Source organism: Nocardiopsis tropica (genome assembly GCF_042660575.1).
Taxonomy (GTDB): domain Bacteria; phylum Actinomycetota; class Actinomycetes; order Streptosporangiales; family Streptosporangiaceae; genus Nocardiopsis; species Nocardiopsis tropica.
On the sequence record NZ_JBHSUF010000031.1, the window covers coordinates 1 to 55896 of the forward strand.

At 74.6% G+C, this 55896-nt stretch carries 52 protein-coding genes (1 of these 52 only partly in view); 26 read left to right on the forward strand and 26 right to left on the reverse strand.

The annotated features are described in order from the left end of the window. The first annotated feature begins 250 nt into the window (after positions 1-250). From solA to ACFQBR_RS31840, 4 genes are all read left to right on the forward strand, one after another. Positions 251-1423 (forward strand): N-methyl-L-tryptophan oxidase, encoded by a 1173-nt coding sequence (gene solA / locus ACFQBR_RS31825; protein WP_344185760.1) that lies wholly within the window; start codon positions 251-253, stop codon positions 1421-1423. A gap of 102 nt (positions 1424-1525) precedes the next feature. After that, positions 1526-2332, forward strand: a complete 807-nt coding sequence (locus ACFQBR_RS31830; RefSeq protein WP_267948500.1) for an SDR family oxidoreductase — start codon at positions 1526-1528, stop codon at positions 2330-2332. 105 nt (positions 2333-2437) lie between these two features. After that, positions 2438-2869, forward strand: coding sequence for a VOC family protein (locus ACFQBR_RS31835; protein WP_267948499.1), 432 nt, complete (start codon positions 2438-2440; stop codon positions 2867-2869). Between the two features lie 124 nt (positions 2870-2993). Then, the gene (locus ACFQBR_RS31840; RefSeq protein WP_330162448.1) at positions 2994-3356 is read left to right on the forward strand and encodes an antibiotic biosynthesis monooxygenase family protein; all 363 of its coding nucleotides are present in this window, start codon (positions 2994-2996) and stop codon (positions 3354-3356) included. 63 nt (positions 3357-3419) lie between these two features. Here ACFQBR_RS31840 and ACFQBR_RS31845 read toward each other — a convergent pair whose 3' ends face one another. After that, positions 3420-4184, reverse strand: coding sequence for a class I SAM-dependent methyltransferase (locus ACFQBR_RS31845; RefSeq protein WP_344185759.1), 765 nt, complete (start codon positions 4182-4184; stop codon positions 3420-3422). A 125-nt stretch (positions 4185-4309) separates the two neighbouring features. On the opposite strand from ACFQBR_RS31845, the gene ACFQBR_RS31850 reads away from it, so the two are divergent. Continuing rightward, positions 4310-5533: a benzoate/H(+) symporter BenE family transporter gene (locus tag ACFQBR_RS31850; protein ID WP_267948496.1), complete on the forward strand. Its 1224-nt coding sequence runs from the start codon at positions 4310-4312 to the stop codon at positions 5531-5533. 36 nt (positions 5534-5569) lie between these two features. Here the strand turns inward: ACFQBR_RS31850 and ACFQBR_RS31855 are convergent, their stop codons facing one another. Together ACFQBR_RS31855 and ACFQBR_RS31860 are read right to left on the reverse strand one after the other, a co-directional pair. Beyond that, a complete protein-coding gene (locus ACFQBR_RS31855) occupies positions 5570-6325 on the reverse strand; it encodes a nucleotidyltransferase domain-containing protein (protein WP_267948495.1) in 756 nt (251 codons plus the stop codon). Between the two features lie 67 nt (positions 6326-6392). Beyond that, on the reverse strand, positions 6393-7604 hold the full coding sequence (locus ACFQBR_RS31860; protein ID WP_344185758.1) for a DUF418 domain-containing protein: 1212 nt from the start codon (positions 7602-7604) through the stop codon (positions 6393-6395). 286 nt (positions 7605-7890) lie between these two features. Here ACFQBR_RS31860 and ACFQBR_RS31865 point away from each other — a divergent pair, with 286 nt between their 5' ends. Beyond that, positions 7891-8478 (forward strand): TetR/AcrR family transcriptional regulator, encoded by a 588-nt coding sequence (locus ACFQBR_RS31865; protein WP_344185761.1) that lies wholly within the window; start codon positions 7891-7893, stop codon positions 8476-8478. Between the two features lie 69 nt (positions 8479-8547). Here the strand turns inward: ACFQBR_RS31865 and ACFQBR_RS31870 are convergent, their stop codons facing one another. The 4 genes from ACFQBR_RS31870 to ACFQBR_RS31885 form a co-directional block, all read right to left on the reverse strand. Beyond that, a complete protein-coding gene (locus ACFQBR_RS31870; RefSeq protein ID WP_344186143.1) occupies positions 8548-10197 on the reverse strand; it encodes a BCCT family transporter in 1650 nt (549 codons plus the stop codon). Positions 10198-10634: 437 nt separating this feature from the next. Then, positions 10635-11519 (reverse strand): alpha/beta fold hydrolase, encoded by an 885-nt coding sequence (locus ACFQBR_RS31875; RefSeq protein ID WP_267948492.1) that lies wholly within the window; start codon positions 11517-11519, stop codon positions 10635-10637. Between the two features lie 350 nt (positions 11520-11869). Next, complete coding sequence (locus ACFQBR_RS31880) at positions 11870-12688, reverse strand: aldo/keto reductase (RefSeq protein WP_267948491.1); 819 nt, start codon at positions 12686-12688, stop codon at positions 11870-11872. Positions 12689-12776: 88 nt separating this feature from the next. Then, positions 12777-13787, reverse strand: a complete 1011-nt coding sequence (locus tag ACFQBR_RS31885; RefSeq protein ID WP_344186142.1) for an NADP-dependent oxidoreductase — start codon at positions 13785-13787, stop codon at positions 12777-12779. Positions 13788-13885: 98 nt separating this feature from the next. Between ACFQBR_RS31885 and ACFQBR_RS31890 the strand changes: the two genes are divergently transcribed. The 3 genes from ACFQBR_RS31890 to ACFQBR_RS31900 all read left to right on the forward strand — a co-directional run bounded on the left by ACFQBR_RS31890 (position 13886) and on the right by ACFQBR_RS31900 (position 17173). Next, positions 13886-14818 carry a LysR family transcriptional regulator gene (locus ACFQBR_RS31890; protein ID WP_344186141.1) on the forward strand — a complete coding sequence of 311 codons (933 nt, stop codon included), beginning with the start codon at positions 13886-13888 and terminating at the stop codon, positions 14816-14818. Between the two features lie 368 nt (positions 14819-15186). After that, a complete protein-coding gene (locus tag ACFQBR_RS31895; protein WP_344183987.1) occupies positions 15187-16239 on the forward strand; it encodes an endonuclease/exonuclease/phosphatase family protein in 1053 nt (350 codons plus the stop codon). Positions 16240-16336: 97 nt separating this feature from the next. Beyond that, positions 16337-17173, forward strand: coding sequence for a TIGR03619 family F420-dependent LLM class oxidoreductase (locus tag ACFQBR_RS31900; protein WP_344183986.1), 837 nt, complete (start codon positions 16337-16339; stop codon positions 17171-17173). 21 nt (positions 17174-17194) lie between these two features. On the opposite strand, the gene ACFQBR_RS31905 is transcribed toward ACFQBR_RS31900, so the two are convergent. Then, positions 17195-17431, reverse strand: a complete 237-nt coding sequence (locus ACFQBR_RS31905; protein ID WP_267948486.1) for a hypothetical protein — start codon at positions 17429-17431, stop codon at positions 17195-17197. Between the two features lie 132 nt (positions 17432-17563). Between ACFQBR_RS31905 and ACFQBR_RS31910 the strand changes: the two genes are divergently transcribed. Beyond that, positions 17564-18190 carry an HAD-IA family hydrolase gene (locus ACFQBR_RS31910; RefSeq protein ID WP_344183985.1) on the forward strand — a complete coding sequence of 209 codons (627 nt, stop codon included), beginning with the start codon at positions 17564-17566 and terminating at the stop codon, positions 18188-18190. Positions 18191-18332: 142 nt separating this feature from the next. Then, entirely contained in the window at positions 18333-18791 is a 459-nt protein-coding gene (locus tag ACFQBR_RS31915) for a GNAT family N-acetyltransferase (protein ID WP_344183984.1), read from the forward strand. A gap of 141 nt (positions 18792-18932) precedes the next feature. Here ACFQBR_RS31915 and ACFQBR_RS31920 read toward each other — a convergent pair whose 3' ends face one another. Together ACFQBR_RS31920 and ACFQBR_RS31925 are read right to left on the reverse strand one after the other, a co-directional pair. Continuing rightward, positions 18933-19721 (reverse strand): class I SAM-dependent methyltransferase, encoded by a 789-nt coding sequence (locus ACFQBR_RS31920; RefSeq protein WP_344183988.1) that lies wholly within the window; start codon positions 19719-19721, stop codon positions 18933-18935. A gap of 119 nt (positions 19722-19840) precedes the next feature. Continuing rightward, the gene (locus ACFQBR_RS31925) at positions 19841-20782 is read right to left on the reverse strand and encodes an AraC family transcriptional regulator (protein WP_267948483.1); all 942 of its coding nucleotides are present in this window, start codon (positions 20780-20782) and stop codon (positions 19841-19843) included. A 102-nt stretch (positions 20783-20884) separates the two neighbouring features. On the opposite strand from ACFQBR_RS31925, the gene ACFQBR_RS31930 reads away from it, so the two are divergent. Further along, positions 20885-21712 carry a Rossmann-fold NAD(P)-binding domain-containing protein gene (locus ACFQBR_RS31930; protein WP_344183983.1) on the forward strand — a complete coding sequence of 276 codons (828 nt, stop codon included), beginning with the start codon at positions 20885-20887 and terminating at the stop codon, positions 21710-21712. 73 nt (positions 21713-21785) lie between these two features. Here ACFQBR_RS31930 and ACFQBR_RS31935 read toward each other — a convergent pair whose 3' ends face one another. Further along, positions 21786-22184, reverse strand: coding sequence for a GNAT family N-acetyltransferase (locus ACFQBR_RS31935; RefSeq protein WP_344183982.1), 399 nt, complete (start codon positions 22182-22184; stop codon positions 21786-21788). 109 nt (positions 22185-22293) lie between these two features. On the opposite strand from ACFQBR_RS31935, the gene ACFQBR_RS31940 reads away from it, so the two are divergent. The 4 genes from ACFQBR_RS31940 (at position 22294) to ACFQBR_RS31955 (ending at position 26763) form a co-directional block, all read left to right on the forward strand. After that, positions 22294-23262, forward strand: a complete 969-nt coding sequence (locus ACFQBR_RS31940; RefSeq protein ID WP_344183981.1) for an arsenic resistance protein — start codon at positions 22294-22296, stop codon at positions 23260-23262. A 263-nt stretch (positions 23263-23525) separates the two neighbouring features. Next, positions 23526-25043: a C4-dicarboxylate transporter DctA gene (gene dctA / locus ACFQBR_RS31945; RefSeq protein ID WP_352986051.1), complete on the forward strand. Its 1518-nt coding sequence runs from the start codon at positions 23526-23528 to the stop codon at positions 25041-25043. Between the two features lie 359 nt (positions 25044-25402). After that, positions 25403-26011 carry a hypothetical protein gene (locus ACFQBR_RS31950; RefSeq protein ID WP_267948478.1) on the forward strand — a complete coding sequence of 203 codons (609 nt, stop codon included), beginning with the start codon at positions 25403-25405 and terminating at the stop codon, positions 26009-26011. A 107-nt stretch (positions 26012-26118) separates the two neighbouring features. Next, on the forward strand, positions 26119-26763 hold the full coding sequence (locus ACFQBR_RS31955) for a hypothetical protein (protein ID WP_344183979.1): 645 nt from the start codon (positions 26119-26121) through the stop codon (positions 26761-26763). Between the two features lie 28 nt (positions 26764-26791). Here ACFQBR_RS31955 and ACFQBR_RS31960 read toward each other — a convergent pair whose 3' ends face one another. The 5 genes from ACFQBR_RS31960 to ACFQBR_RS31980 all read right to left on the reverse strand — a co-directional run bounded on the left by ACFQBR_RS31960 (position 26792) and on the right by ACFQBR_RS31980 (position 31502). Next, positions 26792-27574 carry a putative hydro-lyase gene (locus ACFQBR_RS31960; protein WP_344183978.1) on the reverse strand — a complete coding sequence of 261 codons (783 nt, stop codon included), beginning with the start codon at positions 27572-27574 and terminating at the stop codon, positions 26792-26794. A gap of 55 nt (positions 27575-27629) precedes the next feature. Continuing rightward, complete coding sequence (locus ACFQBR_RS31965; protein ID WP_344183977.1) at positions 27630-28490, reverse strand: 5-oxoprolinase subunit C family protein; 861 nt, start codon at positions 28488-28490, stop codon at positions 27630-27632. After that, positions 28487-29143, reverse strand: a complete 657-nt coding sequence (locus ACFQBR_RS31970) for a 5-oxoprolinase subunit B family protein (RefSeq protein ID WP_267948474.1) — start codon at positions 29141-29143, stop codon at positions 28487-28489. Before ACFQBR_RS31970 ends, ACFQBR_RS31965 begins: the two co-directional genes overlap by 4 nt. Before the next feature lie 106 nt (positions 29144-29249). Next, a complete protein-coding gene (locus ACFQBR_RS31975) occupies positions 29250-30035 on the reverse strand; it encodes a LamB/YcsF family protein (protein WP_344183976.1) in 786 nt (261 codons plus the stop codon). Positions 30036-30251: 216 nt separating this feature from the next. Next, complete coding sequence (locus tag ACFQBR_RS31980; protein ID WP_344183975.1) at positions 30252-31502, reverse strand: NRAMP family divalent metal transporter; 1251 nt, start codon at positions 31500-31502, stop codon at positions 30252-30254. A gap of 298 nt (positions 31503-31800) precedes the next feature. Here ACFQBR_RS31980 and ACFQBR_RS31985 point away from each other — a divergent pair, with 298 nt between their 5' ends. Both ACFQBR_RS31985 and ACFQBR_RS31990 read left to right on the forward strand, forming a co-directional pair. After that, complete coding sequence (locus tag ACFQBR_RS31985) at positions 31801-32508, forward strand: GntR family transcriptional regulator (RefSeq protein WP_267948471.1); 708 nt, start codon at positions 31801-31803, stop codon at positions 32506-32508. Between the two features lie 155 nt (positions 32509-32663). Continuing rightward, positions 32664-33455 (forward strand): aminotransferase class IV family protein, encoded by a 792-nt coding sequence (locus ACFQBR_RS31990; protein ID WP_344183974.1) that lies wholly within the window; start codon positions 32664-32666, stop codon positions 33453-33455. Positions 33456-33680: 225 nt separating this feature from the next. Here ACFQBR_RS31990 and ACFQBR_RS31995 read toward each other — a convergent pair whose 3' ends face one another. From ACFQBR_RS31995 to ACFQBR_RS32005, 3 genes are all read right to left on the reverse strand, one after another. Beyond that, positions 33681-35864, reverse strand: a complete 2184-nt coding sequence (locus tag ACFQBR_RS31995; RefSeq protein WP_378554944.1) for an MMPL family transporter — start codon at positions 35862-35864, stop codon at positions 33681-33683. 144 nt (positions 35865-36008) lie between these two features. Then, positions 36009-37496, reverse strand: coding sequence for an SDR family oxidoreductase (locus ACFQBR_RS32000; protein WP_344183972.1), 1488 nt, complete (start codon positions 37494-37496; stop codon positions 36009-36011). Beyond that, positions 37493-37999 (reverse strand): DUF4383 domain-containing protein, encoded by a 507-nt coding sequence (locus ACFQBR_RS32005; protein ID WP_344183971.1) that lies wholly within the window; start codon positions 37997-37999, stop codon positions 37493-37495. The genes ACFQBR_RS32000 and ACFQBR_RS32005 overlap by 4 nt, the downstream gene beginning before the upstream one ends. 91 nt (positions 38000-38090) lie before the next feature. On the opposite strand from ACFQBR_RS32005, the gene ACFQBR_RS32010 reads away from it, so the two are divergent. Continuing rightward, positions 38091-39128, forward strand: a complete 1038-nt coding sequence (locus ACFQBR_RS32010) for a MerR family transcriptional regulator (RefSeq protein WP_344183970.1) — start codon at positions 38091-38093, stop codon at positions 39126-39128. A 10-nt stretch (positions 39129-39138) separates the two neighbouring features. Here the strand turns inward: ACFQBR_RS32010 and ACFQBR_RS32015 are convergent, their stop codons facing one another. Beyond that, positions 39139-40332, reverse strand: coding sequence for a lycopene cyclase family protein (locus ACFQBR_RS32015; protein ID WP_344183969.1), 1194 nt, complete (start codon positions 40330-40332; stop codon positions 39139-39141). Between the two features lie 87 nt (positions 40333-40419). Between ACFQBR_RS32015 and ACFQBR_RS32020 the strand changes: the two genes are divergently transcribed. Together ACFQBR_RS32020 and ACFQBR_RS32025 are read left to right on the forward strand one after the other, a co-directional pair. Continuing rightward, a complete protein-coding gene (locus ACFQBR_RS32020; protein WP_344183968.1) occupies positions 40420-41160 on the forward strand; it encodes a class I SAM-dependent methyltransferase in 741 nt (246 codons plus the stop codon). Then, complete coding sequence (locus ACFQBR_RS32025; protein WP_344183967.1) at positions 41150-42712, forward strand: FAD-dependent oxidoreductase; 1563 nt, start codon at positions 41150-41152, stop codon at positions 42710-42712. Before ACFQBR_RS32020 ends, ACFQBR_RS32025 begins: the two co-directional genes overlap by 11 nt. A 143-nt stretch (positions 42713-42855) precedes the next feature. Here ACFQBR_RS32025 and ACFQBR_RS32030 read toward each other — a convergent pair whose 3' ends face one another. The 4 genes from ACFQBR_RS32030 to ACFQBR_RS32045 are packed head-to-tail and all read right to left on the reverse strand — an operon-like array spanning position 42856 to position 47453. Continuing rightward, positions 42856-43866 (reverse strand): DUF5914 domain-containing protein, encoded by a 1011-nt coding sequence (locus ACFQBR_RS32030; protein ID WP_352986063.1) that lies wholly within the window; start codon positions 43864-43866, stop codon positions 42856-42858. Positions 43867-43897: 31 nt separating this feature from the next. After that, complete coding sequence (locus ACFQBR_RS32035; RefSeq protein ID WP_344184463.1) at positions 43898-44854, reverse strand: phytoene/squalene synthase family protein; 957 nt, start codon at positions 44852-44854, stop codon at positions 43898-43900. Next, complete coding sequence (gene crtI, locus ACFQBR_RS32040; protein WP_344184462.1) at positions 44851-46362, reverse strand: phytoene desaturase family protein; 1512 nt, start codon at positions 46360-46362, stop codon at positions 44851-44853. The genes ACFQBR_RS32035 and crtI overlap by 4 nt, the downstream gene beginning before the upstream one ends. Continuing rightward, entirely contained in the window at positions 46359-47453 is a 1095-nt protein-coding gene (locus tag ACFQBR_RS32045) for a polyprenyl synthetase family protein (RefSeq protein WP_344184465.1), read from the reverse strand. Before ACFQBR_RS32045 ends, crtI begins: the two co-directional genes overlap by 4 nt. Before the next feature lie 220 nt (positions 47454-47673). On the opposite strand from ACFQBR_RS32045, the gene ACFQBR_RS32050 reads away from it, so the two are divergent. From ACFQBR_RS32050 to ACFQBR_RS32070, 5 genes are all read left to right on the forward strand, one after another. After that, positions 47674-48189 carry a MarR family winged helix-turn-helix transcriptional regulator gene (locus tag ACFQBR_RS32050; protein WP_344184461.1) on the forward strand — a complete coding sequence of 172 codons (516 nt, stop codon included), beginning with the start codon at positions 47674-47676 and terminating at the stop codon, positions 48187-48189. Between the two features lie 331 nt (positions 48190-48520). Beyond that, complete coding sequence (locus ACFQBR_RS32055) at positions 48521-50077, forward strand: BCCT family transporter (protein ID WP_344184460.1); 1557 nt, start codon at positions 48521-48523, stop codon at positions 50075-50077. A 33-nt stretch (positions 50078-50110) separates the two neighbouring features. Continuing rightward, positions 50111-50584 carry an Hsp20/alpha crystallin family protein gene (locus tag ACFQBR_RS32060; RefSeq protein WP_267948457.1) on the forward strand — a complete coding sequence of 158 codons (474 nt, stop codon included), beginning with the start codon at positions 50111-50113 and terminating at the stop codon, positions 50582-50584. A gap of 230 nt (positions 50585-50814) precedes the next feature. Continuing rightward, the gene (locus ACFQBR_RS32065) at positions 50815-51369 is read left to right on the forward strand and encodes a copper chaperone PCu(A)C (RefSeq protein WP_267948456.1); all 555 of its coding nucleotides are present in this window, start codon (positions 50815-50817) and stop codon (positions 51367-51369) included. Beyond that, positions 51369-52598, forward strand: coding sequence for a Dyp-type peroxidase (locus tag ACFQBR_RS32070; protein ID WP_344184459.1), 1230 nt, complete (start codon positions 51369-51371; stop codon positions 52596-52598). Before ACFQBR_RS32065 ends, ACFQBR_RS32070 begins: the two co-directional genes overlap by 1 nt. Positions 52599-52651: 53 nt before the next feature. Here ACFQBR_RS32070 and ACFQBR_RS32075 read toward each other — a convergent pair whose 3' ends face one another. Together ACFQBR_RS32075 and ACFQBR_RS32080 are read right to left on the reverse strand one after the other, a co-directional pair. After that, positions 52652-53986 carry a M16 family metallopeptidase gene (locus ACFQBR_RS32075; protein WP_267948454.1) on the reverse strand — a complete coding sequence of 445 codons (1335 nt, stop codon included), beginning with the start codon at positions 53984-53986 and terminating at the stop codon, positions 52652-52654. Positions 53987-54105: 119 nt separating this feature from the next. Beyond that, positions 54106-55896, reverse strand: partial view of a polyribonucleotide nucleotidyltransferase gene (locus ACFQBR_RS32080; RefSeq protein WP_267948453.1) — the 3' portion only. The gene runs 525 nt beyond the window's last position; only the last 1791 of its 2316 coding nucleotides appear in the window; its start codon lies beyond the right edge, outside the window — the gene reads right to left on this strand; the stop codon is at positions 54106-54108.

Below are 55896 nucleotides of genomic sequence, written 5' to 3' on the forward strand. Positions count from 1 at the left end.
GTACAACATGAGCGGCGCGCTGGCCGACGCCCCGATCTCGGGCCACTGGTTCTCGGCCCAGTTCCAGGAGCTGCTGGACAACGCCTACCCGCCGCTGGACTGATCCGGCCCGTCCTCCCGGCGCGCGCCGAGGGGGACCGCTGAACAGGGCGCCCGTCCACCCAGGGGGTGGGCGGGCGTCCGCCACGGCCTGGGATCATGGGCCGGGGCCTTCCCCCGGAGGCCCGGAACCGGATCGGGGAGGAACCGCGTGGCGAACCTGCTGGAGACCGACACCGTCGTGGTCGGCCTGGGGGCGATGGGGGCGCAGGCCCTGTGGCGCCTGGCCCGGTCGGGCGTCGACGCCGTCGGGGTGGAGCAGTTCTCCCCCGGCCACGACCGGGGTTCCAGCCACGGGGAGTCCCGCATCATCCGCACCGCCTACCTGGAGGGCGCCGAGTACGTGCCGTTCGTCCGAGCGGCCTGGCGCGCCTGGTCGGAGTTGGAGGAGGCGTCCGGGGAACGGCTCGTGCTGCGCACCGGGGCGCTGATGGCCGGAGCGCCGGACAGTGCCGCCGTCGCCGGGTCGCTGGCCGCGGCCCGGCACCACGGACTCCCCTGCGAGCTGCTCTCCGCCGGCGAGGTCCGCGCCCGCTTCCCCGGCCACCGGCTGCGCACGGGCGAGGTCGGTGTGTTCGAGGAGGACGCCGGCGTGGTCCTGCCCGAGGCGTCGATCCTGGCGGCCGTCCGGCTCGCCGGGGCGGCGGGGGCACGGGTGCTCACCGGGGCCGTGGCGACCCGGATCGAACCGGATCCGGACCGGCCCCGCGTGGTGGTGGGCGACACCGTGATCCGCGCCCGGAGGGTCGTCGTCACCGCCGGCGCGTGGCTCCCCTCGCTGGTGCCCGAGGTGGCCGGCCTGGGCGGGGGGATCACGGTCGAGCGGCGTGTGCTGGGCTGGTTCCGCACCACGGGCGACCCGGCCGCGCACGTGGCCGGCCCGGTGTTCGCCCGGGACGGGGACGACTGCACCTGGTACGGGTTCCCGAGCCTGGACGGGGGCCGGACCGTCAAGATCGGCGTGCACGCCGAGGCCCCCGGCCCGAGGCGCGAGGGGGCTCAGTGGGGTGAGCCGGTGGACCCGGACACGGGGCCGCGCGAGCCCGACCCCGCCGACGCCCGCAGGCTCGGCGAGCTGACCTCGGGGCTGCACGGCGTCGAGGCCCTTCCCGAGCGCATGGCCTCCTGCATGTACACGATGACGTCGGACGAGCACTTCGTCATCGGCCACCGCAGGGAGCTTCCCGGGCTGGTGCTCGCCGGGGGCTTCTCCGGGCACGGCTACAAGTTCGCGTCCGCCGTCGGCGAGGCCCTGGCCGACCTGGCCGGGGACGGCCGGACCGACCTGCCGATCGGCCTGTTCGACCCGCACCGCTGGGACTGACGCGGGCGCCGGGGAGGGCTGGACCGGCCGGTCGCGGTGCTCCGTGCGATCATCGCTCACACGCGCGGCGCGAGCGCGCCGACCCCTCCCGGAAGGACCACCATGAACCGTCCCACCGTCCAGCGGACCGCGCTCGTCACCGGCGCGTCGTCGGGTATCGGCGCGGCCGTGGCCGCCGCACTGGTCCGGCGCGGCTACCGCGTGTACGGCACCAGCCGCAGACCCGGGTCGGTGGCCGAGCCGGTGCCGGGCGTGGAGTACCTGGCCCTGGACCTGGCCGACGAGGCGTCGGTCGAGGCGTGCGCCTCCGCCGCCGGCGACGTGGACGTGCTGGTCAACAACGCCGGTGAGAGCCAGAGCGGCCCGTTCGAGGAGTTGCCCCCGGACGCCGTGGAGAGGCTGTTCCGGATCAACGTGTTCGGGGCCGTGCGGCTCACCCAGCTCCTCCTCCCGGGGATGCGCGGGCGCGGGTACGGCCGGGTGGTCATGGTGGGGTCGATGCTGGCGAGCTTCCCCCTGGCGTACCGGTCGTCCTACGTCGCGTCGAAGGCGGCGGTCAAGGGGTTCGCCGACGCCCTGCGCCGCGAGGTGTCCCCGTTCGGGGTGGGGGTGGCCACGGTGGAACCGGGGTCGATCAACACCGGTATCAGCGAGCGGCGGACCCAGTACCTGCGCGACGGTTCCCCGTTCGCGGGCGAGTACCGCACCATGCTCACCGCACTCGACGCCAACGAGTCGGCCGGGATCTCCGCGGGCCGGGTCGCCCGGACCGTCGTGCGGGCGATCGAGGCGGACCCGCCGCGGCCCCTGTACGCGGTCGGCAGCAACGCGCCGGTGGTGTTCGCGCTGCGCAGGCTCTTCCCCCGCTCGCTCGTCCTCGCCGTGGTCGCCCGCAAGCACGGGCTGTAGGCGGCCGGCCCGCCGTACCGGAGCGCGACCGGGCGGGGCGCACGGGACGCGGCGCCGGCATCGGGGAGGATGGGGAGCCCGCGACCGAGATCCGAGGAGCACGCCATGAGGCAGCAGGTCCACTTCGTCACGCTCGCCACCCCCGACCTGGACGCGGCCCGCCGCTTCTACCGTGACGGACTCGGCTGGGAGCCGCTCATGGACGTCCCGGACGAGATCGTCTTCTTCCAGGTCGCGCCCGGGCAGGTGCTGGGCCTCTTCGACGCGGAGAAGTTCGACCGGGACCTGGGACTGCCGCCCGGGACGTCGGGGCTGTCGGGGGTGACCCTGTCGCACAACGTCGACGGCCCCGAGGAGGTCGGGCGGACCGTGGACGCGATGGCCGCGGCGGGCGGGACCGTGCTCAAGAGCCCGCGGCGGGGCGAGTTCGGGGGCATCTTCCACGCGCACGTCCGGGACCCCAACGGGGTGGTGTGGGAGGTCGCGCACAACCCGGGGTGGAGCGTGGACGCCTCGGGGCGGGTGGTTCTCGGCTGACCCGCTCCGGGCGTCCGGGGGGGCGGGACGCGGTCGGCTGTTGCCGCGGGGCCGACCGGCGCCGGGGAGGGGGGTGCCCTAGGTTGGGCGGTGAAGGTCGAAGTCAACGGTGGAGAGGTGCCGCGTGAGCAGCGTCGTCAAGTTCAACGTCCTGACCGTCCCCGAGGGTGCCGGGGCCACACTGGAGGAGCGCTTCGCCAAGCGGGCCGGGCTGGTGGAGAACCAGCCGGGGTTCGAGGAGTTCCAGCTCCTGCGCCCGGTCGAGGGCACCGACAAGTACCTGGTGTACACCCGTTGGCGCTCCGAGGAGGACTTCCAGAACTGGGTGGGCGGCCAGGCGTTCAAGCACGGGCACGCCCAGGCCGCCGCCGACGCGGGTCGGAGCGGCGAGGCGACCGGACACGGGCACGGGCAGGGCGGACCGGCCGCGACCGGCAGCGAGATCTGGGGGTTCGAGGTCGTCCAGCACGTCAGGGCCGGCGCCTGAGTCCCCGGACCGGCCCTCCGCGCCGGGCCGCGGTCGCGGAGGCCGGTCCGCCGGCGGGCGGCCTCAGCCCCGGGGCTTTCGGGCCTCGACGAGGAAGCGGGTCGTGGTCGCCGTGAACGCCCCCTCGCGCCGGATGTGCTCGTGCATGTCCAGGAGCCGTTCCCGGTAGGCGTCGACGGTGAACCCCGGCACCATCCAGATCACCTTGCGCAGGAAGTAGACGACCGCGCCGACGTCGAAGAACTCCGTGCGCAGCCGTTCCAGGCGCAGGTCGACGACGTCGAGCCCGGCCGCCCTGGCCGCCTCGCGCGCGTCGTCCGGGTGCCGGGACCGGCGGTCCTCCTCCGGGCGCGGTCCCAGGAAGAACTCCACCACCTCGAACACGCTCTCCGGCCCCACCTGCTGGGAGAGGTAGGTGCCGCCGGGGGCGAGCACGCGGGCGATCTCCTCCCACCACGTGGCGACGGGGTGCCGGGAGACCACCAGGTCGAACGCGCCGTCCGCGAACGGCAGCGGGCGGCCGTCCTCGGTCGCGACCACCGCGACGCCCCGCGGGTGGAGCAGCCGGGTGGCCGCGGCGACGTTGGGCGGCCAGGACTCGGTCGCCACCGCCGTCCTGGGGAGTTCGGGGACACCGGCCAGCACCTCGCCTCCCCCGGTATCGATGTCGAGGGCGGCGGAGGCGCAGGCCATGCGCTCCCCCATCGTGCGCTGGTAGCCCCAGGAGGGGCGCTGTTCGGTGGCCCGGCCGTCCAGCCACGAGAAGTCCCAGCCCTCCGTGGGCTCGGCCTCGGCCTCGGCCACGAGTTCGTCGAATGATCGTTCCATGGGTCCATCGTCCCCGGCGGCCCCGTCCGCGGCCACCCGGTTTCGGTCGCCACCCGGCGGCGGGCCCCGCCCTCCTCCCGCCCCGGAGGCGGCCCCGGGACGGCGGCCGGGCAGGATGGTCGACCATGAGAACCCTCGCCCGCCGCATCGGAAGCGTCGCCCCCGTCCCCGCGGTCGCCGCCGGTCTGATCGCCGTCCTGGTCGGGGTGACCAGCTCGGCGGCGATCGTGTTCACCGCCGCCGAGGCCGCCGGGGCGTCCTCCGGGGAGATCGCCTCGTGGATGCTCGCCCTGGGCGTGGGCATGGCGGTGACCTGTGTGGGGCTGTCGCTGCGCTACCGGGCCCCCGTGGTCACCGCGTGGTCCACGCCGGGCGCGGCGCTGCTGGCGGTGGGCCTGGACGGGGTGACGATGGCGCAGGCCGTCGGGGCGTTCCTGTTCTCGGCCGCCCTGATCACCCTGAGCGGGGTCACCGGCTGGTTCGAGAGGGTGATGGACCGGGTCCCCGTCCCGCTCGCGGCGGGGCTGCTGGCCGGGGTCCTGCTCCAGTTCGGGGTCGGCCTCTTCACGAGCATGGAGGACGACTTCGCGGTGGTGGCCGCGATGTTCGCGGCGTACCTGCTGTCCCGGCGGTGGCTGCCGCGCTACGCCGTGATCCTGTCCCTGGCCGCGGGCGCGGCGGCCGCCGCCGCACGGGGGACCCTGGACCTGGGCGGGGTGCGGCCCGCGCTCGCCGCTCCGGTGTTCGTGGTGCCCGAGTTCTCGTGGCAGGTGCTGGTGAGCGTGGGCGTGCCGCTGTTCGTGGTGACCATGGCGTCCCAGAACCTGCCCGGGGTGGCGGTCCTGCGCGGCGACGGCTACCGGGTGCCGGTCTCCCCCGTGATCGGATGGACCGGAGCGACCAACATGGTGCTGGCCCCGTTCGGGTGCTTCGGGATGAACCTGGCGGCGATCACCGCGGCCATCTGCACCGGTCCGCAGGCCCATCCCGACCCGGAACGCCGCTACCTCGCGGGGGTGTGGGCGGGGGTCTTCTACCTGTGCGTCGGCGTGTTCGGGGCGACGGTGGCGTCCCTGCTGGCCGCCCTGCCCGCCACCCTGGTCCTGGGGATCGCGGGGATCGGCCTGCTCGGCACGATCGGGGGGTCCCTGGCGTCCGCGCTGTCGGACGAACGGTCCCGGGAGGCGGCGGTGGTGACGTTCCTGGCGACGGCGTCCGGGTTCACGCTGCTCGGGGTGGGGTCGGCGTTCTGGGGCCTGGTCGCGGGCGTGCTGACGCTGGTGGTGACCGCCTCCCGGCGCGGAGCGCGCGGCGGGGAGGCCTCCCCCGGGCGGAGGCCGGGCGCGTGACCCCGCGGCGGGGGCCGGCTGCGGCCGCCCCCCGCCTCAGGCCGTCGCGAGGATCCGGCCGGCCTCCGCCACCCCCGCGACGAGGTCCTGGGGGTCGGCCGTCATCCCCGCCACCACGAGGTCCACCTCCTCCAGACCCGCCCGGGCCAGGAGCTCCTTGTCGTTGGTGACCCACTCCCCCCGGCCGGCCAGTACCGCGTGCGCCGTGTGGGAGGCCGCCTGGGCGACCAGGCCCGCGGTCTGGGCGACCCTGCCGCGGGGCGCGTGGTTGCGCTCGGCGTAGGCCAGGGTGGCGGAGGCCAGACCGCGCCAGACCGGTGGCGCGGACCGGCGCAGCGCCTCGGGGTAGTCGGGCCGGGGCAGGTCCCCGACGAGGACGCGGCCGATCGCGAGTTCGGCGACGACGAGGTAGCTGGGGATGCCGACCAGGTGGAACATGAGCGGCTCCACCCGGAACCGGCCCGCGCCCGCCTCGGCGAGCTCGTGTTCGACGACGTCGAGGTCGCGGTAGTGCACGTCCACGGCCCGTCCGTCGATCCGCAGCCAGGCTCCGCCGTTGAAGACGCCGCCGCCCCAGTCCCCGAGCTCCGAGACCTCGCCGGGCCAGCCCGTGTCCCGCAGGTCCTGCGGGTCGAACCGGCCCCGGTAGTAGAGGGCCAGGTCCCAGTCGCTGTCGGGCCGGTGGGAGCCCTGGGCCCTGGAGCCTCCGAGGGCGACGGCCCGCACGGCGGGGAGGGAGGCGAGCCGGTCGGCGGTGGCGGCGAGGAAGCGCTCGTCGTCGGAAGTGGTCATCGGACCATCATCGTGCACCCCGACCGGCGGCCTCCACGGGTTTTCCCGCGGCGGACGCGAGCCGTGCTCAGCCGCCGGGGCGCGCCTGCGCCGTCACGGTAGCGGCACCGGAGCGGGGCTCCCGGTAGGTGCCCCACCGCAGGAGGCGTTCTGCGGGTCCGCGCGCCCCAGTGCGCCGCATGACGTCGGCGATCACCACGGTGGCCAGCCAGACGGCCGCGCCGACCAGGACCGAGCCGAGCTCGGAGAGACCCGACGCCAGGCCGAGCGCGTACGGCGCGAACAGCACGGTCCACCCCACCGACTGCAGGAGGTAGCACGTCATCGAGCGCTGGCCGGTGGCCGCCAGTGCCCGGACCACCGGGCCCCGCCGGTCGCCGAGGCGGACCGCGAGCAGGGCGATGAGCGCCGCGTAGCCGAAGCCGCCCGCGTAGCCGGTGAGCAGGTGCAGCCAGGCGAGAGCGGTCTCGGCCGCGCCGGCGGCCTCCCACAGCCCGGCCGAGGCCAGGCCGTACGGCAGTCCCCCCAGAACGGCGACGGGGATGCCGGCGAAGGCGCTCCGGCGCAGCAGGCCGAGGTGGAGACCGGGCTCCTCCATGACGCGGCGGCGGGCCGCCCACACCCCCACGGCGAACGGGAACACCGACGTCATCAGGAGCATCGGGGTCATGACCGGCCACGTGAACAGCCGTGTCACCATGTCCGCCGACGGGCTCCCGGTGAGGACCCCTCCCCCGGCGGCGGGGTCGGTGAAGGAGGGGACGGTGTTGAGGAAGGCGTAGACCAGCGTGCCGAGGGCCATCCAGGTGAACCCGTGGGCGAGCAGCCTCCGGTCGCCGGTGTGGAGGAGCCCGGCGAACATGAGGGCGATGAGCCCGTAGACGGCGATGATGTCGCCGAAGAAGAGCAGGACGGTGTGCAGGACCCCGATGAGGACCAGCCAGCGCCCCCTTCTGCGGACCAGGGAGCGCACCCGCGGCCAGGGCTGCCCCTCGGCCACGCGGCGCAGGTGGATCCGGGCGAGCCCGTAGCCGAACAGCGCGGCGAACATGGGGTAGCCGCGCCCCTCGGCGAACGTCATCACGAAGACCGTGGTGGCGGCGTCGAACGCCGCACCCGGCGCCTGCGGGTCGCCGCCGACCATCTCCTGGAAGATGTGGGCGTGCACGATGGCGATCACCAGCAGCATCACGCCGCGGGACAGGTCGGGCGCCAGGGACCGCCGGCTGAGCGGGACGCCGCCGGAGGCGGGGGTTCCGGGGGGAGGTGGGAGGGACACGGGAAGCTCCGTTCACGCCGCACGGGGGCAGGGCGGGGCCAGGTGGATGGGGATTGGATACGATGGCGTATCCAACGACGTTTTTAAGATACGGCACCGTTTCTTGTTTGGGAAACCGATTCCCGGCCGGAAGCGGCCAGGGGAGGCAGGGTTGGCGGACGACGCGGCACGGAACCGGGCCGGGGAGCGCCCCGGCGGACAGGAGGAGGACCCCTCCGGGGGCGGGGGCGCGCGGGACCGCACGCGGCCGGACGCGCCCCGGTCCACGCGCAGGCGCGGGAGGGAACTGCTCGACGCCATCCACGAGGCGGTCCTCGCCGAGGCCGCCGAGGTCGGCCTCTCCCGGCTGTCCATGGAGGGCGTCGCCCGCCGCGCCGGTACCGCGAAGACCTCCCTGTACCGGCGCTGGCCCACCCCCGGCGACATCCTGATCGACGCGATGTACCACACCCTCCCGCAGGAGGTGCCCACGCCCGGGGCCGACGACCTGCGGGGGGACCTCGTCCGCGCCCTCATGCTCCTGCGGGGCGTCATGGTCGACGGCACCCGCGGCCAGGCGATGTTCGCCGTGGTCGCCGAGGCGCGGCACCACCCCGACCTGTACAGGCGGTTCACGGAGGAGGTGTTCGACGCGCGCGGCGGTCGCTTCACCCGCACCGTGCTCGAGCACTACGCCGGGCGGGGCCGGATCGACCCCGCACGGGTCACACCCCTCACCGTCGACATCGGCGAGGCCATGATGATCAAGTACGGCATGGACCACCAGGCCTTCCCCGACGAGGAGTACGTGGCCCGGATCGTGGACGAGGTGATCCTGCCGGCCGTCGGCCAGGACCCGCGCGACGGGCGGCCGCCGGGCACCGACCCGTCGTAGGCTCCGGCCGACCGCGGCCCCGGGGCACGGCGGCCGGCCCGCCGGGGCGGGACCCCCGCCCGGATCCGCTCACCCGCCGCGCCGCGCCCCGGTCCCCCCGCGGCGCACCCGGGCGCGGACGGCCCCCCTCGTGTCGCGCCGGGCCATCCGGCGGGCCCGGGTGGCGAGCGGGATGTCGCGCGCCCGCCGGCCCCCCTCCGCCTCCTCCGCCCGGAGGGAGCGCACGAGCCCGGCCATCATGAAGAAGCCGATCGCGAAGAACGGCAGGCCGAACACGATGATCGTCTGCTGCAGGGCGTCCAGGCCGCCCACGCCCGTCGCGGTGAGGACCGTCGCGGCGACCACGCCCTCGGTGACACCCCAGAACACCCGCTGCCGGACCGGGGTGACGGCGTCGCCCGAGCACAGCATGTCCACGACCAGGGACGCCGAGTCCGAGGACGTGGTGAAGAAGATGACCACGATGAGGATCGAGGCGGCCGAGACGAACGTGGCCATCGGGAAGTGCTCCAGGAACGCGAACAGAGCGCCCGGTATGTCCTGCTCCACGGCCACCTCCCGCACCAGCCCGCCGCCCCGGTTCATCTCGATGTCGAAGGCCGACAGGCCGAAGACGCCGAACCACACGATGCTGAAGGCCGTGGGCAGGACGAGCACGCCGAGCACGAACTCGCGGATGGTGCGGCCCTTGGAGATACGGGCGATGAAGATGCCGACGAACGGCGACCAGGTGATGGTCCACGCCCAGTAGAAGACCGTCCAGGCGCCCTGCCAGCCGGTGTTGCCGAAGGTGTCGTTCCAGAACGACAGCGGGACCAGCCGCTCCAGGTACACGCCGACGGTCTCGATGGTGCCCTTCGCCAGGTAGAGCGGGGAGGACGCCAGGAAGACGAACACCAGCAGGGCGACGGCGAGGACGACGTTGAGCAGCGAGAGCCACTTGATCCCGACGTCGAGCCCCGAGGCCACCGAGGCGACCGCGACGGCCGTGACCACGGCGATCAGGACCAGCTGCGTGAGGCGGCTCTCCTCGATGCCGAACAGCGTGTTGAGGCCGCTGTTGATCTGCATGGTCCCCAGGCCGATGGTGACGGCCACGCCGAACAGCGTGCCGAGGACCGCGACGATGTCGACGGTCCTTCCCAGCGGACCGTCGATCCGGTCGCCGATGAACGGGTGGAAGACCGAACTGACCCGGAACGGCAGGCCCTTGCGGTACACGAAGTAGGCGAAGGCCAGCGCCGGCAGGCAGAAGATCGTCCAGGTGTGCAGGCCGAAGTGGTACAGCGTGAACCCCATGGCCTGCCTGGCCGCCTCCACCGACTCCGGCTCGACGTCGCCCTGAGGCGGGTCCGCGTAGTGGCTGATGGGCTCGGCCACGCCCCAGAACATGAGGATGCTGCCGATCCCGGCCGCGAAGAGCATGCAGAACCAGGCGAGGTTGCCGTACTCCGGCGCACTGCCCGGGGGGCCGAGCCGCACACCGCCGTAGCGGCTGCACGCGATCCACACGAGAAAGGCGAGAAAGGACGTCACCCCGAGGATGTAGAGCCATCCGAGATGGGTCAGGATCCATTGCGAGGCGGCGCCGAAGACGGTGTCCACCGTGTCGGTGAAGACGATGGCGCACACCACGAAGACGACGGTCAGTGCGGCGGAGGTGAAGAAGATCGTCGGGTTCGTGTCGAGCCCGAGCACGTGTGCCAGTTTTTTCGACATGCACTGCCCTCTGGTGTTTCGGGTGCTTTCGGCGCGCGGGCGGGACCGGGGATCTCGGAGCGGCCCCGGGCAAGGATACGCATCGGGAAAGACAGATTCACCTACGTCCATTTCATAGGAAATGACGCCAATCCCGTTTTAAATAAAGATTCCTGCCACACTGTGCCCTTTTAGATCAAAACACCAGAAAAGCCTGAAAGGACGGCGCCGTGCCGGGCCCCGAGCGCGGAGGACGCGGCGCCGCGCAGGTCGGCCGGGAGCGCGGCGGAGGCACGCGGAGGGGCCGTCGTTCGGCGGCGCGGCGCCGGAGGACGGGCGGACGGAACCGGGGGACGCGGGAGCGGCTCACACGTCCGGCCCGCCGCGTTGGCGCGGGGGGCGGGAGCGCGGCGGCGGGGCCGCGCCCGTGTGCGGCGGGAGGCCGCCACGGGGGCGGGTCAGGCGTCGAGCCCGCGCAGCAGCTCGCACACCCTCTCGGGCTGCTCGTACAGCGACAGGTGGCCCGCGCCCTCGATCGTGTGGACCCCGGTGTTCAGGAACCGGCGGGCCGGCCCGTGCAGGCGCGCGGGGGAGAAGAAGGGATCGTGCGATCCGGTCGCCACGGCGACCGGCGTGTCCGCCCAGGCGCGGAACTGCTCTCCGTGGAGCGGGTTGGGCGTGGTGCCCGTGCGGCAGTAGCGGGCCACCATGGTCAGCCACTCGGCCTCGGCGCGGCGCTCGGCGCACTCCTCCGCGGACGGGCCGCTGAGGAACTCGACGAGGCGACCGCTGGTCTGCTCGTTGGGGTGGATCATCCAGGGCAGCGTCGCGCGCATCGACTCCGAGCTGACACCGGCGGCGGTGAGCCCCGCGGGGTTGAGCAGCAGCATCCCCGCGACCAGCGGGGACGGGGTCGAGGCGAGCGCGATGGCGGCGCCGCGCGAGTGTCCCAGCACCAGGACGGGCCCGTCGGTGATCCGGGGCAGGAGCTCGTCCAGCCACGCGCCGTAGGTCTCGATCCTGGTCCCGCCGACCCGCTGGCTGCAGCTGAGGCCGGGCTGTCCGGGGACGTCGACCAGCAGCACCGGCCGGTCCGCGGACAGGGCGCGGGCGGCGGGGACCGTGGTGGCGGCGTTGAAGTTGGTGCCGGACAGGACCAGTACCGGGGTGCCGGCACCGCCTTCGGCGCGAAAGGCCTGCGTGCTCCCCAGACGGGTCTCCACAGGCGGAAGGGGCCCGAGTTCGGGCCACTGGCTCAGGGCTTTGTGGCACCAGGCGTGGACGGAACGCTCGGCGTTCTCCGAGCGGTACACGCGTGCGGCACGAAGGGGGACGACGGTCATGGATCTGGTTTCGCGTAGAGGAGAGCTGGTGTCCGCCGTCGTATGTTTCCCGGCGCACCAGAGGGACTGTACGCCTCTGTTCGGCACCACGCCACTCGGGGGCGGCGAAGGTCCTGGCCCGAGACGTCCAGCAGGTCCATACCCCTTGCGGACCGGCCCTTGGGAAGGGTGTGGGCCGTGGTGCGCGCGCGTACCGTTTCGTCCGGTTCCGGCCATGCGCAGGGCGAGACGTTTACTTCACGCCCCAGCCGTTTCGTCCCGCGAAAGACGCTCCCGGGCTGTTTTCACAGCCCGGGAGCGTCGGATGATCCCATCCCCGGGCCCGGTCACGGCCCCGGAGGAGACGGCTCTCAGCCGAGGGTGTCGGGGTCCGGACCGATCCGGCCGTCACGGTTCAGCGACCCGATCTTGTCCATGTCGTCACCGGACAGCTCGAAGTCGAAGACGTCGAAGTTCTCCCGGATCCGCGACGGGGTCACGGACTTGGGGATCACGACGTTGCCGCTCTGGATGTGCCAGCGCAGCACCGCCTGTGCGGCGGACTTGCCGTGCGCGGCGCCGATCGCGCCGAGCACGGGGTCCTGCAGCAGGTCCTTGCCCTGGCCCAGGGGGCTCCACGCCTCGGTGACGACGCCGTGCCGGGCGTTGGCCGCCCGCATGGCCTCCTGGGAGAAGTAGGGGTGCAGCTCGATCTGGTTGACGGCCGGGACCACGTCTCCCTCCTCCACGACGCGGTCCAGGGTCGCGGCGGTGAAGTTGGACACCCCGACGGCCTTGGCCCGCCCCTCGGAGTGGATGCGCTCCAGGGCCTTCCAGGTCTCGACGTAGGCGCCCCTCGCCGGCGCCGGCCAGTGGATGAGGTACAGGTCGACGTAGTCCAGGCCGAGCCGGTCGAGGCTGGCGTCGAAGGCCTTGAGCGCGTTGTCGTACCCCTGGTCGTCGTTCCACAGCTTGGTGGTGACGAACAACTCCTCCCGGGGGAGGCCCGACGCCGCGAGCGCACGGCCCGTACCGGCCTCGTTCTCGTACAGCTTGGCCGTGTCGATGCTGCGGTAGCCGCTCTCCAGGGCGGTCTCGACGGCGGCCTGGGCCGCGTCGTCGGCGACCTGCCAGACACCGAACCCGAGTTGCGGCATCGTGAGGCCGTTGTTCAGCGTGACGTACTGCATGGAAGCCTTTCCGTGGTCACGGAGGTCCGTGGTGGCTGCGGGGCGTGTCACCCATGATGGCAACCTGGAGTGCACTCCAGGCAAGGGCTCAGTCGGCGAGGCGGACCAGCATCTTGCCGGTGTTCGCCCCCCGCATCATGTCGAGGAAGGCCCGGACGGCGTTGTCGATGCCGTCGACCACGGTCTCCTCGGTGCGCAGCTCCCCGTCCGCGATCCAACCCGCCGCCAGCCGGGCGTACTCGGCCGCCAGGTGGGCGTGGTCGCCGACGATGAACCCGCGCAGGTTGAGCCGCTTGCCGACCGCGAGGAACAGGTTGTCCGGCCCCGGGACGGGCTCGGTGGCGTTGTACTGGGAGATCGCGCCGCACAGGGCGATCCGCCCGTGGTCGCGCATCGCCGCGATGGCCGCCCGCAGGTGGGCGCCTCCGACGTTGTCGAAGTAGACGTCGATCCCGTCGGGCGCGGCCTCGGCGAGCTGCCCCTCCAGGTCGCCCTCGCGGTAGTCGATGGCGGCGTCGAAGCCGAACTGCTCGACGACCCGGCGCCGCTTCTCCGGGCCGCCCGCCGATCCGACCACGCGGGAGGCCCCGAGCTTGCGGGCGATCTGGCCGGCGATCGAGCCGACCGCTCCCGCGGCTCCCGAGACGAACACCACGTCGCCCTCCTTCACGGGGGCGACCTCGACGAGCCCGGCGTAGGCGGTGAGGCCGATCATGCCGAGGACGTTGAGGTAGTTCTCGACGGGGGCGAGGCCGGGGTCGACCACGCGCGCCGCCCCGGCGGGCAGGAGTGCGTACTCGCGCCACCCGGCGGAGTGCAGGACCGTGGCGCCGACCGGGAGGTCGTCGCTGCCGGAGGCGACCACGGTGCCCACCGCACCGCCGTCCATCGCCTCGCCGAGGCGGTAGGGCGGGACGTAGGACTTGGCGTCGTTCATGCGGCCCCGCATGTAGGGGTCCACGGAGATCCACGAGTTGCGCACGAGGACCTCCCCGGCTCCGGGGTCGCCGACCTCGGTCTCGACGAGGGAGAAGTCGGCGGGCTCGGGCTCGCCGGAGGGGCGGGCGACGAGATGGACTTCCCTGCTGGTGACTGGCATGGCGCAACCTCCGGACGTCGTGTGCGGTGGACCGGGCTGCCCCGGTCCAGGCAGACACTAGTGCGGCAACGTATTCGTCCACCAATAAAATCGGCAAGGTGACCTATAGAGATTCCAATGGATCGGTTGCCGGGTCGCTGGACCTCCAGCAGCTGCGCACCTTCCTGGCCGTGCACAGGTCGGGCTCCTTCACCGCGGCCGCCCAGCTGTTGCGGCTGTCACAGCCGACGGTGACCACGCAGATCCGCTCGCTGGAGCGGAGGCTGGGCCACGAACTGTTCGACCGGCTGCCCCGGGGCGTGGCCCCCACCGCCGAGGCCAACGACCTGGCCGCCCGGATCGCCGAGCCGCTGGACGCCCTGGAGGCGGTGGCCGGGGAGAACGGCGGCGACGCGGCCTCCCCGCCCGTGCCGCTGCGGCTGGCGGGGCCCGCCGAGGCGCTCCACTGCCTGGTCCTGCCCGCCCTCGCCCCGCTGGTGGAGGAGGGGGTGCGGCTGCGGGCCCGGACCGGACCGGCCGACGACCTCCTGGACGGACTCCGCGCGGGCAGGCACGACCTGGTGCTGTCGACGGTGCGGCCGCGCGGTCGCACGCTGGTCGCCGATCCGCTGGCGGACACGGAGTCCGTCCTGGTGGCGTCGCCCGGGTGGGCGCGGCGGATCCACCGCGAACGGCTGGACCGCCAGGGCTCCTCGGCGCTGTGCGCGACCCCCCTGGTGGCGTACGACGACGACCTGCCCCTCCTGCGCCGGTACTGGCGCCACGTGTTCGGCGTGCGGCTGACCTGCACGCCCGCGGTCACCGTGCCCGACCTGCGCGGGGTGCTGGCGGCGGTGGTCGGCGGCGCCGGGGTGACGGTGCTGCCGCGGTACCTGTGCCAGTCGGCGCTGGAGGACGGCCGCCTGGTCACGCTCCTGGACCCTGCGGATCCGCCCGTCGACACGGCCTACCTGGTGCGGCGCCCGGGAGCGGGCCATCCGCACCTGGAGAAGGCGTGGAAGCGGTTGACGGAGGCCGCCGCCCGGCCGTGAGTGCGGCCGGAGGGGTCGGCCGTGCGCCGCACCGCGCGGTCTCCGCCCCGTCGGCGAGGGGACCGGGCCGCGCGGCTGCCGGACGCGGCGTCGGCGGCGCGGGCGTCGGCGGGCGCGGGGACGCGGGCCGCGTCGCGCCCGGGCCCGCGAGGGTCCGGGCGGGGCCGGGTCCGAGCGGCGTTCCGCGAGGGGTACGCCGAGGGCCTGCGGTGCGGGGCCGCCTGCCCCCGGCGGGCCCCGGGGCCGGTGGGATCGCGCCCCGGCGCTCCTGGCGCGGCTCCCGCCGGAAACCGCCCGAACCCGCCACCCTCGGGGGGAGTCCTATCCGGGGCGGGCGCGACCGTCCGCGGGACACGGAGGTCGGGGTCATGGATCAGGTGGGGACACGGGGAACGGCTCCTGCGGCTCCGGCCGCCCGCCGCCGTCGCTCGGCGGCCGTGACCGTCCTGGTCGCGCTGGCGGCGGCGGGCTTCGCGGTGTTCGCCGCGCTGCGGGGGCTCGGCCTGGAGCGGGGATGGCCGCTGGTGCCCGCGCTGGCCTACACCCCGTACGTGCTGGGGGCCGCGCTCCTGGCGGCGACGGCCGCGGGCCTGCTGCGGCGGTGGGTGCCGCTGGCCGTGCTGGTCGCGGCGGCGGCCGTCCTCGCGGCGGCCGTCGTACCGCGCGCGATCCCCTTCGGGATCTCCGGGGCCGGCGGCCCGGAGCTGCGGGTCATGAGCCTGAACGCCCTCGGCGGCGGCGCCGACGTCGCCGAGGTGGTCGCACTGGTGCGCGACCGCGAGGTGACGGTCCTCGCCCTCCAGGAGGTCACACCGGACCTGTTGGAGGCCCTGTCCGAGGCCGGGCTCGACGACTTCCTCCCCCACACCGTCGACCACTCGGCCGCGGGTGTGCACGGCAGCAGCGTCCACGCGGCCCTCCCCCTCACCGACCTGGGCGACGCGGCGGCGGGGACCGGGGCGTTCGCGATGCCCCGCGCCGGCATGGAGGTGCCCGGGTACTCCTTCCCCGTGGAGGTGGTGTCGGTGCACCCCCTGCCTCCCCTGGCCCCCGGGACCATGGACGGGTGGCGGGACGGGCTGCGCGCCCTGCCCGGTCCCGGGGACGCGGAACCCGCGGCCGCGGACCCCGGGAACCGCCTCCACCGGCCGGGTCTCAGGATCCTGGCCGGCGACTTCAACGCCACCCTGGACCACGCCGAGCTGCGCCGCGTCCTGGACGAGGGCTACGTGAGCGCCGCGACCGTCCACGGCCGGGGGCTGGAGCCCACATGGCCGACGGGGGGCCGGCTGCCCGGCGTCACCATCGACCACGTGCTGGTCGACGAGTCGATGGGCGTCGGCGCGTTCGAGGTCGTGGAGGTCACGGGCAGCGACCACCGGGCGGTCCTCGCCCGGGTGACGCTGCCCGAGGGGCGGTGAGGGCCCGGCGCCGGAACGGGCGTGTCCACGGGGCCGGGGGCCTGGCCCGCCGGAGAGGGTCTCCCCGGGAGCCGGCGACACGGTCTACCGTCGGCTCATGAGCGAGCTGACCGAACCGATCACCGGCACCCGCCTCCAGGTGGTGCTCCCCGACGAGTCCCCGGAGATGCCCCCGAGGACCCTGACCGACCTGGGCGTCCGGGCGGAGGAGTTGGGGGTGGACGCCGTGTGGCTTCCGGACCACCTGCTGCCGCCCGCCCCGTACGGGACCACGTTCGGCGGCGTGTACGAGCCGCTGGTGACCCTGGCGCACCTGGCCGCCCGCACCACGCGGATCCGGCTGGGCACGTCGGTGCTGGTGGCGCCGTTGCGGGACCCCCTGGTCCTCGCGAAGCAGGCGGCGACCCTGGACGCCCTGTCGGGAGGGAGGTTCGTGCTGGGGGTGGGCGTCGGCTGGTCCGAGGAGGAGTTCGCCGCGGTGGGGGCCGACTTCGCCACACGCGGGGCCCGGACGGACGAGACGCTGCGGCTGCTGCGGCACCTGTTCGGGGGCGGCGGCCCGTTCGAGGGCCGGTTCCACTCCTACGGGAGCGGCGTGTTCGAGCCCCGCCCGGCGCGTCCCGTGCCGGTGATGGTCGGCGGCACCTCCGACCGGGCGCTGCGGCGCGCGGCCGAGTGGGGCGACGAGTGGCAGGGCGTCGGACTGACCGCGGAGAAGTTCGTGGCGGCGCGCAACCGGCTGCGGTGCCTGACCGACCGCCCCGTCCGGTCGGGCACCCGGATCGCCTGGTCCGGGGACGAGGAGGGCTTCGGCCGCGCCGTGGAGCTGTTCCGGGAGCTGACGGCCGCCGGGGCGGACTCGGTGGCGGTGTGGTTCGGCGACGCGGAGGGGTTCGGCGGGCGCATGGAGAGGTTCGTGGCGGCGCTGCGCTGACCGAGCCGCGCGGGGCGGTCCCTACTTCTGGGAGCCGAGGACCCCCCGCCCCCCGTACTTCTTGTGGACGGCCTGCTTGGAGACGCCGAGGGCCTCCGCGACCTCGGCCCAGGTGGAGCCCCGGTTGCGCGCCCGGCGCACGAGTACGGCCTCGACCCGCTCCATCTCCCTGCGGACGCGCATCGTGGCGTCGAGACCGGCCAGGGGGTCGTCGCCGTCGGTGGCGCGGGCGAGGGCGATCAGCTGTTCGGTGTCCATGGGTCAACTGTAATTGACCGCCCTCCGGCGGCCGACCGCGGGCGGGGCGCGTCCCGCCCGTTCCGACCGCCGCGCGCCGCACCGGGTTCTGGCACCCTGGAGGAGCGACCGATCCGGAACCGAGGGGGCGACGTGGGCGGCTACGACGGGGCGACGGTGCTGTTCGACCTGGACGGCGTGCTGGTGGACTCCATGGAGAGCGTCCGCGCCGGCCTCACGGCGTGGGCCGCCGAACGCGGCCTCGACGTGGACGAGGTCCTGGAGCACAGCCACGGGCGCACCGACATCGGACTGGCGCGCCTGGTCGCCCCGCACCTGGACCCGGTCGAGGAGGCCCGGCGGATCGAGGCCCACGAGGCCGCCGCGGGCGACGGGGTCCGGGCCCTGCCCGCGGCCCTGGGCCTGCTCACCGAACTCGACGCCCGCGGGCGCCCCTGGGCGGTCGTCACGTCCGGGGGCGACAGGATCGCCCGCTCCCGCCTCGGGACGGCCGGATTGCCGTTCCCCCGGGTGCTGGTGACCGCCGACGACGTCACCGAGGGCAAGCCCGACCCCGAGCCGTACCTGCTGGGCGCCGAGCGCATGGGGGTCTCCCCGCAGAGGTGCGTGGTGGTGGAGGACTCCCCCAACGGGGCGAGCGCCGGGATCGCCGCCGGGATGCCCGTGCTCGCGGTGGCGACCACGAGCCCTCCGTCGGAGCTCGCGCACGCGACCACGGTGGTGGCGGACCTCGCGGCCGTCGCCCGGCTGCTGCTCTGACGGTGCGGCGCGGGTCCGACCGGTCGGGCGCCCGTGCGGCGGGCCCCGCGGGGGTGCGCACCGGCGGACCCTGTATCCATGGACCGGACGGACCCGTACCGGTTCGGGGGTGCCGTACCCCCTTGTCCTCCGAGGAGAGCCCATGCCCACCACCCTCGTCATCGACCGCGCCCGCGCCGAGGACGTGGCGGCGATCGTCGCCCTGCTCGCCGACGACGTGCTCGGCGCGCGACGCGAGGACCCGGACGACCACGCCTCCTACCTCGCGGCGTTCGAGGCGATCGACGCCGACCCCCGGCACGTCCTCGCCGTGGCGCGCCGCGACGGGAGGGTGGTCGCGACCCTGCAGCTGACGATCCTTCCCGGTCTCTCCCACCGCGGCGCGACACGCGCACAGGTGGAGGGGGTCCGCGTGCACGCGGACGAGCGGGGCAGCGGTGTGGGCTCGGAGATGATGGCCTGGGCCGAGGCGGAGGCGCGCGGACGCGGGGCGAAGGTGCTCCAGCTGACCTCGGACTCCACGCGCGGTGACGCGCACCGCTTCTACGCCGGTCTCGGGTACGCCGCCTCCCACGTCGGCTTCAAGAAGCGGCTCGCCTGACCCGTGCCGCCGGCGCGGCCCGTGACCGGTTCAGTCCGGCGGTGGCCGCGCCCGCCCCGCGCGGGCCCGCCGCGGGTCGACGAAACCGGGGCGGCAGCGGCCGGGGCGCGCCCCGGCCCGCGCGGACCGGCCCCTCCGGGCTCAGCCCTCGCGGCGGGCGAGGAAGAGCCTGGACGTGTAGGGGATCAGCACCTCCCCCTCCGGGAAGTGCTCGGCGACGAGCGCGGCGAGGGCGTCGCGGGTGCGCCGCTCCCCGATGTTGCGGACCACCGCGGCCACCTTGCTGGAGGACAGGGCCGTGCCGACGAACCCCTCGGGGTCGAGGACGCGCGTCCAGGAGGCGCTGCTCTCCACCGCGTCGGCCAGGCCGTCGGCGGCGTTCATCTCGCCCGCGGTGTCGTAGGCCCGGTAGTCGCGGCGGTGGTCGTCCCCGTACTCCTCCAGGAGGCCCTCGTAGGCGTCCACGAACGCGCCGGCGGTCCAGTCGCGGTCGTTGTTGAGGACCGCGACGGTCCCGCCGGGCGCGAGCAGCCGCGCGGCCTCGGCGTAGAACGCGGGCCGGTCGAACCAGTGCACGGCCTGCGCCGCGAGCACGAGGACGGCCGAGGAGTCCGGGAAGGGGACCTCCTCGGCCCTGCCCTCGACGAACTCGACCCCCTCGGGGGCGCCCGCCTCGGCCGTGCGCCGCATGGCCCGGCCGGGTTCGACCCCGACGATCCGGGGCGCGGGACCGAACACGCGGCGCAGGGCCAGTGTGGAGATCCCGGTCCCCGCGCCCACGTCGAGCATCAGCCACGGCGCGGGCCAGGACCCCCGCTCCCCGGCGCGGACGTGCCCGTCGAGCCGTTCGAGGAGCACCGCGGGGTAGTCGGGGCGGTAGCGGCGGTAGTCGTCGGTGAGCTGGTCGAACGCCTGGGTCCTGTCGGCCACGGGGGTCCTCTCCGTCATGGGCTTCCTGTGCGGAACCTACCGGACACACACCGTGGCGGCCCCGGCGGACGTTCCGCCGCGGCCGGGACCACGCGGGCGAGGACGGGGCTCCGGGGGTCTCAGGACCCGGACGCGGCCCGGCGGTAGGACGACGGGCTCGCACCCGTGTGGTTCTTGAAGGCCGCGCTGAAGGCGAACGCGCTCCCGTACCCGACACGGGCGGCCACCGCCTCCAGGCCCAGCTCGGGCCGGGCCGTGAGCAGGTCCCCCGCGACGGTGAGCCGCCAGGTGCGCAGGTAGGTCATGGGCGGGGTCCCCACCGCCTTCTGGAACCTGGCCGCGAGGGTCGCGCGGGAGACCGCGCACTCCCCCGCCAGGGTGTCCAGGGTCCAGGGGTCGGCGACGCGTTCGTGCAGCGCCTCCAGCGCCCGGGCGACGACGGGGTCGTGCTGGGCGCTCAGCCAGTTCGGCGCGCTGTCCGGGTTGTCCTCCAGCCAGGCCCGTACCGCCATGACCAGCAAGCAGTCGAGGAGCCGGTCGTTGAGGCTCGCCTGGGCGACCCGGCCGGTGGTGATCTCGCGGGCCAGCAGGTCCACCAGCGCGGGGTCGACCCGCCCCGCGGGGAGGAGCGCCAGCGGCGGCAGCGCGGCCAGCGCCAGCCGCCCGACCTCGCTGTCGTCCTCGTACGCCCCGACCACCATCGTGTCCGCGCCGCCGGGGTCGTTGCCCCAGGTCCCGACGCCGTGGCTCATGGCCAGGCGGACCTCCTGCCCGTCCCCGGCGACACAGCGCTGCCCCGGGAGGACGGTGATGGACGGGGCGCGACCGCTCCGATCCGCGACCGTGTAGGGGGCGGGTCCTCGCACGAGCACGACGTCTCCGGGCCCGGCCTCGGCCTCGGTCCCGGGCCTGCCCACCCAGGCGCGCCCCGAGGTGACCACCACCAGGGCCAGGGCGGCGCCGTCCCGCACGTCGATCGCCCACGGCGGGCTCATCACCGCGCGCAGCGTGAAGGCGCCGCGCGCGCGGGGGCCGTCCAGGAGGTGCACGAGGGGGTCCATACCGGCATCCTAGTCCCACGGATTGCAGTTTCTGGACGTTCTCTTATGAAAACCAGCAGAACCATCATGTTCCATCCGAGTTTGCCGTGGTGGACTGGGGCCATGAACACGAACGACACCGTCCTCGTCACCGGCGGCACCGGCATGACCGGCCGCCGCGTCACCTCCCTCCTCCGCCGCCTCGGCGCACACGTCCGGGTCGGTTCCCGCGCGGGCGCCCCCGCCTTCGACTGGCACGACGCCGCCACCTGGGACGCCGTCCTCGACGACGTCACGTCCGTCTACCTGTGCTTCCACCCCGACCTCGCCTTCCCGGGGGCGGAGCGGGCCGTCTCCGCGTTCGCCGCCCGCGCGGCGGAGCGGGGAGCGCGACGCATGGTCCTGCTCTCCGGCCGCGGGGAGGAGGGGGCCCGGGCCGCGGAGGAGGCCGTCCGCCGGGTGTTCCCCGGGCTGACGGTGCTGCGCTGCTCGGTGTTCGCCCAGGACTTCTCCGAGAGCTTCCTGCTGGGGTCGGTCATGGACGGTACCGTGGCGCTGCCCGTCCCCGACGTGCCCGAGCCCTTCGTCGACCTCGACGACGTCGCGGAGGTCGCGGTGCGGGCGCTGGTCTCGGACGGCCACGCGGGGGTGCTGTACGAGCTGACCGGCCCGGAGGCCGTCACGTTCACCGAGGCCGCCCGGATCGTGGGCGGGGCCTCCGGACGCCCCGTCGCCTACCTCGAGGTCACGGAGGAGGAGTTCGTCGCCGGAGCCGTCGGGGCCGGGGTACCCGTCGAGGTGGCACGGGGCCTGGCGGCCCTCTTCGGGGAGATCCTGGACGGCCGCAACTCCACCCCGGCGGACGGCGTGGAGCGGGCGCTGGGCCGACCGGCCACGGGGTTCGACGCATACGCCCGCCGTGCCGCGCGCGCCGGGGCGTGGAGCGGGTGACGCTGGCACCCGCCCGCGGACACGGGACGTCCCTCCGGGCCCCGGGCGCGGCCCGGCGTCGTCCGCCCCCCGTTCACAGGGCGATGAGGCCCGCCCGGGTGGGGGCGAACCCGCACGCCCGGAGGTAGAAGGGCTCCAGGTGCGGCTCGAAGTCCACGTGCAGCCACCGGCACCCGGCCTCCCGGGCCCGCTCGGTGGCGAGGCGCACCAGCCCGGCGCCGATCCCGGCGCGTCGCAGGCGCGGGTCGGTCACGGTGTCCAGGACGAACGCGTGGACGCCCCCGTCCCAGACCACGTTGACGAAGCCGACGAGCTCGTCCCCCCGGCGGGCGCACACCCAGCCAAGGCTGTGGTCGTTGACGCGCCCCCACACGTCCGCCGCGTCCCCGGGCGCGTACCCGAACCCTCGGGCGTGGAGGGCGTCGACCTCGGCGTTGTCGAAGGCTCCGCGCCAGATGTGCTCCACGGTCATCCGCGTGATCCTAGCGGAGGGGCGTCGCGCCGCAGGGGGCGGGAAACCCCTGGGAGGCGTGCGGCGACTAGCGTGGACACGCCCGTCCCGCCCACCAGGAAGCCGCCGCGTGTCCACGTCAGAGAAGTTCCAGAGTGTGTTCGTGGCGATGGCCGCGCTGGGCGGGCTGGGCCTGGGCCTGCTGCTGCCGGTCGGCGGGGCGGCCGGGCACCTCGTGCTGCCCGCCCTGATGCTGATGCTGACGGCGGTGTTCGTGCAGGTCGACGCCGGCCAGGTGCGGGAGGCGCACTCCGCGCGCTCCGCCGTCGCCGCCGGCCTCGTGCTCAACTTCGTGTTCACGCCGCTGCTCGCGGGCGCCCTGGGCGCCGGGCTGCTCGGCGACTCGCCCGACCTGCGGATCGGCCTCCTCCTGCTGCTGGTCACCCCGTGCACGGACTGGTACCTGGTGTTCACCGGCCTGGCCCGGGGCCACATGGGCATGGCCGCGGCGGTGCTGCCGGTGAACCTGGTCCTCCAACTCCTGCTGCTGCCCGTGTACGTGCTGCTCCTCGGCGGCGACGCGGCGATGGTGGACACGGGGACCCTGGTGGAGGCGGTCCTGCTGGTCCTGGTGGTCCCCCTGGTCCTGGCGGTGGCCGCCCGGTGGGCGGCCCGCAGGTGGAGGGGCGCCGCCTGGCGGGACGGCGTCATGGCGCCCCGGGCCTCCCGCGCGGTGCTCCCGCTGCTGTACGCGGCGGTGCTCGCCATGTTCGCCTGGCAGGCGCGTACGGTCGCCTCCCACCTGGGCGACCTGGCGGGCCTGGTCCCTCCCCTGGTCCTGTTCTTCGTCGTCGCGCCGTCGGCGGCCCTGCTCGCGTCGCGCCTGCTGCGCCTTCCCCCCGACCAGCGGGTCACGCTGGTCATGACGACCGCGGCGCGCAACTCGCCGATCGCGCTGGCGATCGCCGTGGCGGCCTTCCCCGACCGGCCGCTCGTCGCGGTGGCGCTGGTGGCCGGCCCGCTCCTGGAACTGCCGGTGCTGGCCCTGCTCTCCCAGCTCGTGCGGGTGCGCCCGCGAGCCGACGCGCCCGGAACCTGAGCCCCGGGCCGTCTCCCCGCCCCGGCCGCCCCGTCCTCGCAGGTGAACGGGGCGCGCACCGGCCGACACCCCGGAACGGGGCACGCCCGCGCCCAGGAACCGACCCGCGTTGGCTACGCAAAGTTAACCAAGGCGTCGCAAAGCATGACAGAGCGTGATCGAATGTCAGGTAAATCTTAAGTTTCCCCCGCGTGACTTGGCCCCCGAACACACCTCGGCGAAAGTTCCTGTGACCCGCCACACAGGACCCTGAAGGAGAGGCCATGCCGAGTTTCGGACGCGCCGCCACAGCAGGGCAGGGCGCCGACAAGGCACCGGCCCCGCCCAAGAAGCCCATCTACCGCCACCTCTACTTCTGGGTGCTCGTCGGCATCGCCCTCGGCATCGCCGTCGGCCTGCTCTTCCCGGCCCAGGGCGCCGAGATGCGCTGGCTCGCGGACCTGTTCATCAAGCTCGTCAAGGTCGTCATCGCGCCGACGATCTTCTGTACCGTCGTGGTCGGCATCGCCAGCCTCGGCAACCTCGCCAAGGCCGGCGGGCTCGCCCTGCGCACGCTCGTGTACTTCACCGCGCTGACCGTGATCGCCCTCGCCATCGGCCTGGTCACCGTCAACATCATGCGTCCGGGCGCCGGCCTGAACATGTCGTTCGACGAGGCCGACGCGGCCGACACCATCGCCGCCGCGGAGGGCGCCGAGGGCGGCATCTCCGGCTTCATCCTGCACATGGTGCCCGAATCCTTCTTCGGGGCCTTCGTCGACGGCCAGCTCATCCAGGTCCTCGTCCTGGCCGTGCTGGTCGCCTGCGCCCTCACCATGCTGGGCAAGCGCGGCCAGACCGCGGTCCGCGCCCTGGACACGATGTCGCACGTCATGTTCGGCGTCATCAAGATCGTCATGTACACCGCGCCGCTCGGCGCGTTCGGCGGCATGGCCTTCACGATCGGCGAGTACGGCGGCCAGGTGCTCGGCAGCCTCGCCTACTTCATGATCAGCTTCTACATCACCTGTGTGCTGTTCATCGTGGTGGTCCTCGGGATCGTCAGCCGCCTGGCCGGGTTCAGCCTGTTCAAGGTGCTGCGCCTCATCCGCGACGAGCTGCTGATCGTGCTGGGCACCTCCTCCAGCGAGTCGGTCCTGCCGCGCATGCTGGTCAAGCTGGAGGCCGCGGGCGTCAAGAAGTCCGTGGTCGGCCTGACCATCCCGACCGGGTACTCGTTCAACCTGGACGGCACCGCGATCTACATGACCATGGGCGCCATCTTCATCGCCCAGGCGACCGGTTCCGACATCTCCGTGTGGACGCAGATCGGCCTCCTGCTGTTCATGCTGCTCTCCAGCAAGGGCGCTGCGGGCGTCAGCGGCGCCGGCCTGGTCACCCTGGCCGCCTCGCTGGCCGCCTTCGGCGACGTCATCCCGCTCGCGGGCATCGCGCTCATCGTCGGCATCGACCGCTTCATGTCCGAGGCCCGCTCGCTGACCAACCTGATCGGCAACGCCGTCGGCACCCTGGTCATCGCCCGCTGGACCGGCGGCCTGGACCGCGACCGCCTGCGGGAGGTCCTGGACAGGCCGAACACCATCGACATGGACGCCCTGATGAGCTACGACGCCGAGGAGGGGGCCGCGGCCCGCGCCCGGGAGGACGGCTCCACGGCGACCGGGTCCGCCGACGCCGAGGGGGCCGACGCGGCGCCCGCCGCCGAGGCGACCGCCACGGCCGGGGCGGCCGTGGGCGGCGAGGGCGGGGACCGCACCCCCGCGGAGGTCAAGGGCGGCTAGCCACAGGGCGGGCCGGCCCTCCCGGGACCGCAACCGGCCCGCCGCGGTGTCGCGGCGCCTCCCGAGCCCTCGCTCCGACACCGTTTCCCACCGCCCCGGGCGGGACCCCGTGACCGCACGGGTCCGCCCGGGGCGGACCCGTGTCCGGACCGGGGGCGAGCCGCTGCGCCCGCCCCCGGTCCGGCGCGTCCGCGCACCGGCCCGGGGCGGCCTGCCGCCCCTCAGGGCCGGGACCGTCCACCGGGAGGGCGGCCGGCGCACGGGGAATCGGCGCCGACCGGTGCGAACGGCCCCGGAAGCGGGTAACGCGCAACCGTGGGTCCCGACCCGCGACCGCCCCCTACCCCCCGGGAGTCCCCGTGAAGCTGTACGCCGACCACCCCGTGCGCGCGTTCGTCCAGATCGCCTCCGACGTGCTCGTCCTGGCCTGGGTCTACGTCTGGGTCCGCGCGGCGCTGTCGCTGCGCGAGACCGTCCTGGCCCTGGACCGTCCCGGCGAACTGCTGGAGGACACCGGCCGGGGGTTCACCGAGCACATGGCCGGCGCCGCCGAGCAGGCCCGGAGGGTGCCCGTCGCCGGGGAGGCGCTCGCCGCCCCGTTCACCGGCATGAGCGGGACCGGGGAGTCCCTGGCCTCCGCGGGCGACTCCTTCCGGGAGTCGGTGGCGTCGCTGGCGCTGACCCTTCCGCTGCTCACCGTCTCGCTCCCCCTGCTGCTGGTCGCGGCGACGTGGCTGCCCGCCCGGGTCCGCTGGGTGCGCCAGGCCGGCGCCACCCGGCGGCTGCGCGGACTCGCCCCTGAGGCCCGCTCTCGGCTCCTGGCCCTGCGCGCTCTGGCGTCGGTGGCGCCGTCGAGGCTCGTCGGCGTGCACGAGGACCCGGCGGGCGCGTGGCACGCCGACGACCGGAGGGCCGTCGACGCGCTGGCCGGCCTGGAGCTGCGGCGTCTGGGGCTGCGCGGGTTCTGACCCGCCCGCCCCGGCCCCGGCCGCGTGCCACGGCGGCCCGGGCGGGCCGGGCGGACGCCGGCGCCCGTGCCTACGCTGGGGACGCCACCGACCCACCGGGAGCCGACATGCGCCTCTCCGCCCTTCTGGACCCCGACTCCGTCCCCCTGGACTCCGACGCCACCGTGTCCGTCCTGCTCGACATCACCGCGCCCGGGCGCGCGGAGGACCCCGACACGGCGTGCGCCCCCGTCGCCCGGGAGGCCGGGTACCCCCCGGCCGGGACCGCCCGGGCCGTGTCCCTGCGCGTACCGGTCGGCCCCCGCCTGAGCGGCGCCCGGGTCGTCGGGGGGACTCCGTCCCGCCGGTTGCCCGACGGGTCGCTCGTGGTCGAGCTCGGCGACTTCCGCTCCGGGGAGGGCCGGCGCCTCCTCCTGCGCCTGGAGGTCCCCGGCCTGTCCTGCCCGGGACCCGCCACCGTCACCGCCCTCGAAGCCGCCTACGTGGACCCGGCGACCCTCGCCGCGCACACCGCGGTCCTGCCGGTCACCGTCGACGTGGTGCCCGGTGGACGGGCGTCCTCGCGGGCGAACCGGTCCGACAGCACCCGCGAGCGGGGACGCGACGGCGCGCCCCCGCGCGAGGGCGTCATCCGCGGTGAGCAGACCGACCGCGGCCGCCCCACGCCGGACCGGGCGCCCCCGGCTCCGGGCGGGGGCGGCAGGCGCGGGCCCGGGACGCCACGGGACCCCGGGCCTCCCCCGAACCGCTGACCCCGCCGGCCCCGGAACGGCCGGCGGACTACGGGACCTGGTAGGAGGAGTCCCTGACGTCGGTGATCGCCATGTGGCCGGGAGCGTGTCCGATCGCGAACTCGGGCGCGGACGCGGTCACCGCGGCCTGCGGGGTCACCCCGCAGGCCCAGAAGACGGGGATCTCGCCCGGGCGCACCTCGACCGCGTCGCCGTAGTCGGGCCTGTCCAGGTCCGTGATCCCCAGCGCCGCCGGGTCGCCGACGTGCACAGGCGCACCGTGCACCGCCGGGTACCGCGAGGTGATGCGGACCGCGTCGGCGACCTGGTGGGCGGGGATCGGCCGCATGGAGACGACGAGCGGGCCCCGGAAGCGACCGGCCGGGCGGCACTCCCGGTTGGTCGCGTACATGGCCACGTTGCTGCCCGCCTCGATGTGGCGGACCGGGACCCCGGCCTCCAGGAGCGGCGTCTCGAACGTGAAGCTGCACCCGATGAGGAAGGCGACGAGGTCGTCCCGCCACAGGTCGGTGACGTCGGTGCGCTCCTCCACCAGCGCGCCGTCGCGGTACACGCGGTAGGCGGGCAGGTCGGTGCGCAGGTCGCCGTCGAACACCGACGCGTCCACCTGCCCCGGCTCCGTGACGTCCAGGATCGGGCAGGACTTCGGGTTGCGCTGCGCGAACAGCAGGAAGTCGAACGCGTCCTCGCGCGGCAGCGCGATGAGGTTGGCCTGCGCGTACCCCGGGCTGTACCCGGAGGTGGGCGCCTTCAGCCCGCCCCTGAAGAGGGCGCGCGCCCGGCTCGGTGAGAGTTCCGCCGGTGGGGTCATGGTGTCTCCTGCCTCTCGTTCTGGCCTGTGGGAGTACCGCGGTCCCGGACCCGCCTCACAGGGCGAACCGGATCCGGCTTCCGGGGCGGGCCTGCGCGGCCTTGGGCAGGTCCGCCGTGCGCACGACGGCCACCACCGGGTAGCCGCCCGTGACGGGGTGGTCGGCGAGGAACAGCACCGGCTCCCCGCCGGGCGGTACCTGGAGGGAGCCCACGACCATGCCCTCGCTCGGGAGCTCGCCGGAGCGCGAGGGCGCGCGTTCGAGGACGGGGCCGGACAGCCGGGCCCCCACCCGGTCGCTGCGGGAGGTCACCTCGTACTCGCCGGAGAGGAGCGTGGCGATCGCGTCGTCGGTGAACCAGTCCTCGCGGGGGCCCAGGTCGACCCGGAGGGTCGCCTCGGGCCCGCCGACGGGTGCGACGGCCGCGTGGTCGACGCGGGGGAAGCCGGGGGGGGCCGGTCCCACCGGCAGCACCGCGCCCGGCGCGGGCGCCTCCGGTCCGAGCCCGGCGAGCACGTCGGTGCTGCGCGAGCCGAGGACCGGCGGGACGTCCACGCCGCCGCGCACGGCCAGGTAGGTGCGCAGGCCCCGGGAGGGCATGCCCATGGTGAGCTCCGCGCCGTCGGGCAGGTGCAGGACCGTGTTCGCGGCGGCGCCGCGCCCGTCCACCGACAGCGGCGCCTCGGCGCCCGTGACGGCGACCGTCACCGCTCCCCGGGCCCGCACGCGCAGCCCGCCCAGGGTCGCCTCCAGCGCCGCGGCGCCCTCCGGGTTGGCGAGCAGCCTGTTGGCGAGGGCGTAGGAGGCCGCGTCGGCGGCGCCGGAGCGGCCCACGCCCAGGTCGGCGTGGCCGAACCGGCCCGTGTCCTGCACCGTGGTCAGGGGCCCGGTGGCGATGATCTCCAGAGCGCTCATGACGCCGTCGCCCCCGTCCGCGCGTCCGCGCCGGCGTCCGGGGATCCCGCGTCCGTGAAGCGCACGCGGACCCCGGGCCGGAGCAGGCCGGGCGGTTCGCGGTCCAGGTCCCAGACCCTGGCCCCGGTCCTGCCGAGCAGCTGCCAGCCCCCCGGGGAGCTCCGCGGGTACACCCCGGTGAACTCGCCGGCGAGCGCGACCGAGCCGGCCGGGACCCGGGTGCGGGCCTCGCTCCTGCGGGGGACGTGGAGGCGCGGGTCGTCGCAGACCATGTAGCCGAACCCCGGCGCGAAACCGCAGAAGGCGACGGTCCATGTGGCCGCGGTGTGCGCCCTGACCACGCCGTCCCGGGTGAGCCCGGTCAGCTCGGCGACGTCGTCGAGGTCCTCGCCGTCGTAGACGACGGGGATGGTGACCGCGTCACCGGCCGCCCGCTCCGCCCCCGGCGCCGGGGACAGCGCGCGGACCGCCGAGGCGATCCCCTCCGGAGGTGTGCCGGGTTCGATCCGCAGCAGCACGGTGCGGGCGGCCGGGACGACGTCGGTGACGCCGGGGACGGGGTGCGCCTCGAGCGCGGAGCGCAGGGCCATCACCTCGGCCAGGTCCCCGACCTCCACGAGCACCCCGCTGTCGGCACACTTCAGGACACGCAACAAGACTCCTCAACCTGGTGGTGGCGGACCTGCCGGCGGCAGCAGGCCGTCTTCGCGCGAAGAGGTGCGCACGCCCCCGCGTGCGCACCTCCCCGGGCGGGAACGGTCACGCGTCCTCCGGGGCGGCCGGGGCCTCCCGGGTGAACGGCGCGACGGCGACCCCGGCGGAGCGGAGCCGGTCCGCGACGGCGCGGGCGATCTCCACCGCGCCGGGGCTGTCGCCGTGCACGCACAGGGAGTCGGCGGCGATCACGATCTCCGTCCCGTCGATCGCCTCGACCGGCAGGCCGCGGGCGATCCGCAGGCAGCGCTCGGCGATCGCGGCGGGGTCGTGGAGCACGGCTCCGGGTTCGCGGCGGGACACCAGGACGCCCTCGGGGGTGTACGCGCGGTCGGCGAAGGCCTCCCGGTAGGTGCGCAGCCCGGCCTCCTCCGCCAGGGCGAGGAAGCGGGACCCGGGCAGGCCGAGCACGGGCAGGCCGGGGTCGAAGGCGCGGACGGCCTCGACGACGGCGGCGGCCTGCTGCTCGTGGTGCACGATCGTGTTGTAGAGGGCGCCGTGCGGTTTGACGTAGCGGATGCGGTCGTCGGCCAGCCGGGTGAACGCCGCCAGGGCGCCCAGCTGGTAGACGACGTCGTTGGTGAGGTCGGCGGGCGGGACGTCGACGAAGCGGCGGCCGAACCCGGCGAGGTCCCGGTAGCCGACGTGCGCGCCGACGGCCACGCTCCGCTCCTTGGCGTCGGCCGTGGTGCGGCGCAGCACGCTCGGGTCCCCGGCGTGAAAGCCGCAGGCGACGTTGGCGCTGGTCACGACGGACAGCAGGGCCCGGTCGTCACCGAGCTCCCAGCGGCCGAAGCTCTCGCCGAGGTCGGAGTTGAGGTCGATGCGCAACGTCGGTGCTCCTCGTTCTTCTTCGTGCCTGCCGGGGCGTCCGGACCGCGCGCGCCTCCGCGCCCGCGGCGCCCGCCGCCCCTCGGCACTGCCGTACTGTGCGGGCCCCTCACGGGGCTCCTACCCCGTCCGGTCCGCGAGTCCCGGACCTGACGGCGCAGGGGGGGTGGAACGGGGGGCGCGGCGGGCCCTCGCCGCGCCGCGCCCCCCGGGTCTCTACTGCCAGAGGGCGGCGATGCCGCCCAGGGAGTTGACGGCCATGTACACGGTGAGCAGCCAGGCGGCCGCGCCGATCGCGATCAGCCAGCGCGGGTAGCGGTAACCGCCCAGGAGGTCGTGGGAGCGGCGGGCCGCGACCCACAGCATGATGCCGAGGCCGACCGGGAGGATGACGCCGTTGAGCGCGCCGGCGAGGATCAGCAGCGTGTTCGGGGCCTGGCCCGACAGCAGGAAGATCGCCAGCGAGATGCCGATGAACACCGTGACCAGGACACCGCGGCGCTTCTGCAGCCAGGGGTGGAAGGTCGTCACGAAGGAGATCGAGGTGTAGGAGGCGCCGATGACGGAGCTGACCGCGGCGGCCCACATGATCATGCCGAACAGGCGCATGCCGGCCTCGCCCGCGGCCTGGTAGAAGGCCTCGGCCGAGGGGTTGGGGGCCTCCATGATGGCGGCGCCGCCGCTGACGACGCCGAGGATGGCGAGGAAGAGCAGGACCCGCATGACGCCGGTGACGATGATGCCGGTGACGGAGGTCTTGGTGATGGCGCCGGCGTTCTCCTGGCCGCCCTGGCCCGCCTCGACGAGGCGGTGGACGCCCGCGTAGGTGATGTAGCCGCCGACGGTGCCGCCGATGATGGTGACGGCGGCGAGGAAGACGTCCGTGCCGAGCTGGTCCGGCATGACGGACTGGCGCAGGGCCTCGCCGACCGGGGGCCGGGAGACGATCGCGACGTACAGGGTCAGGGCGATCATCCCGACGCCGAGGACGATCAGGATGCGGTCGAGGGCGACGCCCAGCTTCTTCACGCCGAGGATGACGACGGCCAGGAGCGCGGAGAGGACGGCGCCGATCCTCGGGTCGAACCCGAGCATGGCGTCCAGGCCGAGGCCCGTGCCCGCGAGGTTGCCGACGTTGAAGATCAGGCCGCCGAAGACGATCAGGGCGGCCAGGAGGTAGCCCGCGCCGGGCAGCACCTTGTTGGCCAGGTCCTGCGCGCGCATGTCGGCGACGCCGATGACCCTCCAGATGTTCAGCTGGACGGCGATGTCGACGAGGATCGACAGGAGGATCGCGAACGCGAAGGTCGCGCCGAGCTGCGCGGTGAAGGTCGTGGTCTGGGTGATGAAACCGGGACCGATGGCGCTGGTGGCCATGAGGAACATCGCACCGAGCAGGGTGCTGCTCACCGTGATCCGCCCGAGCCGGGGGCGCACCTTGGGGGGCGCGGGGGGCGTGTCGCCCATGGGACTCTCCAGGGAGTGCGAGAAGCGTGCCGTGGCGCGATGATCGACCACGCCGTCGTTGGATTGTTGAACAATACTTCAATCCTACGAGACGAGTAAAGGTGGCGTAAGCAAAAATCCCAGGTCACTGCTGTTACAGAGGACCACACTCAGCCCTCTACGCCCCAGGGGTGTTCCACAAGCCCGCCAGTAATAGGTCCATTCATCCGACGAACGGATGCCTTGGAAGACCCGCCTCCCCGGAGGACCGGCGGGTCGGTCACAATGGAGTAACCGAACGCACCCCCGAGGAGCACATGTGACGGCCACGGACGCCCACACCGACCGGACCCCCGGCCGCAGGCGCCCCCTGCCACCGCTGCCCACCCAGGCCGAGCGTGTCGCCGAACTGCTCCGCGAGTCCCTCATCGACGGCGCCTACCCCCCGCGGCAGCGCCTCTCCGAGGAGAGGCTGTGCGAGGAGCTCGGCGTCTCCCGCAACACCCTCCGCGAGGCCTTCCGGCTGCTGGTCCGCGAGCGCCTGCTCGTGCACCAGATGCACCGGGGAGTGTTCGTCGCCCACCCCACCAGCGAAGACGTCCGCGACCTGTTCAGGACGCGCCGCGTCCTCGAACTCCCCGCACTGCGGGGCGCGGTACGCCCCGGGGAGGAGGCCGTGCGCGCGGTCGGCTCCGCCGTGGACGAGGGCGAGGCCGCCCGCGACCGGGAGCGGTGGAAGGAGATGGGCACCGCCAACATGCGCTTCCACCAGGCCCTGGCCGGGCTCGCAGGGAGCGCCCGGGTCAACGAGTTCATGAGCCAGGTGCTCGCCGAGACCCGCCTCGTCTTCCACGTCATGGACGCCCCCCGCGAGTTCCACGCCCCCTACCTGGACTGGAACCGGCGCATCCACACCCTGCTGGCCGCGGGGGACGTGACGGGGGCCGCCGACGAGCTGGCCGCCTACCTCGACACCTCCGAGCACCAGCTCGTCACGGCCTTCACCGCCCGGGAGCGGGACGCCTGAACCACGCCCCGGTGCCGCCCGCCCCCGGCGCCTCCGGGGGCGGGGATCCGAGTCCCCCCGGACAGCCTCGGACCGCCGCCGACTTGGGATGAATTGTCCACAGGTCTCGGGAAAACCGCGTGACGGAGGTCCCGAAGTGCCAGAATGAGGACCCGATGGAACTGAACGGACGCCCCGTCGGCACCGGGGAAATCGCGGGCCTCGCCCTGTACGGGTACGGCCACTTCACGACCATGCTCGTCACCGACCTGCGGGTGCGCGGCCTCGACCTGCACATGGAGCGGCTGACCCGGGACTGCCGGACCCTGTTCGGCACCGAGCTGGACGTCCTCCGGGTCCGCGAACTGGCCCGGAGGTCGGCACGCGCGCACCCGTCGCCCTCCGTGGTACGGGTGACGGTGTTCGACCCCGGCATGGACCTCGCCCGCCCGGCCTCGCGGCGGCCTCCGCAGATCCTGGTCACCACCCGGCCGGCCCCGGCCCCGGACGGGCCCCCGGCGCCGCTCCGCCTGGGCACCCGGCTGTTCGCCCGGGACACCCCCCGGGTCAAGGGCACCGGGATGTTCGGGGCGATCCGCCAGCGGCGCTCGGCCCAGCTGGACGGGTTCGACGACGCCCTCTTCACCGGGGTCGACGGGCGCGTGTCGGAGGGCCCCACCTGGAACATCGCGTTCCTGGACGGCGGCGGCGTGGTGTGGCCCCAGGCCCCCTGCCTGCCCGGGGTGACGGCCCGCCTGGTGGACCGCGCCGCCGACTCCCTGCGGATCCCCGTGTCCACCCGGCCCGTCGCCGGGGCCGCGAGCACCCGCGTGTCGGGGGCCTTCGTCACCAACGCCGCCACGGGCGTGCGGCCGGTCACCTCCATCGACGGGGTCCACCTGCCGCAGTCGGCCCTGATCCGCAGACTGGCCGACGCCTACCGCGCCATCCCCGGCGACGCCCTCTAGCCGTCGGGGACCGAGGGGCGCGCGGCCCCTCCCCCGCGGTCCTGCGCTGCGGGCGAGGCCGGGCTCCGACACCGGCCAGGGGTACAGGACCGTCCGGGCCGGGGTCCCCCACGCCCGGCCGGCACCGGTCCCGGCCGGCCACGAACCGGCGGGGACCTCCGGCGGCCGTCCGCCCCCACCGGTCTCCGGGCCCCGGGGAGCCCCGGGGCCCGGAGACCGCGGACCCTATCCCCGCCGGTCCGCCGGGGCGGTCCCGGCGGCCACGGCCGGCCTGCCGGCCCGCCCCGGCCACCACACACGCGGTCCCACGTCCAGGGACAGCGCGGGCACCAGCAGGGTGCGGACGATCAGGGCGTCCACGAGCACGCCGAACGCCACCAGGAACGCGAGCTGGAGCAGGAACAGCAGCGGGATCACCGCCAGCGCCGCGAAGGTCACGGCCAGGACCACCCCGGCCGACGTGATCACGCCCCCCGTGACGGTGAGCGCCCTCAGCACGCCCTCCCGGTGCCCGTGGACCAGGGTCTCCTCCCTGGCCCGGGACATCAGGAAGATGCTGTAGTCGATGCCCAGCGCGACGAGGAACACGAACGCGAACAGCGGGACCACCGGGTCCGCTCCGGGCAGGCCGAGCAGGTGCTCGAAGACCAGCGTGCCCACGCCGAGCGCGGCGGCGAAGGACAGCACGTTGGCCGCCATCAGCAGCAGCGGAGCCACCAGGGAGCGCAGCAGCGGGATCAGGACGAGGAAGACCACGACCAGGACGAGGGGGACGACCACGGCGAAGTCGCGCTGGGCGGTCTCCAGGGTGTCCAGGTCGGTGGCGGTCACACCGCCGACCAGGGTGTCGGCGCCCTCGACCCCCCGCAGGGCGTCGCGGAGGCCGCCGACGGCGGAGACCGCCTCGGACGACTCCGGGGGAACGGAGAGGGTCACCTCGACCAGGACGCGCCCGTCCTCCACCAGCGGCGGGGCGTCGGCCCCGGGCGGTCCGGGCTCGGTCACCGCGACCGCCTCCTCCACCTCGGGGAGGTCCTCCGCGGCGGCGACGACCTCGTCGAGCCGGTCGGCGTCGGCGACCACGAGGGCGGGGGCCGCCCCACTGGTGGGACCGAAGCCCCGGGTGAGCTCCTCCTGGGCCTCGACCGCCTCGACCTGCGTGCGGAACACCTCGGACTGGCCGGTTCCCCCGGCGTCGAACTGGGGGGCGAACACGGCCGCCGCCGCCAGCAGGACGGTGGTACCGATCCAGTAGGCGCGGGGACGGCGCGAGACCGTTCCGGCGATCCGGCCCCAGAAGCGGTGCCTCGCGATGACCGCGTCGAGGCCCTCCTCCCCCGGCCCGTCCCCGGCCGCCGCGCCGTCACCGGGCCGGCGCGGGGCGGACGGCCAGAAGACCGCCCTTCCGCAGAGGGCGAGCACGGCGGGCAGGAAGGTCATGGCGGAGAACAGGGCCGCGGCGACGCCGATGGCCACGACCGGTCCCAGGCTGCGGGTGGACGCCAGGTCGGCCGCAAGCAGGCAGAGCAGGCCGAGGATGACGGTCCCCCCGGAGGCCAGGACCGGCCCGGTCACTCCGCGCACCGCGGCCAGGACGGCCTCGGGGACGCGTTCGCGCGTGGTGAGCTCCTCCCGGTAGCGGGCCACGAGGAGGAGCGCGTAGTCGGTGCACGCACCGACGACCAGGATGAACAGGATGCCCTGGCTCTGCCCGTTGAGGCTGACCAGCCCGGTGTCCGCGGCCAGGTAGACGAGCGCCCCGGACAGGCCGAGGGCCAGCAGGGAGGCGAGGACGACCAGGACCGGCAGCAGGGGCGACCGGTAGACGGCCACGAGGATGACCAGGACGGCGGAGACCGCCACGACGAGCAGGGTCGAGTCGATGCCGCCGAAGGCCGCGGTGAGGTCGGCCGCGTACCCGGCCGGGCCGGTGACCTGTGCCTGGAGCCCGGGGACCGGGTCGTCGGCGAGGAGCGCGCGGAGCTCGGCGACCGCGTCGCCGGTGTCGTGCCCCGGGTCGATCGCCACGGTGAACTGGGCGACGGAGGGGTCCTCCGTTCCGGGGAAGGGTCCGATCACCGGGCCGGCGGCCCAGGGTTCGCCGGCCACCCGCTCCCCGACCCCGGCGATGGCGGCCAGGTCGTCCTCGGCGATGTCACCGCCCCCCGAGTAGACGACCACCGCCGGGACGGCCTCCTCGCGGTCGAACCCCTCGGCGATCTCGGAGACCTCGGTGGACTCGGCGCCCACCGGCAGGAACGCCCCGGGGTCGTTGGTCTGCACCTCGCCGAGCCTGCCCAGGAACATGCCGAGGGGGCCTGCGCCGAACAGCCACACGAGGGTGATCAGCAGCGCCGCCCCCGCCCACCAGCGGGGGCGGCGGCGTGGCCGGCCGTTGTCCTTGCGCACGGGACGGGTCCTTCCGTTGCTCCGATGTTCGACTCGAAATTAGAGTATCTTGTTTTTCGAGTCAATTTTGCGCACAAGAGACACGGTGCCCGCCGCGAGGCGCCTCCCGCCCAGCACCGCCGGACCGGCCGACCGAGCAGCGGGTCAGCCGGTCCCGGCCTTCTCCGTCCGGGCCACCGCCTCCGCACGGGCGGCGATGTTGGCGGCCATCGACCCGAACACGATCCCGTGGAACGGTGTTACGGCCTTCCAGTACAGGTGGCCGAGGAGTCCCCGGGGGTGGAAGAGCGCCCTCTGGTGGTAGACCGTGCGCCCCTCCACCCGCCCGACCCCCATCTCCAGCCAGGCGGGGCCGGGGAGCCGCATCTCCGCCCTCAGGCGCAGCAGGGACCCCGGCACGACCTCCTCGACCCTCCAGAAGTCCAGTGGGTCGCCCACCCTCAGCCGGGAGGGGTCGCGCCTCCCCCGCCGGGGGCCCACCCCGCCCACGGCCAGGTCGATCCACCCCCGCGCCGCCCAGGCCAGGGGCCACGAGTACCAGCCGTTCTCGCCGCCGATCCCCTCGATCACCCGCCACACGTCCCCGGTCCCGGCGTCGACGTACCGTGCCCGGACGTCGGTGTAGAGGCTGCCCCCGGCCCAGTCCGGGTCCGTCGGCAGCGGGTCGGACGGGGCGCTCGGCCAGGCCGCCGACGACCACCGCGTGTCCACCCGGGACTCGTCCACCCTCCTCAGCGCGAGCCGCACGGCCTCGTCGAAGCCGATCCGGTGGTGGTCGTCCAGGTACTCCGACAGGTCGTCCTCCCCCGCGACGGCGTCGTGGCGCAGGGAGTCCACCAGCGGACGGGCGATCACGGGCGGCACGGGCGTGATCAGGCCGACCCACAGGCTGGACAGGCCCGGGGAGAGCACGGGCACGGGGATGATCACCCGTGCGGCGATGCCGGCGACCCCCGCGAAGCGCTGGATCATCCCCGCGTAGGTCAGGACCTCCGGGCCCCCGATGTCGAAGGTGCGGTCGACGCCCTCCGGCAGCTCCGCCGACTCCACGAGCAGCCTCAGCACGTCCCTCACGGCGATCGGCTGCACCCGGCTGCGCACCCACCGGGGCGTCGTCATGACCGGAAGGCGCTCGGTGAGGTGGCGCAGCATCTCGAAGGAGGCCGAACCCGAGCCGATGATCACCGCCGCGCGGAGCACCGCGGCGGGCACCGGCGACTCCAGGAAGACGTCGCCCACCTCCGTGCGCGAGGCCATGTGCGCGGACAGGTCCCCCTCCTCGGGAACGAGCCCGCCCAGGTAGACCAGCCGCCGCACGCCGGCCCGCTCGGCCGCCCGGGCGAAGTTGCGGGCGCCCTCCGCGTCGGCGCTCCCGAAGTCGCGCCCTCCCCCCATCGAGTGGACCAGGTAGTAGGCCGTGTCGATGCCCTCCAGCGCCCCCTCCAGGCCGTCGCCGGAGACGACGTCCCCCCGCAGGACCTCGACCCCGCTCCGCCAGTCGACGTCGCGGAGCTTGCCCGGGGTGCGCACGAGGCAGCGGACGGCGTGCCCCGCCTCGAGCAGTTCGGGCACGAGCCGCCCGCCGATGTACCCGGTCGCGCCCGTGACCAGGGTCCGGTGGGAGGGCGTCATCCGGTCGCCCCGAGCGTCCCGCGGTCGCGGCGGCGGCGCTCGCGCCGTTCCTCGCGGAGCCTGCGGTACGGGTTGTCACCGGGCAGGTGGCCGCCGACACGGCCGTACATGCCGAAGGTCATCACCATGAGGCCGACCACGAGGCTGAAGATGACGTTGGGCATCGAGAACGCCAGGATGTTGGGCCCCGCGCTCATGAGGTACAGGTTGACCAGTCCGCTGGCCACGAACCCGACCCCCACCACCGTGCAGACGGTCGAGGCGAAGGAGCCGCCCAGGACGGCGGCGCCCAGCAGCAGAGAGCCGATCGCGATCGAGAGGAAGCTGAGCGCGCCGTTGGTCGACAGGCCCGCGATCACCTCGCCCCGGGTGTCGAACAGCGGAAGCCTGACCATCAGGCCCGCGATCCCGAAGCCGACGAGCACGAGGCCCGTGAGCCCGGCCCCGACCCTGTAGACCGCGCTGAGACGGCGGTCCGCGGGACGTGTCGTGTCCAGATCCATGGTGCTGCCCCTTTCGGTGTCCTCCCAGCTAGAGTCATGTGTGAGTGGCGCACACCACAAGTCGCGTCGCTTTCGCAACGCTTGGGGCGCCATGTCCGACGCACTCACTCCCGGGGCGACCGCCCGCCTTCTCGGGGTCGCCCCCTCCACCCTGCGCAGCTGGGACCGCAGGTACGGGATCGGCCCCCGTGAGCGCAGTCCGGGCGGCCACCGGCGCTACGCCCCCGCCGACGTCGCCCGGCTCCGGGAGCTGTGCCGCCTGGTCGGCGAGGGACTCCCCCCGGCCTCGGCCGCACGCCTGGCGCTCGCCCCGGCCCCTCCCGTGCCCGCACCGCGGAGCGCCGCGCACCCGCGCGCCGGCCGGGAGGGGGACGCAGGAGCGGGCTCCGCCGTCCCGGGGGACCGCCCGGCCTGGCGCCCGGGAGGGGACACCCTTCCGCTCGGCCGCGCCGGTCCCACCCTCCAGGGGATCGCCCGCGCCGCGATGCGCCTCGACGCCGACCTGGTCGAGGCCCTCCTGGAGGAGGCACTGGAGCGGCACGGCGTGGTGGCGGCCTGGGAGGAGCTCGCCATGCCCCTGCTGTACGGGATGGGCCGCAAGTGGGAGGACACCCTCCGCTACGTGGAGGTCGAGCACCTGCTCTCGTGGTGCGTGTCCTCCGCCCTGCGCCGCGTCCCGCCTCCCCGGGGGCGGGACCGCGGGGACGGGGAGGCGGGGGCCGCGGCGCGCGTCCGGCCGACCGTACTCGCCTGCGGGCCGCACGAGATGCACTGCCTCCCGGTGGAGGCGCTGGCCGCCGCGCTCCGGGAGCGGGGCACGCCCCACCGGATGCTCGGCCCGTGCACCCCGGTGGAGGCGACCGTGCGGGCGGTGCGCCGCACCGGGCCCCGGGCCGTCGTGCTGTGGTGCCGCGGGGGCGGGACGGCCGACGCCGTCGCGCTCCGGAGCACGCTGCGGGCGGCATCGGCGACCACGCAGTCCACGGCCGTGTACACGGCTGGGCCGGGGTGGCGCTCCGTGGACGCGGGCCCGGCACCGGCCGACGGCCACCTCGGTTCCCTGGCCGACGCCGTGCGGGTGCTCGCCCCGGGCGGGCCCCCGCCCGCGCCCGGCCCCCGGGGACCGTGACGCCGCCGGGTCAGGGGCGGCGGGCCGGACCCGCGCGCAGGGAGTGCCAGACGTGTTCGGCCGTCGTCAGGGACATCGCCGCGACGGGCGTGCTCAGGCCCATGGCCAGCTCCCGGTGCAGGCGCGAGCCGCCGTCGAGGAAGGCCAGCACGTCCCCGAGGCGGTTGGCCGCGAACAGCCCGGAGAAGAACTCCGCGCCCCGGACCCGGCCGGTGTCCAGGGCCCTCAGCATGACCGCGTCCATCACCAGGTGGCGGCGCCGGTGCGGCACCGGCGGCACGGGCACCCGCCCCTCCGCGAGCGCGCGGGCCACCGCCTCCGCCTGCCGCCGCACCCCGCTGAACGTGTAGCCGGTCGACGGCCGGGTGGCGCCCCCGGCCGTGCCCACCCGGAACACGCGGTTCCCGGCCCGGGTCCGGACCGGCGCGTCGGTCATCGGGATGACCCCCTGCTCCGCCGCCGTCACCTCCAGGCCGGACAGCCCGAGCAGGTCGCAGTACCGGCCGAGCGCGCGCTCGTACTCCTCGGTCGTGAGCGCCTCCCGGCCGAACTCCGTGTACTCCACCAGGGCCTCGCGCGAGGACAGGGGCAGCACGTAGCCGAAGGCGACCCCGTTCGCCGGCTGGGCCGGGCGCAGGTCCATCAGCACGGCCGCCCCGGGGTCGAAGGCGTCCCCGGGGGCGCGCACGAACCAGCCCCGGAAGTGCTGGAGCAGGTGGGTGCGCCCGCGCGGGGCGTCCCGGGGCGGCCGGGAGTCGAACACCCACTCCGCAGTGAGGGCCGCCGCCCCGCCGTCCGGCCGGTCCCCCTCGACCACCGCCTCCCCCCTCCCGTCCCGGACACCGGTCACCAGGAGCGGGAGCTGGTCCACGTGCTCGCCGGCCGTGGCGCGCACGTGCGCGTCCACGTCGGCCGACCGGAGCATCTTGTAGACGTAGGGCGCGGCCGGGGAGGAGTGGACCTCCCCGTCCGCCCCGACCACGGACAACCGGTCCCAGCGGGCGGCCAGCAGGCCGTCCCACGGCCCCCCGTCCGGTTCCCAGAAGCACCAGGTGCGCGGCGGCGGGGTGTGCGGACCCGGCGGCGGCTCCACGAGAGCGACACGCAGCGGACGGCCGCGCCGGTCGTTGATACCGCGGAGCCGGTGGGTCAGGGTGAGCCCAGCGGCTCCCCCGCCGATGATCGCCACGTCGTAGTCGGCCATGCCCCCAGCATGCCCCTCGGGGCCGCCGCGATCACGCGGACACCCAGCCACTCCGGGAGGGACCCTCTGGACACCACCACGCGGGCGATGAAGGACGGCCCGGTCACCGACGAGTTCGACCACGCCGCCGGGGCCTACGACCGGCTGGTCGCCGCCAACCCCGGCTACCACTCCCACCTGCGCGTCTCGGCGCGGAGGCTGGGGCTTCCCGACCGGGGGCACGGGCTGCGCCTCCTCGACCTGGGGTGCGGCACCGGGGCGTCGACCGCGGCCCTGCTGCGCGAGGCCCCGTCGGCCCGGATCGCGGGCGTGGACGCCTCCCGGGGGATGCTGGACGCCGCCCGGGGCAAGCCCTGGCCGGACTCGGTGTCCTTCCACCGGGGGCGGGCCGAGGAGCTGACGCCCGCGTGGGCCGAGGAGCACCTGGGCGGCCCCGCCGACGCGGTCTTCGGCGCGTACCTGGTCCGCAACTGCCCCGACCCCGACTCCCTGCTGGCCACGGCGCGCTCCCTGCTGAGGCCGGGCGGCAGGCTCGTCCTGCACGAGTACTCCGTGGCCGACTCGGCGTCCGCGCGGGCCGTGTGGACCGCGGTGTGCTGGGGGGCCGTCATCCCGGCGGGGCGGGTCCTGACCGGCCGCGCCGACCTGTTCCGCTACCTGTGGCGGAGCGTGCTGGAGTTCGACGGCCGCGGCGCCCTCCTGGAGCGCATGCGCCGCGCGGGCCTGGAGTCGGTGGCCAGCGCGCCGCTGCCGGGGTGGCAGTACGGGATCACGCACACGTTCGCGGGCAGGCGCCCCCTCGGGGAGGGGGCCGCCGATGGGCGCTGACCGCCCCGCGGACGTCCGGGACCCGCTGGCCGAGTCCGTGGCCCCCGCCCCGCCGTCCGGCCCCCGGCCGGGGGCCGCGCCCGCCGTTGCGGTGGTCGGGGGCGGCATCGCCGGGCTGGCCGCGGCGTGCGCCCTGGCCGAGCGCGACACGGACGTGGTGGTGTACGAGCGGGAGGACTCCCTGGGCGGGCGGCTGAGGGGATGGGGGACCACGCTCGGCGACGGGACCCCCGCCACCATGACCCGGGGCTTCCACGCGTTCTTCCGCCAGTACTACAACCTGCGCGGCCTGCTGCGGCGCGCCGACCCGGGCCTGGACGGGCTGGTCCCGCTCGCCGACTACCCGCTGGTGCACCGGGACGGGCCGCGCGACCGCTTCTCGGGCCTGCCGTCCTCCCCTCCGTGGAACGCCGCGGTCCTCGCCGCGACCAGCCCGAGCTTTCCGCCGCGCGACCTGGCCCGGGTCAACGTGCCCGCCGCCCTGCAGCTGCTGGACGTGGACGTGCCGGGCGTGTACGAGCGCCTCGACCACCTGAGCGCACGGGACCTGCTGACGGCGGTCCGCTTCCCGCCGAGGGCGCGGCACCTGGCGTTCGAGGTGTTCACCCGGAGCTTCTTCGCCGACCCGGGCCGGTTGTCGGCCGCCGAGCTGGCGGTGATGTTCCACCTGTACTTCCTCGGCTCGTCCGAGGGCCTGGTGTTCGACGTGCCGGCGTCGCCGTTCCCGCAGGCCCTGTGGGATCCGCTGGAGCACCGCCTGGCGGAGCTGGGCGTGCGCTTCCGGACCGGCGCCCCCGTCGAGGGGGTGCGGCCCGGCCGGGGACGCAGGTTCGCGGTGCGGTGCGGGCCGGACGGCGGTCCGGACGCGGAGTTCGACGGGGTGGTTCTGGCGGCCGACCCTCCCGGGGTCCGCCGCCTGGTCGCGGGGTCCCCGGACCTGGGGGACGCGGGGTGGCGGGACCGGCTGGCACGCCTGGAGTCCGCTCCCCCGTTCCTGGTGTCGCGTTACTGGCTCGACCGCCCCGTGCGACCGCACCGGCCCGCGTTCCTGGGGACCGCGGGGTACTCCGCGCTGGACAACGTGAGCGTGCTCGACCGGTACGAGGACGAGGCGCGCGGGTGGGCGCGGCGCACCGGCGGCTCCGTGGTGGAGCTGCACGCCTACGCCCTGCCCGAGGACGCCGACCCGGAGCGCGAGCGGGCGCGGCTGTGGGAGCAGGCGACGGCCGTCTACCCGGAACTGGGGGCCGCCGGGGTCGTGGACTCGCGGCACGAACTGCGCGCGGACTGCCCGCTGTTCGCCCCGGGGAGCTACCGCGACCGCTGCGGTGTGGCCACCCCCGATCCGTTCCTGGTCCTGGCGGGGGACCACGTGCGCACGGACCTGCCCGTGGCCCTGATGGAGCGCGCGGCGACCAGCGGCCTGCTGGCGGCCAACGCCCTGCTGGCCCGCTGGGGGCGGGAGGGGCACACCGTGTGGACGGTGCCCCGGCGGGGCCGTTCTGCTCCGCTGCGCTCGCTCGCGCGGTGGGCCCGGCACGCCCCGCGCTGACCCGGGCCGACCGGGGCCGGGGCCGGGGCCGGGAACCGCAGGTCGGGGACGGACACCCGGGGCGTGCGGGCGCCGCCGCCGGGCCCGGAGGCGGCGCCCGCACGCCGGACGCCCCGCCGCGCGGGGAAGCGGGGCCGGGGGGCTCAGCCGGGCCAGCGGCCGGAGGAGCGCAGGAGGTACCGGCGCTCCGCGTAGGCGAGGTCGTCGCGCCACAGGCGGCGCGCGGCCATGCGCATGGCGGGGCGCACGACCGCCCCCGCCACCCTGCGGGCCAGCGCGAACCCCACCCGGTCGGACGTCGCCACGGTGGCCTCGACGACCGCCGTGCGCGGCACGCCGCGGTCGTCGACGCCGAGCGGGGTGGCGTGGGTCTCCACCACGCTCCCCAGCCCCTCCCCCTCGATGACGCGCATGACCACGGTGCGCGGCTCGGGGCACGTGAACTCGGCGCGCACCGGCACCCCGAGGCGGCCCGCCACGCGGAACCCCACGTCGACCACCATGCGGTCCGGATCCGGGTCGGGTCCCTCCGGCACCTCGGTCACCGTCAGTCCCACGAACGAGTACGGGTGGAACCACGAGCCGTGCCAGGGGTCCAGCCGGTTGGCCACCACGTCCTCCGGCTCGCACCGCCCCGCCAGGCTCTCCACCGCCGCGATCGAGGCGGCCGCCGCCGGGCGTTCGGGGACGACCGGCGCATCGAGGGGCTCCTCCCCGCCCTCCCGGTCCAGGCGCACCCACACGAGGACCCCGTCGTCGTGCACCGGGTAGGGGCTCCACCCCGGAAATCCCTCGGCCCCCAGGGAGAGACCGTGCCAGCGGCACACCAGGCTCCCCCCGGTCACGGCGCCCCGGCAGAGCGGGGCCCCCAGGTGCGGGCACGCCCCCGGCCCAACGTGGGCGGCGCCGTCCGGGGTGCGCCAGGCCACGAGTTCGGCGCCGGCGACGACGCGGCCGAAGGGCCGGTCGGCCCGCACCTCGCTGCTGGCGGCCAGCACGAACCAGTTGCCGGACGGCCTGGCCAGGGCGCGCTTGAGAGCCGCCCCGATGACGGCGGGCGACCCCTCCCGCCAGGTGGGCCTCTGCCCGCTCCAGGCGACGGCGGGCATCCGGCGCAGCGGGATGCGCCGCGGTTCGGGGTCGGGAAGCGTCACGGGGTCCTCCTCCTGGTGGTGTCCGCAGCGCTCAGCCGGACCGGGGGCGCGGCACGGAGCGGGCGAGCAGGGAGCGTGCGAGGGCGGGTACGGCCGCGGCGACCTTGCGGGCGTCGGAGACCCGGTGGCGGGTGCTCCACACGTCGAAGTCGGCCGCGCTGATCTCGTCCAGGATCGCCCGGTAGAGCCGGAAGGCGGTGGCGACACACGGGCGGGACACCGGGGAGAGCATCGCGATGCCGGGTTCGGCCTCCCGGTAGATCCCCCGGTTGACCTCGACGAGGTCGGCCACGGCGGCACGGGCGCGCCGGTCGGGCGCCCGTACCCGCGCGCAGTGCTCCAGGAGTTCCCGGTCCACGCCGTGCGCCCCCAGGACGTCCGCGGGCAGGTAGACCCTGCCCCGTCCCAGGTCGTCCGCCACGTCGCGGAGGAAGTTGGTGAGCTGGAAGGCCTCGCCCAGCGCCGCCGCGTGCGGGGCGGCCTCCGCCCGGGGCGCCACCGTCCCCAGGACCGGCAGGACCTGGAGCCCGATGACCGCGGCCGAGCCGTACATGTACTCGCGCAGGTGCTCCAGGTCGCGGTAGCCGGTGACGTCCAGGTCCATGCGCATGGAGTCCATGAACGCGGTGAAGTAGCCGGCGGGCAGTCCGTAGCCCTCGACGGTGTGCGCCAGGGCGCGCAGCACGGGCTCCCGGGGCTCCCGGCCCGACAGCGCGCGCCCCAGGTCCGCGCCGACGGCGTCGAGCCGGCCCCGCAGGTCCGCGGCGGTGGCGCCCGGGGGCGGTTCGTCCACGATGTCGTCCACCCAGCGCGCGAACCCGTACAGCGCGTGCACCGCGGGTCGGCGCTCCGGCGGCAGGACCCTCGTCGCCGTGAAATAGGTGCGCCCGTGGCGCGCGTGCAGGTCGCGGCAGAGCAGGTAGTCCCCGCGCAGCCGGTCCGGGCCGATGCCGGCGGCGTCGAGTTCGGCGGTCGCGGTCCCCCTCATCGCCGCACTCCCCCCGCCAGCACCCGCGCGGCGGCGAGCTTCCCGGAGATCAGCACGGTCGGCAGGCCCACGCCCGGTCTGGTCCCGCAGCCCGCCAGCACCGCGTTGGAGGTGCCGGGGACGGTGTTGCCCGGGCGGAAGGGCCCCGTCTGCGCGAAGGTGTGCGAGAGGGAGAACGGGGTGCCGTGGGCCAGCCCCTGGCGCGCCCAGTCCGCCGGGGTGACGAGGTGCTCGGTCCGGACCGAGGCGTCCAGGCCGTCGAGGCCCCGCTCCTCCAGCGTCCGCACCAGGCTGTCCCGGTAGCGCGGCCCCTCCCGGTCCCAGTCGACGTCCCCCGCGGCGAGGTTCGGGGCCGGGGCGAGCACGTAGAGCAGGTGCCGCCCCTCCGGCGCCAGCGCGGGGTCGGTGCGGGTGGGCTGGGTGACGAGCAGGGAGGGGTCGCTCATGGTGCGCCCCTCCCGGATGATCTCCGAGAAGGTGCTCTCCCAGGCCGCGCCGAAGGAGATGGTGTGGTGCCCCAGGGCGTCCCAGGTGCGGTCGGTGCCCAGGTGGAGCACGACGGCGGAGGGCGAGTGGCGGATCCGGACCGGGCGGCGGGGCTCGTGGCCGAGAAGGCGGTGGGCGGCCGGCAGGTCGGCGGTGAGCACGACGTGGTCGCAGGCCAGGCGATCGCCCCCCTCGGTGATCACGGCGGTGACCCGGTCGCCGCTCCGCTCCAGCCGGGTGACGGCCTCCCCGTAGCGGACGGCGCCCCCGGCCTTCGTGAACGCCCCGGCCAGGGCGTCCCCGAGCGCGCGCATCCCTCCCCGGGGGAAGTACACCCCGGCGACCGTGTCCATGTAGGCGATGACGGCGTAGGCCGCCAGGGCGCGCTCCGGCGCCACCCCCGCGTACAGGGACTGGAAGGAGAAGATCCGCCGCAGGCGCTCGTCCCGGACGCGGCGCCCGACCGCCGGGGCCAGCCGGCCGAAGCCGCCCAGCGCCGCGAGCCGGAACAGGTCGGGCCGGACCAGGTCGAGCGGCGAGTCGCACCGCGCGTCGATGAACGAGCGCATCTCCACCCGGTACAGCCTCGTGAGCCAGTCCCGCAGCCGGAGGTAGCCCTCGGCCTCGCGCTCCCCGGCCACGCGCGCCACCTCGGCGGCCATGGCCTCGCGGTCGGTGTGCACGTCGATCACGGAGCCGTCGGCGAAGGCCGCCCGGTAGGCGGGGCTGAGCGGCACGAGGTCGAGCCTGTCCGCGGTGCTCTCGCCGACGGCGGCGAGCGCCTCGTCGAGGAGTTCGGGCATGGTGAGCACGGTGGGGCCGGTGTCGAGGCGGAAGCCGTCCAGGTCGAGCCGCCCGGCGCGCCCGCCCGGGTGCGGTTCGCGCTCCACGACGACGACCTCGCGCCCCGCCCCCCGCAGGTGCAGGGCGCAGGCCAGGCCGGAGAGCCCCGCGCCGACGACGACCACGCGTCCGGTCCCCGGGGCCGGTCCGCGTCCCGCCGCCCGGGTGCGGCCGCTCATACCGGGTCCGTCCCGGTCCGGGCGGCGAGTCCGCGCAGGCCCTCCAGGACGGCGGGGTCCAGGTCGAGCCCGTCCAGCCTGCCGGCCCCGCGTGCCGCCAGCTCCCGGCACCGGCCCCGCACCAGGTCGCGGGCGCCGAGCCGCTCCAGGGCGTCGGCGACCTCGGCGGGGTCGGCTCCGGCTCCGACACGGGAGAGCAGGTCGCTCGCGGCTGCGTCCCCCCGCTCCCCGGCCAGCCGCACGCCGGCCGCGAGGAGGAGCGTGCACTTGCCCTCGCTGATGTCCTCGCCCACGGGTTTGCCCGTCCGGGCGGTGTCGCCGTAGACGCCCAGGAGGTCGTCCCTGAGCTGGAAGGCGGTTCCGACGTCCCGTCCGTAGCCGCGCAGGGCGTCCACCGTGGCCCCGTCCGCCCCGGCCATGGCCGCGCCGAGGTGGAGGGGGCGCTCGACGCTGTAGGACGCCGTCTTGAGCAGGTTCATGCGCAGCGCGGTCCCCTCGGAGCGGTCGCGTCCGGCCTGGGCGCGGACGTCGAGGAACTGGCCCGCCATGATCTCGGTGCGCAGGCCCCGCCAGACCGCCCGTGCCCCGCGCGGCCGGGACAGGCCGTCCAGCGCCTCATCGAACATGTCGTCGGCCCAGACCAGCGCCAGGTCCCCCACCAGGACGGCGAGCGCCTCGCCGTACCGCCGGGGCTCTCCGCTGTGCCCGTTCTCCTCGTGCTCCGCCATGTGGCGGGCGTGGACCGAGGGCCTGCCCCGGCGGGTCGGCGACCCGTCCATCACGTCGTCGTGGACGAGGGCGCAGGTCTGGATGAGCTCCAGGGCCCCGCAGGCCTGGAGGGCGGAGCGGGCCCGCTCCCCGCCGGGGTTCCCGCCGCCGGCCGTCCACCCCCACCAGGCCAGCAGGGACCGCATCCGCTTGCCCCCTGCGAGGGTGAAGCGGACGGTCTCGCCCGCCAGGTCGCGGCCGAACCCCGCGTCGATGCCCTCCGACTCGCGGAGCCGCCGGTGGAGGTAGCGGCGCAGGGCGTCCTCCAGCGCCGCGCGGTGTCCCCCGACCGCGGCGTCGTGGCCTTCTCTGTGGGTGTTCAGGAGCGGATTGACGGCTTCCTCCCGGGGTCGTGCCTCCGGACTTCCCGAAATGACTCGTATTCTGTGAATCTTGTTAATCGAAATACTTCCCGAAGTGCGGCGTCCCAACCATGTCCGCCCCCGGGAACACGGCCGCCGACCGGGAGGGCCCCGGCACCGCGCCCCGTAGACTCACAGGGGAGATCGGACGAACCGATCACGCCAGCGCGAGAGAGAGACCATGGACGCCGTTCCGGCCGCACACTCCGACGGGCTCCTGGACGCCCGCGACGAGGATGCCGAGAGCCGGTCGCGAGGTGAACTCTACGAGTCCCTCCAGAGCGACGGGCAGCGACTCGCCGTGCGGCTGATCCGCCTGCTGCACCGCATGGCGGACAGCTCGGGCATGAACCCCACGGACTTCCAGTGCTACACGCTGCTGCGGGTCAGCGGTTCCATGACCCCCGGCGAGATCGCCGAGAGCCTCTGCCTGTCCACCGGCTCGGTGACCGGGGTCGTCGACCGGCTGGAGGCGCACGGGCTCGTGGAGCGCACCCGCCATCCGCGGGACCGACGCAAGGTCGCCGTCCGGCTGACCGCGGGAGCCGAGCGCCTGGCCGCCTCCACCGCCCCCGGCATGCGCGCCGCGATGACCGACCTGCACGCCGACTACACGCTGGAGGAGCTGACCGTGATCACGGGCTGGCTGGACCGCGTGGGCACCACCCTGGACGGCCTCACCGAGAGCCGCGGGTAGCCGCCTCCCCCGGGCACCGCACACGACATGCCGAGGATGTCGTGGACCCCGGTGCCCCGGAAGCCTCCCCGAGCACCGCAGGATGACATGGGGTGACATATCACCTCACCATGCGCGATGACGCTCAAAACACCAACACTCCGCGTTCACGCGGTTCCTTTGCGCCGGTGCGCTCCGCCCCTACCATCCCACGGAAACACGTCCGTGGCCGGAGGAGCTGCAGAGACCGGCCAGTCAACGGCGCACCCGTCCCACCGGGGCCGGGAAGGAGCCACCCATCTCATCCCTACGCCAATACATCCGACAACACACCAACCCCACCGTCTTCGGTGTGTCCGGCCTCGTCATCATCGCCTTCGTCGTCGCGGGCATCGTGGCCACCGACCCCCTCCTGTCAGCGGCGACGGCCACGCGCGACTGGATCGGCGAGAAGCTCGGCTGGATCTACGTCCTCGCGACGTCGCTCTTCCTCGGCATCGCGATCGTCCTCATGCTGAGCCGGTTCGGCTCCGTCCGGCTCGGCCCCGACGACTCCCGGCCCGAGTTCAACACCCTGGCGTGGTTCGCCATGCTCTTCACCACCGGGATGGGCATCGGCCTGGTGTTCTGGGGGGTCTCCGAGCCCATCCACCACCTGCACTCGCCCCGTGACGCGGAGTTCGTCACCCCGGAGGGGAGCCCCCCGCCCCCGGAGGCCGCGGGCGAGGCACTCGCCCTCAGCTACTTCCACTGGAGCTTCCACCCGTGGGCGATCTACATCGCCCTCGGCCTCTCCCTCGGCTACTTCGCCTTCCGCAAGGGCCTGCCGCTGCGCCCCGCGTCCGCCCTGTACCCCCTCCTGGGGGACAGGGCCTTCGGCTGGCCCGGCAACCTCGTGGACATCCTGGCCGTGTTCGGCACGATCTTCGGGCTGGCCACCTCCCTGGGCCTGGGCACCCTCCAGATCAACGGCGGCCTCAACCACGTCTTCGGCATCCCCTCGAACTCCCTGGTCCAGTCGGTGATCATCGTCGTGATCACGGGCATCGCCCTGCTGAGCGTGCTCTCCGGCATCGACAAGGGCATCCGCAGGCTCTCCGTCATCAACCTGTGGCTCGCGTTCGCGCTGCTGGTGATCGTCTTCCTGTTCGGGCCGAAGCTGTGGATCATCAGCATCACGACCACCGGGGCCGGGGAGTACCTCGGCAACCTCGTCCCCTGGAGCCTGTCCTTCCCCAGCCCCCTCGTGGACGAGCAGGCGGCGTCCTGGACGACGACCTGGCCCATCTTCTACTGGGGGTGGTGGATCTCCTGGGCCCCCTTCGTCGGCATCTTCCTCGCGCGCATCTCCTACGGGCGCACCATCCGCGAGTTCGTCCTGGGCGCGCTGTTCGCCCCCGTCCTCGTGTCCATCCTGTGGTTCGGCGTGTTCGGCGGGTCCGGGCTCTACTACGAGCTGTTCGGCGACGGCGGGCTCAACGAACTCGCGGAGGAGGACCGGGCCTTCCGCCTGATGGACCTGCTGCCCATGGGGGAGACCGTCGGGCTGGTCGTCTCCGTCCTCCTGATCCTCGTGGTGGCGGTCTTCTTCATCACCTCGTCCGACTCCGGATCGCTGGTCGTGGACACCCTCACCAGCGGCGGCGACCTGCGCCCGGTCAAGGCCCAGCGCGCCTTCTGGGCCATCAGCGAGGGCGCGGTCACGCTGATCCTGCTGGTCCTGGGCGGCACCAACGCCCTGTCCGCCCTCCAGGCGGCCTCGGTCGTGACGGGGCTGCCCTTCGCGGTCATCCTGCTGTTCATGGTCTGGGGCCTGGTCAAGGGGCTGGCCTCCGAACCGAAACCGGGGGCTCCGAAACAGTCCCGGGCGGAGGACCGGGGCTCCCAGAGCCCCGCCCGCCCCGACTGACCCCCTCACCGCAAGCGAAGAGAGGAGGCCCCTGTGGCTCCCCGAAAGTTCAACAACCCGTTCCACGGCGTGGTGGACATGATCAGCGAGATGAACCGGATCTCCGACAGCATGTCCTCGCTGGAGAGCGGGCAGGCGGGCGACAAGGAGCGCGGCTACTCGGACGCGTGGAGTCCCCCGACCGACATCCTGGCCCGGGGGAACGACCTCGTGCTCCGGTGCGAGATCGCCGGGGTGCACGAGGAGGGCGTGTCGGTGAGCTTCAACGACGGCATCCTCAGCATCAGCGGGGAGCGCCACCGCGACGAGGACGACGTCGTCTACTACACGTCCGAGCGCTTCATGGGCACGTTCCGCAGGAGGATCAGCCTGCCGGAGGGCGTCAAGGAGGAGGACATCGAGGCCTCCTACGCCGAGGGCCTGCTGGAGATCACGGTGCGCGGCGGGGCGAACGCCCGGGGCCCCAAGCGCATCACGGTGCGCAAGAGGGCGCCGAAGCGCCCCTGAGGCGGCGTCCGCGGCTCTTTCCGGGCCCGCGTCCGACGGGCTCCCGCGGCTCCGACCGCCGGCCCCGCCCCGCCGTGGCGGGGCGGGACCGCGCCGGCCGTCCTTCCGCGGGCCCGGGCGCCGGACGGGCGGCGGGGAACGCGCAGACTCCGGGAACCGAACGGCCCGCGGATCCGACACCAGGGGTGGACGGCCGCGGGAGCGCGGCCCGGAACCTGGAGCGAACACCCGTGAACCCGACCCGTACGTGGGCCGCCACCGCCCTCCTCGCCCTCTCCCTGACCGCCTGCGGAGGTCCCGCGGCCTCTCCCGACGCCACCGGCGCCGCCGACGAGGACGCCCCCTCCACGGCCGCCGCCACCGCCGCCGACTCCTTCGGGGTCACCGACCCCTGGGTCAAGGCCGCCACCGCCGACGACGGCATGACCGCCGTCTTCGGTGAGATCACCAACGGCTCGGACGCGGAGGTCACCATCGTCTCCGCCTCCCACGACGCCGCCGACACCGTCGAACTGCACGAGGTCGTCACCGAGGGCGCGGACTCCACCATGCGCGAGAAGGACGGCGGGTTCGTCGTCCCCGCCGGGGGCGGTCTCCCCCTGGAGCCCGGCGCCGACCACATCATGCTCATGGACCTCACCCGTGACCTGGAGCCGGGCGACGAGACCACCGTGACCGTGGAGTTCTCCGACGGCTCCACCGCCGAGTTCACCGCGCCCGTGAAGGAGTACGCCGGGGCGAACGAGGAGTACGAGGGCGGCGGTCACGGGGACGGGGGCCACTGATGCCGGAACGCGGTGCGGGCGCGGGGCCGCTGAGCCGCCGCCGCCTGATCCTGGGCGGGGCGGCGGGCCTCGGCGCGGCGGGGATCGCCGGAGCCGCGGCCGCCACGTGGGCCGGCCGGTCGGAGGGCGGCCCCGACCCGGCCGCGGACCCCCCGCTCCACGGCTCCAGGACCGTGCCCTTCCACGGCCCCCACCAGGCGGGGGTGGAGACCCCGCCCCAGGCGCACGGCACGTTCGTGGCGCTGGACCTGGGTCCGGAGGTCGACGCGGAGGGGGTCCGGCGGCTCATGCGGCTGCTCAGCGACGACGCCGCCCGCCTGGCCCGGGGCGAGCCCGCCCTGGCCGACACCGAGCCCGAGCTGGCGGAGGTCCCGGCCCGGCTCACCACCACGTTCGGGTTCGGACGGGGCCTGGTCGAACGCGTGGACCCCGGCGCCGTGCCGGACTGGCTGGAACCGCTGCCGGAGTTCGGCCACGACCGGCTCGACGCGGCGTGGGGCGAGGCGGACCTGCTGGTACAGGTGTGCGCGGACGATCCCCTCACGGTCTCGCACGCGGTGCGGATGCTCCTCAAGGACGCGCGGGCCTTCACCCGGCCCCGGTGGACCCAGAGCGGGTTCCGCCGGGCCCACGGGTCCCAGCCCGACGGCACGACCATGCGCAACCTGATGGGCCAGGTCGACGGCACCGTCAACCCCGAGCCGGGGACGGCGGACTTCGAGCACCTGGTGTGGGGCGGCGGCGGACCGGCATGGCTGGAGGGCGGCACGGGGCTGGTGATCCGGCGTATCGCCACCCACCTGGACACGTGGGACGAACTGGACCGGCCGGCCCGCGAGGCCGTCATCGGCCGCCGACTGGACAGCGGCGCGCCCCTGACGGGCGCGTCCGAGCACGACGAGGTGGACCTGGCGGCCGTCGACGCCACCGGGCTGACGGTCGTCCCGGCGTTCGCCCACGTGCGCAGGGCGGTCACCGGCGACCCGGAGGAGCGGATCTTCCGCCGCGCCTACAACTACGACATGCGCGGAACGGGCGGGGAGGAGGCCGGTCTGCTGTTCGCGGCGTTCCAGGCCGATCCCGTGCGCCAGTTCGTGCCCATCCAGCGGAGCCTGGACGAACTCGACCTGCTCAACGAGTGGGTGACCGCTGTGGGCTCGGCCGTGTTCGCCGTCCCGCCCGGCTGCGAGGAGGGGGGATACGTGGGGCAGGCCCTGCTGGAGGGCTGACCGGCGTCCCCCGTCCCCCGTCCGCGGACGGGGGACGGGGGACGGGGCGCTCCCTAGAAGACCCGGTCCGCCTCGTACGGGCCGATCACGGCGAGGGCCCGCGGCCGCGACAGCAGCTCGGCCGCCACCTCGGCCACGTCCGTGCCGGACACCGCGTCGAACAGCGCCAGGTCCTCGTCGATCGAGTAGTGGCGCGGCTTGTTGAGCTCGTGCGAGAGCAGCCGCCCCATCCGCGCGTTGGTGCCCTCGCTGCCGAGGACCAGGGAGCCCTGGATCTGGCCCTTGGCCCGGGTCAGCTCCTCGGCGGTGATCCCCGAGGCCGCCACCTTCTCCAGCTCGTCGCGGCACACGCCGATGACCTCGTCGGCCTTCTCCGGCAGGCAGCCCGCGTAGATCTGGAACATGCCGGTGTCGGCGTAGCCGGTCTGGTACGCGTGCACCGAGTACGCCAGGCCGCGCTTCTCCCGCACCTCCTGGAACAGGCGGGACGACATGCCGCCGCCCAGGGCGGCGCTGAGCAGCCGCAGCGCGTGCCAGCGCGGGTCGGTCCGGGTGATGCCCTCCGAACCCAGGATGATGTGCGCCTGCTCGGTGTCGCGCGGCTGCACCACGGTGCCGCCGTTCGTGGCGACCGGACCGGCCCCCGCACGCGGGCGGGCGGGGCGGGCGTCGCCCGCCGCGGCCAGCTGGTCGGCGAACATCGCCCGGACCTGCTCCACCACCTGGTCGTGGTCCAGGCTCCCGGCCGCCGTCACGATCAGCTCCCCGGGCACGTACACGTCCCGGTACTGCTCGGCGATCCGGTCCCGGGGCAGGGCGCGGATGGTGTCGGTGGTGCCCAGGATCGGGCGGCCCAGCGGGGTGTCCCCGTAGAAGTGCGCCGCGAAGACGTCGTCCACCAGGTCGGCGGGCTCGTCCTCGTACATGGCGATCTCCTCCAGGATCACGCCCCGCTCCGTCTCCACCTCCCCCTCGTCCAGCACCGAGTTCGCGACCATGTCACCGACGACGTCGATGGCCAGCGGAAGGTCGCGGTCCAACACCTTGGCGTAGTAGCAGGTGTGCTCCTTCGTGGTGTAGGCGTTGTGGTCGGCGCCCACACCGTCCAGCAGCGCGGAGATCTCCAGCGCCGACCGGGTCCGCGTCCCCTTGAACAGCAGGTGCTCCAGGAAGTGCGCCGACCCCGCGTGCGCGGAGTCCTCGTCGCGGGAGCCGGTGGTGGCCGAGATCCCGAACGCCGCGGACCGGCCACCCGGGATGTTCTCGGTGACCACGCGCAGGCCGCCGGGCAGGACCGTGCGGCGCACCAGGCCGGAACCGCCGTCGGGCTCCAGCAGCGTCACGGTCGTGCCCGGATCCTGCTCGGCGGCGATGGGGACAGAGCTCATGAATCCTTCTTCTTCGCGTCGGAACATCGGCGGCCGGGCCGCCGGGGGCCCAGCCGAGGATACGCGCCGGGGGCGGCCGCACCCGTGGTGCGACCGCCCCCGACACGCGTCAGTCAGGATCAGGTGTTCTCGGAACGCCCGCCCGAGCTGCGGCGGCGACGGCGACGGGGGGCGTCCCCGTCCTTGTCACCACCGTTGTCCTCGCCCTCGGGGGCCGTGTCGGCCTCGACCTCGGCCTCGACCGCCGGAGCGGCGGAGGCGGCCTCGGCCTCGACGACCTCGACCGGGACGAGCGAGAGCTTGCCGCGGTCGTCGATCTCGCGGATCTCGACCTGGATCTTCTCGCCGATGCCCATGACGTCGTCGAGGTTCTCGATCCGCTTGCCGCCGTGCAGCTTGCGGATCTGCGAGATGTGCAGCAGGCCGTCCTTGCCGGGCAGCAGCGACACGAACGCGCCGAACGTCGTGGTCTTGACGACGGTACCCAGGTACCGGTCGCCCACCTCGGGCATCGTCGGGTTCGCGATCTGGTTGATCGTGTCCCGGGCGGCCTCGGCGGACGGGCCGTCGGTGGCACCGATGTAGATGGTGCCGTCGTCCTCGATCGTGATCTCGGCGCCGGTGTCGTCCTGGATCGAGTTGATCATCTTGCCCTTCGGGCCGATGACCTCTCCGATCTTGTCCACCGGGACCTTGACGGTGAGGATGCGCGGAGCGTTCGGGCTCATCTCGGCCGGACGCTCGATCGCCTCCTGCATCACGTCGAGGATGGCCAGGCGGGCGCCGCGGGCCTGCTGGAGCGCGAGCGCCAGCTGCTCGGCGGGGATGCCGTCGAGCTTGGTGTCCAGCTGCAGGGCCGTGATGAGGTCACGGGTGCCGGCGACCTTGAAGTCCATGTCGCCCATGGCGTCCTCGGCGCCCAGGATGTCGGTGAGGGTGACGTACTCGTCGCCCTCGCTGATCAGTCCCATGGCGATGCCCGACACCATCTCCTTGAGGGGCACGCCGGCCGCCATCAGGGACATGGTGGACGCGCAGACCGAGCCCATCGAGGTGGAGCCGTTGGACCCGAGGGCCTCGGACACCTGGCGGATGGCGTAGGGGAACTCCTCGCGCGCCGGCAGCACCGGGAGCAGGGCGCGCTCGGCGAGGGCGCCGTGCCCGATCTCGCGCCGCTTGGGCGAGCCCACCCGGCCGGTCTCACCGGTGGAGTAGGGCGGGAAGTTGTAGTTGTGCATGTAGCGCTTGGTCTTGTCCGGGTTGAGCGTGTCAACCATCTGCTCCATGCGGAGCATGTTGAGCGTGGTGACACCCAGGATCTGGGTCTCGCCGCGCTCGAAGAGGGCGGAGCCGTGCACCCGCGGGAGGACGCCGACCTCGGCGCTCAGCCCGCGGATGTCCTTGGGGCCGCGGCCGTCGATGCGGACCTTCTCGCGCAGGACGCGCTCGCGCATGACCTGCTTGCTGAGCGAGCGGAAGGCGGCGCCGACCTCCTTCTCGCGACCCTCGAAGTCCTCCGCCAGCTTCTCGCCGGCGATGGCCTTGACGCGGTCCAGCTCGGCCTCGCGGTCCTGCTTGTCCGCGATGGTGAGCGCCTTGGAGAGCTCGTCGCGGACGGCGGCTTCGACGGCCGCGTACGCGTCGTCCTCGTAGTCGAGGAAGATCGGGAACTCGGTGACCTCGCGGCTCGCCTGGTCGGCGACGGCCTGCTGGGCCTTGCACAGCACCTTGATGAAGGGCTTGGCGGCCTCGAGGCCCTCGGAGACGGACTGCTCGTTGGGGCCGACGGCGCCCTCGGCGACCAGCTTCAGCGTCCGGGTGGTGGACTCGGCCTCCACCATCATGATCGCCACGTCGCCGTCCTCCAGGACGCGACCGGCGACCACCATGTCGAAGGTGGCGCCCTCCAG

What these genes read in the sequence shown, in the direction of transcription:
- ACFQBR_RS31895 (WP_344183987.1), top strand. Translation starts at nt 15,187, where the DNA reads ATGGATCAGGTGGGGACACGGGGAACGGCTCCTGCGGCTCCGGCCGCC.
- ACFQBR_RS31960 (WP_344183978.1), bottom strand. Translation starts at nt 27,574, where the DNA reads ATGACCCCACCGGCGGAACTCTCACCGAGCCGGGCGCGCGCCCTCTTC.
- ACFQBR_RS31835 (WP_267948499.1), top strand. Translation starts at nt 2,438, where the DNA reads ATGAGGCAGCAGGTCCACTTCGTCACGCTCGCCACCCCCGACCTGGAC.
- ACFQBR_RS31925 (WP_267948483.1), bottom strand. Translation starts at nt 20,782, where the DNA reads ATGGACCCCCTCGTGCACCTCCTGGACGGCCCCCGCGCGCGCGGCGCC.
- ACFQBR_RS31935 (WP_344183982.1), bottom strand. Translation starts at nt 22,184, where the DNA reads ATGACCGTGGAGCACATCTGGCGCGGAGCCTTCGACAACGCCGAGGTC.
- ACFQBR_RS31905 (WP_267948486.1), bottom strand. Translation starts at nt 17,431, where the DNA reads ATGGACACCGAACAGCTGATCGCCCTCGCCCGCGCCACCGACGGCGAC.
- ACFQBR_RS31965 (WP_344183977.1), bottom strand. Translation starts at nt 28,490, where the DNA reads ATGAGCGCTCTGGAGATCATCGCCACCGGGCCCCTGACCACGGTGCAG.
- ACFQBR_RS31930 (WP_344183983.1), top strand. Translation starts at nt 20,885, where the DNA reads ATGAACACGAACGACACCGTCCTCGTCACCGGCGGCACCGGCATGACC.
- ACFQBR_RS31880 (WP_267948491.1), bottom strand. Translation starts at nt 12,688, where the DNA reads ATGCAGTACGTCACGCTGAACAACGGCCTCACGATGCCGCAACTCGGG.
- ACFQBR_RS31830 (WP_267948500.1), top strand. Translation starts at nt 1,526, where the DNA reads ATGAACCGTCCCACCGTCCAGCGGACCGCGCTCGTCACCGGCGCGTCG.
- crtI (WP_344184462.1), bottom strand. Translation starts at nt 46,362, where the DNA reads ATGAGCGGCCGCACCCGGGCGGCGGGACGCGGACCGGCCCCGGGGACC.
- ACFQBR_RS32015 (WP_344183969.1), bottom strand. Translation starts at nt 40,332, where the DNA reads ATGGCCGACTACGACGTGGCGATCATCGGCGGGGGAGCCGCTGGGCTC.
- ACFQBR_RS32050 (WP_344184461.1), top strand. Translation starts at nt 47,674, where the DNA reads ATGGACGCCGTTCCGGCCGCACACTCCGACGGGCTCCTGGACGCCCGC.
- ACFQBR_RS32020 (WP_344183968.1), top strand. Translation starts at nt 40,420, where the DNA reads ATGAAGGACGGCCCGGTCACCGACGAGTTCGACCACGCCGCCGGGGCC.
- ACFQBR_RS31900 (WP_344183986.1), top strand. Translation starts at nt 16,337, where the DNA reads ATGAGCGAGCTGACCGAACCGATCACCGGCACCCGCCTCCAGGTGGTG.
- ACFQBR_RS32075 (WP_267948454.1), bottom strand. Translation starts at nt 53,986, where the DNA reads ATGAGCTCTGTCCCCATCGCCGCCGAGCAGGATCCGGGCACGACCGTG.
- ACFQBR_RS32005 (WP_344183971.1), bottom strand. Translation starts at nt 37,999, where the DNA reads ATGGATCTGGACACGACACGTCCCGCGGACCGCCGTCTCAGCGCGGTC.
- ACFQBR_RS31915 (WP_344183984.1), top strand. Translation starts at nt 18,333, where the DNA reads ATGCCCACCACCCTCGTCATCGACCGCGCCCGCGCCGAGGACGTGGCG.
- ACFQBR_RS31870 (WP_344186143.1), bottom strand. Translation starts at nt 10,197, where the DNA reads ATGTCGAAAAAACTGGCACACGTGCTCGGGCTCGACACGAACCCGACG.
- ACFQBR_RS32000 (WP_344183972.1), bottom strand. Translation starts at nt 37,496, where the DNA reads ATGACGCCCTCCCACCGGACCCTGGTCACGGGCGCGACCGGGTACATC.
- ACFQBR_RS32010 (WP_344183970.1), top strand. Translation starts at nt 38,091, where the DNA reads ATGTCCGACGCACTCACTCCCGGGGCGACCGCCCGCCTTCTCGGGGTC.
- ACFQBR_RS31845 (WP_344185759.1), bottom strand. Translation starts at nt 4,184, where the DNA reads ATGGAACGATCATTCGACGAACTCGTGGCCGAGGCCGAGGCCGAGCCC.
- ACFQBR_RS32070 (WP_344184459.1), top strand. Translation starts at nt 51,369, where the DNA reads ATGCCGGAACGCGGTGCGGGCGCGGGGCCGCTGAGCCGCCGCCGCCTG.
- ACFQBR_RS31955 (WP_344183979.1), top strand. Translation starts at nt 26,119, where the DNA reads ATGCGCCTCTCCGCCCTTCTGGACCCCGACTCCGTCCCCCTGGACTCC.
- ACFQBR_RS32025 (WP_344183967.1), top strand. Translation starts at nt 41,150, where the DNA reads ATGGGCGCTGACCGCCCCGCGGACGTCCGGGACCCGCTGGCCGAGTCC.
- ACFQBR_RS31990 (WP_344183974.1), top strand. Translation starts at nt 32,664, where the DNA reads ATGGAACTGAACGGACGCCCCGTCGGCACCGGGGAAATCGCGGGCCTC.
- ACFQBR_RS31850 (WP_267948496.1), top strand. Translation starts at nt 4,310, where the DNA reads ATGAGAACCCTCGCCCGCCGCATCGGAAGCGTCGCCCCCGTCCCCGCG.
- ACFQBR_RS31980 (WP_344183975.1), bottom strand. Translation starts at nt 31,502, where the DNA reads ATGGGCGACACGCCCCCCGCGCCCCCCAAGGTGCGCCCCCGGCTCGGG.
- dctA (WP_352986051.1), top strand. Translation starts at nt 23,526, where the DNA reads ATGCCGAGTTTCGGACGCGCCGCCACAGCAGGGCAGGGCGCCGACAAG.
- ACFQBR_RS31875 (WP_267948492.1), bottom strand. Translation starts at nt 11,519, where the DNA reads ATGACCGTCGTCCCCCTTCGTGCCGCACGCGTGTACCGCTCGGAGAAC.
- ACFQBR_RS31885 (WP_344186142.1), bottom strand. Translation starts at nt 13,787, where the DNA reads ATGCCAGTCACCAGCAGGGAAGTCCATCTCGTCGCCCGCCCCTCCGGC.
- ACFQBR_RS31855 (WP_267948495.1), bottom strand. Translation starts at nt 6,325, where the DNA reads ATGACCACTTCCGACGACGAGCGCTTCCTCGCCGCCACCGCCGACCGG.
- ACFQBR_RS32035 (WP_344184463.1), bottom strand. Translation starts at nt 44,854, where the DNA reads ATGAGGGGGACCGCGACCGCCGAACTCGACGCCGCCGGCATCGGCCCG.